Source organism: Rhizobium sp. 42MFCr.1, assembly GCF_000377185.1.
GTDB lineage: Bacteria > Pseudomonadota > Alphaproteobacteria > Rhizobiales > Rhizobiaceae > Rhizobium > Rhizobium altiplani.
In genome coordinates, this window is record NZ_KB897852.1 from 1 (window position 1) to 56,323 (window position 56,323).

The 56,323-nt window shown below is 59.2% G+C and carries 52 protein-coding genes and 7 pseudogenes; 27 read left to right on the forward strand and 32 right to left on the reverse strand.

Annotation, left to right across the window (positions count from 1 at the left end; translation table 11 throughout):
• Positions 1 to 282, forward strand: a pseudogene (istB, locus tag C934_RS0124765) (IS21-like element ISRel16 family helper ATPase IstB); the annotation flags it as partial.
• 129 nt (positions 283 to 411) lie between these two features.
• On the forward strand, positions 412 to 813 hold the full coding sequence (locus tag C934_RS36500) for an NUDIX hydrolase (RefSeq protein ID WP_442965932.1): 402 nt from the start codon (positions 412 to 414) through the stop codon (positions 811 to 813).
• 242 nt (positions 814 to 1,055) lie between these two features.
• Here C934_RS36500 and C934_RS0124775 read toward each other — a convergent pair.
• Positions 1,056 to 1,372, reverse strand: a pseudogene (locus tag C934_RS0124775) (LysR family transcriptional regulator); the annotation flags it as partial.
• Positions 1,373 to 1,841: 469 nt separating this feature from the next.
• On the opposite strand from C934_RS0124775, the gene C934_RS0124780 reads away from it, so the two are divergent.
• Together C934_RS0124780 and C934_RS35850 are read left to right on the forward strand one after the other, a co-directional pair.
• Entirely contained in the window at positions 1,842 to 3,056 is a 1,215-nt protein-coding gene (locus C934_RS0124780; RefSeq protein ID WP_018859257.1) for a GTP-binding protein, read from the forward strand.
• Positions 3,057 to 3,186: 130 nt separating this feature from the next.
• Positions 3,187 to 3,408 carry a GTP-binding protein gene (locus C934_RS35850; RefSeq protein ID WP_335328210.1) on the forward strand — a complete coding sequence of 74 codons (222 nt, stop codon included), beginning with the start codon at positions 3,187 to 3,189 and terminating at the stop codon, positions 3,406 to 3,408.
• Here the strand turns inward: C934_RS35850 and C934_RS32520 are convergent.
• The 14 genes and pseudogenes from C934_RS32520 to oiaX form a co-directional block, all read right to left on the reverse strand.
• Positions 3,341 to 3,925, reverse strand: a pseudogene (locus C934_RS32520) (ABC transporter ATP-binding protein); the annotation flags it as partial. The gene C934_RS35850 and the pseudogene C934_RS32520 sit on opposite strands and share 68 nt — an antisense overlap.
• Before the next feature lie 46 nt (positions 3,926 to 3,971).
• Positions 3,972 to 4,619 (reverse strand): dihydroxyacetone kinase subunit DhaL, encoded by a 648-nt coding sequence (gene dhaL, locus C934_RS0124790; RefSeq protein WP_018859259.1) that lies wholly within the window; start codon positions 4,617 to 4,619, stop codon positions 3,972 to 3,974.
• Between the two features lie 4 nt (positions 4,620 to 4,623).
• Positions 4,624 to 5,631, reverse strand: a complete 1,008-nt coding sequence (locus C934_RS0124795; RefSeq protein ID WP_018859260.1) for a dihydroxyacetone kinase subunit DhaK — start codon at positions 5,629 to 5,631, stop codon at positions 4,624 to 4,626.
• A gap of 55 nt (positions 5,632 to 5,686) precedes the next feature.
• Entirely contained in the window at positions 5,687 to 7,525 is a 1,839-nt protein-coding gene (gene apnL, locus C934_RS0124800; RefSeq protein ID WP_018859261.1) for a D-apionate lactonase, read from the reverse strand.
• Positions 7,522 to 8,556 carry a Gfo/Idh/MocA family protein gene (locus tag C934_RS0124805; RefSeq protein ID WP_018859262.1) on the reverse strand — a complete coding sequence of 345 codons (1,035 nt, stop codon included), beginning with the start codon at positions 8,554 to 8,556 and terminating at the stop codon, positions 7,522 to 7,524. The genes apnL and C934_RS0124805 overlap by 4 nt, the downstream gene beginning before the upstream one ends.
• A gap of 1 nt (position 8,557) precedes the next feature.
• Positions 8,558 to 9,622 carry an ABC transporter permease gene (locus C934_RS0124810; RefSeq protein WP_018859263.1) on the reverse strand — a complete coding sequence of 355 codons (1,065 nt, stop codon included), beginning with the start codon at positions 9,620 to 9,622 and terminating at the stop codon, positions 8,558 to 8,560.
• Positions 9,619 to 11,169 (reverse strand): sugar ABC transporter ATP-binding protein, encoded by a 1,551-nt coding sequence (locus C934_RS0124815; protein ID WP_018859264.1) that lies wholly within the window; start codon positions 11,167 to 11,169, stop codon positions 9,619 to 9,621. Before C934_RS0124815 ends, C934_RS0124810 begins: the two co-directional genes overlap by 4 nt.
• The gene (locus C934_RS0124820) at positions 11,166 to 11,810 is read right to left on the reverse strand and encodes a DUF2291 family protein (protein ID WP_026372058.1); all 645 of its coding nucleotides are present in this window, start codon (positions 11,808 to 11,810) and stop codon (positions 11,166 to 11,168) included. The genes C934_RS0124815 and C934_RS0124820 overlap by 4 nt, the downstream gene beginning before the upstream one ends.
• Before the next feature lie 73 nt (positions 11,811 to 11,883).
• Positions 11,884 to 12,825 carry a D-ribose ABC transporter substrate-binding protein gene (locus tag C934_RS0124825; protein ID WP_018859266.1) on the reverse strand — a complete coding sequence of 314 codons (942 nt, stop codon included), beginning with the start codon at positions 12,823 to 12,825 and terminating at the stop codon, positions 11,884 to 11,886.
• A 78-nt stretch (positions 12,826 to 12,903) separates the two neighbouring features.
• Positions 12,904 to 13,731 carry a phosphogluconate dehydrogenase C-terminal domain-containing protein gene (locus tag C934_RS0124830; RefSeq protein ID WP_018859267.1) on the reverse strand — a complete coding sequence of 276 codons (828 nt, stop codon included), beginning with the start codon at positions 13,729 to 13,731 and terminating at the stop codon, positions 12,904 to 12,906.
• Between the two features lie 75 nt (positions 13,732 to 13,806).
• Positions 13,807 to 14,256 carry a D-erythrulose-4-phosphate isomerase gene (gene derI / locus C934_RS0124835; RefSeq protein WP_018859268.1) on the reverse strand — a complete coding sequence of 150 codons (450 nt, stop codon included), beginning with the start codon at positions 14,254 to 14,256 and terminating at the stop codon, positions 13,807 to 13,809.
• A 35-nt stretch (positions 14,257 to 14,291) separates the two neighbouring features.
• On the reverse strand, positions 14,292 to 15,053 hold the full coding sequence (locus C934_RS0124840; RefSeq protein ID WP_018859269.1) for a triose-phosphate isomerase: 762 nt from the start codon (positions 15,051 to 15,053) through the stop codon (positions 14,292 to 14,294).
• 1 nt (position 15,054) lies between these two features.
• A complete protein-coding gene (locus tag C934_RS0124845) occupies positions 15,055 to 16,389 on the reverse strand; it encodes a four-carbon acid sugar kinase family protein (RefSeq protein WP_018859270.1) in 1,335 nt (444 codons plus the stop codon).
• A 5-nt stretch (positions 16,390 to 16,394) separates the two neighbouring features.
• Entirely contained in the window at positions 16,395 to 17,651 is a 1,257-nt protein-coding gene (gene oiaX, locus C934_RS0124850; protein WP_018859271.1) for a 3-oxo-isoapionate-4-phosphate decarboxylase OiaX, read from the reverse strand.
• Between the two features lie 174 nt (positions 17,652 to 17,825).
• Between oiaX and C934_RS0124855 the strand changes: the two genes are divergently transcribed.
• The 4 genes from C934_RS0124855 (at position 17,826) to C934_RS0124870 (ending at position 24,130) form a co-directional block, all read left to right on the forward strand.
• Entirely contained in the window at positions 17,826 to 18,530 is a 705-nt protein-coding gene (locus C934_RS0124855) for a transcriptional regulator NanR (RefSeq protein WP_018859272.1), read from the forward strand.
• A 607-nt stretch (positions 18,531 to 19,137) separates the two neighbouring features.
• On the forward strand, positions 19,138 to 19,374 hold the full coding sequence (locus C934_RS35280; RefSeq protein ID WP_018859273.1) for a hypothetical protein: 237 nt from the start codon (positions 19,138 to 19,140) through the stop codon (positions 19,372 to 19,374).
• A 49-nt stretch (positions 19,375 to 19,423) separates the two neighbouring features.
• Positions 19,424 to 20,650 (forward strand): metallophosphoesterase family protein, encoded by a 1,227-nt coding sequence (locus tag C934_RS0124865; RefSeq protein WP_018859274.1) that lies wholly within the window; start codon positions 19,424 to 19,426, stop codon positions 20,648 to 20,650.
• A gap of 3 nt (positions 20,651 to 20,653) precedes the next feature.
• Positions 20,654 to 24,130, forward strand: coding sequence for an ATP-binding protein (locus tag C934_RS0124870; protein ID WP_018859275.1), 3,477 nt, complete (start codon positions 20,654 to 20,656; stop codon positions 24,128 to 24,130).
• 273 nt (positions 24,131 to 24,403) lie between these two features.
• On the opposite strand, the gene C934_RS0124875 is transcribed toward C934_RS0124870, so the two are convergent.
• Entirely contained in the window at positions 24,404 to 25,417 is a 1,014-nt protein-coding gene (locus C934_RS0124875) for a nucleotidyl transferase AbiEii/AbiGii toxin family protein (RefSeq protein WP_018859276.1), read from the reverse strand.
• The gene (locus C934_RS0124880; RefSeq protein ID WP_018859277.1) at positions 25,410 to 26,003 is read right to left on the reverse strand and encodes a DUF6088 family protein; all 594 of its coding nucleotides are present in this window, start codon (positions 26,001 to 26,003) and stop codon (positions 25,410 to 25,412) included. The genes C934_RS0124875 and C934_RS0124880 overlap by 8 nt, the downstream gene beginning before the upstream one ends.
• 154 nt (positions 26,004 to 26,157) lie before the next feature.
• Between C934_RS0124880 and C934_RS36505 the strand changes: the two genes are divergently transcribed.
• Positions 26,158 to 26,286 carry a hypothetical protein gene (locus tag C934_RS36505; protein ID WP_442965933.1) on the forward strand — a complete coding sequence of 43 codons (129 nt, stop codon included), beginning with the start codon at positions 26,158 to 26,160 and terminating at the stop codon, positions 26,284 to 26,286.
• 592 nt (positions 26,287 to 26,878) lie between these two features.
• Complete coding sequence (locus tag C934_RS0124895) at positions 26,879 to 27,616, forward strand: hypothetical protein (protein WP_018859279.1); 738 nt, start codon at positions 26,879 to 26,881, stop codon at positions 27,614 to 27,616.
• A gap of 99 nt (positions 27,617 to 27,715) precedes the next feature.
• Here the strand turns inward: C934_RS0124895 and C934_RS0124900 are convergent, their stop codons facing one another.
• From C934_RS0124900 to C934_RS0124910, 3 genes are all read right to left on the reverse strand, one after another.
• Entirely contained in the window at positions 27,716 to 28,711 is a 996-nt protein-coding gene (locus C934_RS0124900) for an IS30 family transposase (RefSeq protein WP_026372059.1), read from the reverse strand.
• A gap of 165 nt (positions 28,712 to 28,876) precedes the next feature.
• Positions 28,877 to 30,499 carry a Fic family protein gene (locus C934_RS32525; RefSeq protein ID WP_018859281.1) on the reverse strand — a complete coding sequence of 541 codons (1,623 nt, stop codon included), beginning with the start codon at positions 30,497 to 30,499 and terminating at the stop codon, positions 28,877 to 28,879.
• Positions 30,500 to 30,931: 432 nt separating this feature from the next.
• Positions 30,932 to 31,177 carry a hypothetical protein gene (locus C934_RS0124910; protein WP_156828792.1) on the reverse strand — a complete coding sequence of 82 codons (246 nt, stop codon included), beginning with the start codon at positions 31,175 to 31,177 and terminating at the stop codon, positions 30,932 to 30,934.
• Between the two features lie 338 nt (positions 31,178 to 31,515).
• Here C934_RS0124910 and C934_RS0124920 point away from each other — a divergent pair, with 338 nt between their 5' ends.
• The 4 genes and pseudogenes from C934_RS0124920 to C934_RS36510 form a co-directional block, all read left to right on the forward strand.
• Positions 31,516 to 32,043 (forward strand): GNAT family N-acetyltransferase, encoded by a 528-nt coding sequence (locus tag C934_RS0124920; protein ID WP_026372061.1) that lies wholly within the window; start codon positions 31,516 to 31,518, stop codon positions 32,041 to 32,043.
• A gap of 697 nt (positions 32,044 to 32,740) precedes the next feature.
• Complete coding sequence (locus C934_RS0124925; RefSeq protein ID WP_018859285.1) at positions 32,741 to 33,019, forward strand: toxin-antitoxin system TumE family protein; 279 nt, start codon at positions 32,741 to 32,743, stop codon at positions 33,017 to 33,019.
• Complete coding sequence (locus C934_RS0124930) at positions 33,016 to 33,375, forward strand: HVO_A0114 family putative DNA-binding protein (protein WP_018859286.1); 360 nt, start codon at positions 33,016 to 33,018, stop codon at positions 33,373 to 33,375. The genes C934_RS0124925 and C934_RS0124930 overlap by 4 nt, the downstream gene beginning before the upstream one ends.
• 80 nt (positions 33,376 to 33,455) lie before the next feature.
• Positions 33,456 to 33,698, forward strand: a pseudogene (locus C934_RS36510) (hypothetical protein); the annotation flags it as partial.
• Positions 33,699 to 34,148: 450 nt separating this feature from the next.
• Here C934_RS36510 and C934_RS0124940 read toward each other — a convergent pair.
• Together C934_RS0124940 and C934_RS0124945 are read right to left on the reverse strand one after the other, a co-directional pair.
• A complete protein-coding gene (locus C934_RS0124940; RefSeq protein ID WP_018859288.1) occupies positions 34,149 to 34,439 on the reverse strand; it encodes a type II toxin-antitoxin system RelE/ParE family toxin in 291 nt (96 codons plus the stop codon).
• Complete coding sequence (locus C934_RS0124945; protein WP_018859289.1) at positions 34,436 to 34,696, reverse strand: CopG family ribbon-helix-helix protein; 261 nt, start codon at positions 34,694 to 34,696, stop codon at positions 34,436 to 34,438. The genes C934_RS0124940 and C934_RS0124945 overlap by 4 nt, the downstream gene beginning before the upstream one ends.
• 839 nt (positions 34,697 to 35,535) lie before the next feature.
• Between C934_RS0124945 and C934_RS0124950 the strand changes: the two genes are divergently transcribed.
• Positions 35,536 to 36,447: an ankyrin repeat domain-containing protein gene (locus tag C934_RS0124950; protein ID WP_018859290.1), complete on the forward strand. Its 912-nt coding sequence runs from the start codon at positions 35,536 to 35,538 to the stop codon at positions 36,445 to 36,447.
• A gap of 408 nt (positions 36,448 to 36,855) precedes the next feature.
• Here C934_RS0124950 and C934_RS0124960 read toward each other — a convergent pair whose 3' ends face one another.
• Together C934_RS0124960 and C934_RS0124965 are read right to left on the reverse strand one after the other, a co-directional pair.
• The gene (locus C934_RS0124960) at positions 36,856 to 37,704 is read right to left on the reverse strand and encodes an MBL fold metallo-hydrolase (RefSeq protein ID WP_245268004.1); all 849 of its coding nucleotides are present in this window, start codon (positions 37,702 to 37,704) and stop codon (positions 36,856 to 36,858) included.
• 425 nt (positions 37,705 to 38,129) lie between these two features.
• Positions 38,130 to 39,509, reverse strand: a complete 1,380-nt coding sequence (locus C934_RS0124965; protein WP_018859293.1) for a tetratricopeptide repeat protein — start codon at positions 39,507 to 39,509, stop codon at positions 38,130 to 38,132.
• A 36-nt stretch (positions 39,510 to 39,545) separates the two neighbouring features.
• On the opposite strand from C934_RS0124965, the gene C934_RS0124970 reads away from it, so the two are divergent.
• Positions 39,546 to 39,821, forward strand: a complete 276-nt coding sequence (locus C934_RS0124970) for a nickel-binding protein (protein ID WP_018859294.1) — start codon at positions 39,546 to 39,548, stop codon at positions 39,819 to 39,821.
• Between the two features lie 40 nt (positions 39,822 to 39,861).
• On the opposite strand, the pseudogene C934_RS0124975 reads toward C934_RS0124970, so the two are convergent.
• A pseudogene (locus C934_RS0124975) lies at positions 39,862 to 40,116 on the reverse strand (oxidoreductase); the annotation flags it as partial.
• 208 nt (positions 40,117 to 40,324) lie between these two features.
• On the opposite strand from C934_RS0124975, the gene C934_RS0124980 reads away from it, so the two are divergent.
• Positions 40,325 to 40,963 carry a DUF1684 domain-containing protein gene (locus tag C934_RS0124980; protein WP_026372063.1) on the forward strand — a complete coding sequence of 213 codons (639 nt, stop codon included), beginning with the start codon at positions 40,325 to 40,327 and terminating at the stop codon, positions 40,961 to 40,963.
• Between the two features lie 501 nt (positions 40,964 to 41,464).
• On the opposite strand, the gene C934_RS0124990 is transcribed toward C934_RS0124980, so the two are convergent.
• Together C934_RS0124990 and tkt are read right to left on the reverse strand one after the other, a co-directional pair.
• A complete protein-coding gene (locus C934_RS0124990; protein WP_018859298.1) occupies positions 41,465 to 42,514 on the reverse strand; it encodes an LLM class flavin-dependent oxidoreductase in 1,050 nt (349 codons plus the stop codon).
• A gap of 197 nt (positions 42,515 to 42,711) precedes the next feature.
• Positions 42,712 to 44,742, reverse strand: coding sequence for a transketolase (gene tkt / locus C934_RS0124995; RefSeq protein ID WP_018859299.1), 2,031 nt, complete (start codon positions 44,740 to 44,742; stop codon positions 42,712 to 42,714).
• Between the two features lie 644 nt (positions 44,743 to 45,386).
• On the opposite strand from tkt, the gene C934_RS32530 reads away from it, so the two are divergent.
• From C934_RS32530 to C934_RS0125020, 5 genes and pseudogenes are all read left to right on the forward strand, one after another.
• A complete protein-coding gene (locus C934_RS32530) occupies positions 45,387 to 45,707 on the forward strand; it encodes a hypothetical protein (RefSeq protein ID WP_245268005.1) in 321 nt (106 codons plus the stop codon).
• Between the two features lie 150 nt (positions 45,708 to 45,857).
• Complete coding sequence (locus C934_RS0125010) at positions 45,858 to 46,364, forward strand: DUF3833 family protein (RefSeq protein ID WP_018859302.1); 507 nt, start codon at positions 45,858 to 45,860, stop codon at positions 46,362 to 46,364.
• Positions 46,365 to 46,465: 101 nt separating this feature from the next.
• A pseudogene (locus tag C934_RS36345) lies at positions 46,466 to 47,056 on the forward strand (MFS transporter); the annotation flags it as partial.
• Positions 47,057 to 47,111: 55 nt separating this feature from the next.
• Positions 47,112 to 47,765 carry an MFS transporter gene (locus C934_RS36350; RefSeq protein ID WP_335328212.1) on the forward strand — a complete coding sequence of 218 codons (654 nt, stop codon included), beginning with the start codon at positions 47,112 to 47,114 and terminating at the stop codon, positions 47,763 to 47,765.
• Complete coding sequence (locus C934_RS0125020) at positions 47,762 to 48,568, forward strand: SDR family NAD(P)-dependent oxidoreductase (RefSeq protein WP_018859303.1); 807 nt, start codon at positions 47,762 to 47,764, stop codon at positions 48,566 to 48,568. Before C934_RS36350 ends, C934_RS0125020 begins: the two co-directional genes overlap by 4 nt.
• Positions 48,569 to 48,570: 2 nt before the next feature.
• On the opposite strand, the gene C934_RS0125025 is transcribed toward C934_RS0125020, so the two are convergent.
• Genes C934_RS0125025 through C934_RS0125035 form a run of 3 tightly spaced genes read right to left on the reverse strand, consistent with a single transcriptional unit; the run spans position 48,571 to position 51,939 of the window.
• Complete coding sequence (locus tag C934_RS0125025) at positions 48,571 to 49,788, reverse strand: SAM-dependent methyltransferase (protein ID WP_018859304.1); 1,218 nt, start codon at positions 49,786 to 49,788, stop codon at positions 48,571 to 48,573.
• Positions 49,775 to 50,584, reverse strand: coding sequence for a DUF1365 domain-containing protein (locus tag C934_RS0125030; protein ID WP_018859305.1), 810 nt, complete (start codon positions 50,582 to 50,584; stop codon positions 49,775 to 49,777). The genes C934_RS0125025 and C934_RS0125030 overlap by 14 nt, the downstream gene beginning before the upstream one ends.
• Positions 50,581 to 51,939, reverse strand: coding sequence for an NAD(P)/FAD-dependent oxidoreductase (locus tag C934_RS0125035; protein ID WP_018859306.1), 1,359 nt, complete (start codon positions 51,937 to 51,939; stop codon positions 50,581 to 50,583). The genes C934_RS0125030 and C934_RS0125035 overlap by 4 nt, the downstream gene beginning before the upstream one ends.
• 233 nt (positions 51,940 to 52,172) lie before the next feature.
• On the opposite strand from C934_RS0125035, the gene C934_RS0125040 reads away from it, so the two are divergent.
• The 4 genes from C934_RS0125040 to C934_RS0125055 all read left to right on the forward strand — a co-directional run bounded on the left by C934_RS0125040 (position 52,173) and on the right by C934_RS0125055 (position 54,635).
• Entirely contained in the window at positions 52,173 to 52,742 is a 570-nt protein-coding gene (locus tag C934_RS0125040; protein WP_051085619.1) for a sigma-70 family RNA polymerase sigma factor, read from the forward strand.
• The gene (locus tag C934_RS0125045; RefSeq protein ID WP_018859308.1) at positions 52,739 to 53,413 is read left to right on the forward strand and encodes a ChrR family anti-sigma-E factor; all 675 of its coding nucleotides are present in this window, start codon (positions 52,739 to 52,741) and stop codon (positions 53,411 to 53,413) included. Before C934_RS0125040 ends, C934_RS0125045 begins: the two co-directional genes overlap by 4 nt.
• Positions 53,414 to 53,438: 25 nt before the next feature.
• Positions 53,439 to 53,852, forward strand: coding sequence for a DUF2177 family protein (locus tag C934_RS0125050; protein ID WP_018859309.1), 414 nt, complete (start codon positions 53,439 to 53,441; stop codon positions 53,850 to 53,852).
• 180 nt (positions 53,853 to 54,032) lie between these two features.
• Entirely contained in the window at positions 54,033 to 54,635 is a 603-nt protein-coding gene (locus C934_RS0125055) for a TspO/MBR family protein (RefSeq protein ID WP_335328207.1), read from the forward strand.
• A 138-nt stretch (positions 54,636 to 54,773) separates the two neighbouring features.
• On the opposite strand, the gene C934_RS0125060 is transcribed toward C934_RS0125055, so the two are convergent.
• Positions 54,774 to 55,253 carry an Hsp20 family protein gene (locus C934_RS0125060; protein ID WP_018859311.1) on the reverse strand — a complete coding sequence of 160 codons (480 nt, stop codon included), beginning with the start codon at positions 55,251 to 55,253 and terminating at the stop codon, positions 54,774 to 54,776.
• A gap of 150 nt (positions 55,254 to 55,403) precedes the next feature.
• Positions 55,404 to 55,678 (reverse strand): annotated as a pseudogene (locus C934_RS34080) (aspartate-semialdehyde dehydrogenase).
• A gap of 334 nt (positions 55,679 to 56,012) precedes the next feature.
• On the opposite strand from C934_RS34080, the gene C934_RS0125070 reads away from it, so the two are divergent.
• A partial coding sequence (locus tag C934_RS0125070) for an alpha/beta fold hydrolase (RefSeq protein ID WP_156828794.1) occupies positions 56,013 to 56,323 on the forward strand: 311 nt, incomplete at its 3' end.

Genomic DNA, 56,323 nt, shown 5'->3' on the forward strand with positions numbered 1-56,323 from the left:
AGGCTGCAGCGAACCCTCGGGCACGTCCAGCTCTTGATCCTCGACGACTGGGGCCTGGAGCCGCTCAATGAGCAGGCGCGCCACGACCTTCTGGAGATCCTCGAGGATCGTTACGGCCGCCGCTCGACAATCATTACCAGTCAGCTTCCGGTATCAGCCTGGCACGAGATCATCGGCAATCCAACCTATGCTGATGCCATCCTTGATCGCCTCGTTCATAACGCCCACCGCATCGACCTATCCGGGGAAAGCTTGCGGCGAAATCAGCGCCGGAAATCTTGACTCGTTACACGAATGAACTGACAACAATCACTGCCAGCAGGACCCCAACCTCAAGGGGGCGAGATTATCCCGGAATCCGGGGGCGCAATCATCTCGGAACAAAGGGGCGGCTTCATCGGAATCGGCACACTGTGCTTTCGCCAGGTTGAGTCTGGTGGCGAGCCAGAGGTCTTGCTTATTTCCAGCCGTCGCACCGGAGACTGGGGTATTCCCAAAGGGCACATGGAATCTGGGGAGACTGCATCCGAGGGTGCCGTGCGCGAGGCTTTTGAGGAGGCAGGCGTTCGTGGCATCGTGACGAGGGATCCGGTTGGATGCTTCAGTTACCAAAAATCCGGAACCCCTTCGATCTTTCGTGTTCGCTTGTATCGCATTCGCGTTACCACGACCTTCGACGATTTTCCCGAGAAGGGTCAACGCATCCTACGTTGGCTACCCGCATCGATTGCCGCGAATGAGGTTGCCCATCCGGACTTGCGCGGTCTGATTTCGAGCGCCTTTTCTGTCACTGACTGCCACACCAAAGTTTAGGAGCCTTGGTTCGGCGGCTGGCCCGTCGGCTCGACCCATCGTTGCCTCGGCTGGCGTGTCTTGGCCGAGAAACTTGCGTGGCTGGTCGTTGAGTTTGCGGCCCGAGGTCGGTCAGGTCTTCACGAGGCAAGATCGGCCTTGCCGGGCATGCGCCCCGCAAAGCCGCCGGTTTGCTTGGTTTGTCTTGAAATGCGCGAGCCCAAGAGTACAAGTCTCCGCGGGGCAATGCAAAGCTGTTCAAAGCCCCAGATGACAGCCTCTTCATGGCGCTTGATGAGGTGGCGGAGATCCTGAAAGCCGGTTCGGATGAAGGAGGCGAATTGTTCGACGGCGGGTGTCGTTGTGGCGTCCGTCCTCTTCAGGATCGCCAGCGCCCGCTCCGGGTGGGGAATGTACACCGGCAGGGCAGTGATCCTCTTTTCCTTGCGTTGCGCGAAAACGACGCTGTGCGGCATCAGGGTCAGCGCATCTGCCAATTTCAGATAGTTGATCACTGCGACCCGCCTGAGGAGCGGATCTTGATCTCGGTCGCGCTGAAGGAGGGCCGCAGCGCGCGAATCTGATCCGGCTTTTGGAAGCCAAGCTTATCCCCGCCGACAGTCGACCACGCGCTTGTTTGGTTTCCTCGGATCGGCTGCGAAACACCAGGAAGATCACGGCAGGGCGATGGTCACGCCGACCGGAAAAACCCGTCGAAACGGTGGTGGCGCATGAGTGTTCTCCCCACGAGTCTCCCGTCCTCACATCAAGCCGGCGCCAGGATCGTGGCTGCAGTCCCTCGACGAGAGCTGGCGCCCGCCTCGCCCATCAAACGAAACTGATGCGCGCCGCGCCGATGCGGCGCACCCTGCTGCTTGCTTGCCTCGTTCTGTATTCGTGTCGAACGACGTCATCGTTAAATCTTCAATGAGCACCGGCTTTCCGTCCAGGAGCAGATTCCCCATACATCTGGCTAGTGTAGCCTTGACAATGAAGGGAGCGCAAGATTAGGAGATGCAATGTTATAACATTTCAATCATGTGAGCGCCATGTCCCAATCCGAAAGCGACAACCGTCTTCCCGTCACCGTCCTCTCTGGCTTCCTTGGCTCTGGAAAGACGACACTACTCAATCATGTGCTGAACAATCGCGCGGGCCGCCGCGTCGCCGTCATCGTCAACGACATGAGCGAGGTCAATATCGACGCCGACCTCGTGCGCGAGGAAACCTCGTTAAGCCGCTCCGAGGAAAAGCTGGTCGAGATGACCAATGGCTGCATTTGCTGCACGCTGCGCGACGACCTGCTTCAGGAGGTTCGGCGCCTGGCGCAGGAAGGCCGCTTCGACTACCTGCTGATCGAAAGCACCGGCGTTTCCGAACCCCTGCCGGTGGCCTCCACCTTCGAATTCCGCGACGAGGCCGGCGAAAGCCTCTCTGACATTGCCCGGCTGGACACGATGGTGACGGTGGTCGATAGCGTCCATCTGCTGAAAGACTATTCCTCGAGGGATTTTCTCGCCGACCGGGGTGAGACAGCGGGGGACGGCGACGAACGCACGCTGGTCGACCTGTTGGTCGAGCAGATCGAATTCGCCGACATCGTCATCATGAACAAAGTCTCCGACGCGACCCCGGAGCAACGGGATACGGCCCGCGCCATCATTCATGCACTGAACGCCGACGCGCGGATCATCGAGACCGACTACGGGCGGGTCGCACCGGCTGACATCTTCGATACCGGCCTGTTCGACTTCGAATCGGCGCATAGCCATCCCATGTGGTACAAGGAGCTTCACGGCTTCGCCGACCATGTGCCCGAGGATCTCGAATACGGCATCACCAGTTTTGTCTGGAAAGCGCGGCGACCCCTCAATCCCGAGCGCTTCAACGCATTCCTCCAGACGCCGTTGCCTGGCGTCATTCGCGCCAAGGGGCATTTCTGGCTGGCAACCCGGCCGAAATGGGTGGGTGAATTCTCTCTCGCGGGAGCCGCCGCCGTCACCCGCGGACTGGGCTACTGGTGGGTGGCGGTCCCCAAACATGTGCTCGAACAGCGCGGTATCACTGATCTCACCGGCAACCCCCACTGGCATGAGGCATGGGGCGACCGCCGCCAGGAAATCGTCTTCATTGGCATGCGGTCGGAAATGAAGCGCGACAGGATCGAGTCCATGCTGGAACGCTGCCTTGTCGAGCCGACGGATAAGTTCCACCCGAAAACCTATAAGGAGCTCTCCGATCCGTTCCCGGACTGGGGTAACTGATCGTAGGCGCGGTCCCTTCCCTCGGTAAATGCCGGCCGCTTCGCCATCACGGCGATGCGGCCTTCGCACATAGGTTCAGTTCGGGAGAAACTTTATTTTGTCATCAAGCGCGGCCGCCATTCCAATAACATTGCTGACGCGCTTTCTCGGGTCGGGCAAGACGACGCTTCTCAACAGGCTGCTGGAAGACCAAGCCCTTGAGGACACAGCCCTCATCATCAACGAATTCGGCTCGGTGCCCGTCGACCACGATCTCGTTCGGCGCGGCAGTGAGCAGTATATGTCACGGGCCTTCCGGCCGATGCACTGGGAGCGCGCGAAAGGACTGCACGCGATCCGCCTGACAGGGTAAGTGCTGGGCTGGTTCCATCCTGCAGGGTTCCCTCCAGGATATTCATCGCAGGCGAACCCAAGGAAGCCAGCGACGAATACGTTTCGTGGCCGATCATATAACTCGAGTGGGCTGCCGATCTGCCCGACGCGCCCTCCTTGTAGAACAACAGCCTGGTCATGGCTTCGATCTGATCGTGCGCGACGTAGACGATCGTCGTTTTCAGGCGCTGGTGAAGCGCCTTGATCTCCGCGCGCATGTTGACACGGAGCTTGGCGTCGAGGCTCGAGAGAGGTTCGTCGAACAAAAACACCTCGGGATCGCGGACGATGGCGCGGCCCATGGCAACGCACTGTCGCTGACCACCAGACAGTTGCGCGGGCTTCCGCTCGAGCAGAGGCTGCAGTCCAAGGATGGCTGCCGCCTCGCTGACCTTCTTGTCGATCTCCGGCCGCTTCACACCTGCAAGCTCGAGGGCGAAGCCCATGTTCCGGGCAACCGTCATCTGCGGATAGAGCGCATAGTTCCGGAATACCATCAGCTTCTTATAGATGGTGATCGACATGTCACCTTGGTGTGATGAGCTAACCGTCGTGGCGGGTTAGAAAGGCTGAAATTGCTTCGATCACGATGACCGCAGAGGCGGCTCCTGGATCGATATGCCCTAACGCCCTGTCGCCTAGTCGGGAGGAACGTCCTCTTGCGGCAACCATGTCACGGGTTGCTTCGCAGCCATCGCGTGCCGCGCGAACCGCCGCGTCAAGGCATGCCGAGATGTTCGCCCCCGTCCGCCTCGCTTCCATCGCGGCGTCCGCCGCCGGCCTCCAGGCGTCGATCATGGTCTTCTCACCGGTTTCGGCCTTACCCCTGTCCTGAATTCCCTGTGCCATCGCCCTGAAAGCATCCAGGAAGTCGTCGTCCGATAGCGTATGCTTGTCCTTGACGGCAGTTCCTGCACGCATGAATGCGGTCGCATACAATGGACCAGAGGATGCTCCGACTGCATTCAAGAATGCCTTCGCCGCGGTGTTGAAAAGAAAGGTCGGGGCGGCTTCGACCTCGTCGAGCTGGAGAACGGCCTTGGATGCCGCTTGCCAGCCGGCATCCATGGCGAGACCATGATCTCCATCGCCGATCACGCCGTCCAATTCGCACAGCCGGTCGCGATTCTTCGCGACTTCCTCCGCGGTCAGCGAAAACATTTGCTGCAGTTCTCTGGTCGCTATCGCCATCTGCTCACTTTCGAAACATTGCGCAGTCGCAGGGATGATCGATCAATTCCTGAAGCTCGTCGTCGAGGTGCATCACCGTGATCGATGCCCCGGCCATTTCGAGCGATGTGCAGTAGTTTCCAACAAGTGACGTGTGGATCAGCAGACCGGAGTCTTCGAGACGTGCCTTTACGCGTCGCATCATGATGTAGAGCTCCATCATCGGCGTCGAACCGAGCGAGTTGACCAGCACGGCTACACGATCACCGGCCTCCGCGGCGCCCATCTCCCCGAGAATGCCGTCCAGCAACTGGTCGGTGACCTCGTCGGCCGATCTCAGTGGACCGCGAGCCACACCGGGTTCTCCATGGATACCCATGCCGATCTCCATCTCGTCTTCGCCGATGAGGAAATTGGGCTTCAGCGTCTGCGGAAGCGAGCAAGGCGAGAGAGCAACGCCCATCGTATAGGTTCGGGAGTTCGCGTGACGAGCGACACGTTCGACATCCTCAAGGGAATACATGAGATCGCACGCCGCACCCGCCGCCTTGAATATGAAGACGTTACCCGCCACGCCACGCCGTTTGTTGCCCTGTTCGGGAGGAGCGGAAGCTACGTCATCCGTCGTCAACACAGTTCGCACCTCGATGTCATCGAGACCGAGCAGTTCGGCCGCCATGTCGAAATTCATGACGTCGCCAGCGTAGTTCCCGTACATGAAAAGCACGCCGGCGCCACCATCTGCGGCCTTGGCACATGCGACGATCGGGTCGGGCGGGGGCGATGCGAAGACGTTCCCAATCGCCGCAGCGTCGGCAAGTCCCTTGCCCACATATCCGAGAAAGGTCGGCTCGTGTCCGGAACCACCCCCGATGACAAGACCGACCTTTCCATTTCGCGGGCCGTTCTTGGCGACGATTGCGCGAGGCATGTCGTCAACCGCGTACAGGTGCTCGGGATGAGCCGCCAGGATGCCCTCCAGCATTTCGTCGACGGCATCCGCACCGGAATTTATTAGTTTCTTGGTCTTCACGCCAACCTCCCCCGATCGAGCTCCGATACGATAGATGCAGCCGCCGCGCTCGAGGTCAATCGGACAGCGAAAGGATAGCGGTGCCGAACGGCGGCAGCCCAAGCTTCAGGCCGCCGCATTCCACCGCCTGTTCGTTGCTTGTCACGTTGACGACGTGGAGCTGCGAGCCCGCCGGGTCAATGCTGGCGAACGCAAGAACCCTGGACGGGGAGCTCGAGATGCATTCTTGCCATTCTGTTCCCGCCAACGCTGCGAGCGTGCGAACGGCGCCGAACAATGGACGCGGATCGCCTTTTCTGCCTGGTTCGTCCGCACCGGCGATCAATCCGAACGGTCCCGTCAGCGCAGAGAGCGTGAGGCACTCGAGGTTCGCATCGAGGACGCTTGCCGCATAGGCTAGGGCAAAGGCAGCGGCAAACTGTCCATTGTGCCGAGGATCACGGTTGGCCATCGGGATACGCCCGCCCGACGGATTTTCCATTGTACGGCTGCCGTAGGGATTCTGCCGCATCGGGATTGTCGAAGGACCGATCCGGTAGGGCTTGTCGCCGTAGATCGCACGCACCGAGCGGGTAATGAAGGGCAGGGCCTCCAACGTCTGCATCACGCTGAGATCGTCGGCCGCATGCACGATCGGATTCGTGCAATGGCTGATAAACGCAAGCTGCCCCTCCGGCACACGCTTGCGATTGAGTTCGGTGAAGTAGCTGAGCATGCCGCCGCCGATCCGGATGCCCGGAAATGCGACATGGGCCGCAGCGTAGACCTCTTCCAGCGGCGGGCAGTCGGGCCATTTGCTTCCAGGCGGCGTCGACTGCCGATCGACAGAGGGCGAGATCATGATCGCGTCCGGCCTGAAACCGGTCGAGCGCATGTCTCGTGCAATAGTCGCCGTTTCATCCGCCGGGGCTTGCCTGCACGGAAGCGCTATCTCCAACGTCGAGCGACCGGGGTGCGCCGCGGCGATGTCAGCGAACCGCCTCAGCGCTTCCACGCCATGACCAGCACCTGGATCGAAATGGAAGAGCAGTTCCTGAGGGGCTATTTCCGCGAGGAAACGTTGCGCCGACAGACAAGCCTCGGCCTCCTCGGGCGTGATGATCAGGCCGATCGCCGGCATCGCGCCGGTCCGTCCGCCAAGGTGGAGTTTGACCACTTCTGCCGAGGCGCCGGCCGTGGGATGCCCTTCTGGACGTCCGTCCTTGATGATCAGCGATATCTTCTGCCGGACGGGCTGACCAGCGGGTATTTGATAGGGCCAGGGAAGGGCAAGCGGTCTGACGTAGGTCTTGTAGGACGCATCCGACCAGTTTCTCTGGTCCTCCATCTCGAAGGTGTCGCCTTCCATCCGGCATTCGGCGCTGACGCCGGGCATCGCCACGTAGGTAATGGCGCGCATGTCCTTGAACGGCTGCCAAGGTTCGATGAGGTCAGGAAACCGCGTCACCTCCGTCGCGCCGTCGACGTGTTCGACCGCGGCGGGCGCGCCGCCCAAGCCTACGATCGGATGAAGAATACAGAAGCCGCAGCGGTTGGTCTCAAATCCGGTTTCCGACGCAGCTTCGGCTTCGAAGTCGAGGCGGTCGCTCTGTCCAACGATGCGGACGTCAACGACGAGGACGGTATCCCCCGGCCCTTGGCATCGAGCGCGATAGGTTACTTCGAACGCACCTCCGTCGTGCTCGATCGCCAGATCTTCGATTTCCGGGCTGTACGTACCCCAGTCGCGGTCACGAACAAGGTAGGAGACTGCCCGCAGCACCTCTGTTCCATCGTAGCGGATCGTACGAAGGTTACCGCCGACGAGGTCGACTTCGAGCTTTTTGGCACTGAGCCGGACCGGTGTCGTCTCGGCGTCACGGGTGCCGTAAAGAAGGAAGGGGTCGCCGGTCATCGCAGCATTGCTCCGACATCTACGGTCTGACCGCTGGCTGCACTTTCATACGCTCCTTCGACGAGGGCAAAGGTCTTCAGATTGTCTGCCCCTGACGTCGAATGCTCCGCGCCCTGCTTCAGTTTGTCGACCCAGTGCTGCTGGATCGCGTAGACGCTTTCCTGGATGTTGTGCCAGGGGCGCGAGGCCCACGACAGTAGTATCGGAGATACGTCATCGGTCGCAGTCCCGTTGGCGTTTGTTACCTCGAGCTGGTAGCCTTGCGTCAGACGGATTGTTCCCTCGGAACCGTCGATTTCGATCAATGTTTCGGGGAAGGGCTCCTTGGAAAGTTTCGTAGCGTAGCTGACGTCGACAATCGATGTCGCGCCGCTTTCGTGATCGAGGAGGATCGTCGCTACATCCTCGCCCTTGATGTTCGGGTTGACGCGTTTGGTCCTTGCGCTGACGGTGGCGACGTCGCCGAGGATGTAGCGGGCGATATCGAGCGTGTGGATCCCGAGGTCCTCGATGATGAACCGCTCTCCCTCAGCCAAATAGGGCTGGCCCGAAAAGACATCGTAGCCTGAACGGAAGGAGAAGCGGCCCCAGAATGGCGTACCGATCGATCCCTCGTCCAGAACCTTGCGGACAGCCTGGATCGGCCTCTGCCAGCGAAAGTTCTCGTGGACCATCAGCGGAACACCTGCGGCGCGGCAAGCTGCAACCATTGCCTTGGCATCGGCGAGCGTCTTGGCGAACGGCTTCTGGCAGATCGCAGGCACCTCGTGCTGCGCCGCCATTTCAACAAGGATCCGATGGCTCTGAACCGTCGTGGCGATATCGACGAAATCAAAGCCGCCGTCCGAGAACAAGGCGTTCGCGTCACTGTAGCGCCGCTCGATGCCAAACTGATCGCCGACGATCTTCAGCCTTTCAGGATCGCGATCGCAGATTGCAACGATCCTGGCGCCGTCGACATCGTTCCAGGCGTGCATCTGGTTGATCGCGAAGAATCCGCAACCGATCAATGCGCCGTTCAATTCAGACATTTCAACCTGCCTTTGCCATTTGCATCAGAGTAACGCGCTGTTGCAGGCGGCGCTGCGCCTGGTCGACGACAACAGCGATGATGATAACCAGCCCCTTGATGACCATCTGCCAGAAGGACGAAACGCCCATCATCACCAGCCCGTCTGACAGGATTCCGATGACGAAGGCGCCGATAATGGTCCCGCCGATCGTTCCGCGACCACCCGACATCGAGGTGCCACCAAGGACGGCTGCCGCGATCGCGTTAAGCTCGAAGCTCTCGCCCGTCGCCGGATGGGAAGCCATCAGCTCTGAAGAGATGATGACGCCGACGATTGCCGCGCAGAGCCCGGAAAACATGTAGACGAAGATCTTCACGATATCGACGCGGATGCCCGACATGCGGGCTGCGCGTTCATTGCCCCCGACGGCGAAGATGTGGCGCCCGATCGGGGTGGAACACGCGACGTAGGCAGCCAGCAACGCCAACGCAATCAGGATCCAGATCGATACCGGCAGTCCGAGGATGCGCCCTGCACCGAAGAAGTCGAAGCCGGTCGTTGAATATTCAGGGCGACCAACGAGGTTTGGAAAGGTCTGCCCGTCCGAGGAGAGCAGAGCGAGGCCCCGGGCAATGTAGAGCGTGCCGAGCGTCGCGATAAAGGGAGCGACATTCAGCTTGGTAATCAGCAGACCGTTGATGAGGCCAATCAATAACCCGATCGATAGCGTGATCAGCACAATCTCGAAAAGGTTGAAGTAGATCGTGTAGCCGATAGGAAGCTCGATGCCGTAGAGGATCAATCCGCCGGCCACCATGCCGCATAGCCCGACGATCGATCCCACGGACAGGTCGATGCCGCCGGTGATGATCACGAAGGTCATCCCCATGGCGAGGAAGGCATTCAACGCCACATGCTTCGACATCAGGATCATGTTCGCCGTTGACGTGAAGTTCGGGGCGAAGATCGCAAAGAAGATGATAACCGCGAAAAGCGCGATGAAGGTTCTGAGCTTCATCAGAGTGAGAAGAACAGAGCCGTTCGCGCTGGCCTGTGCGGAAGTGGATGATGTGGCCGCCGTCATGACGCGCGTTTCCCTTGATGTCCGTGTCCCTTGGCCGAAGCCGCGATGATCGCGTCCTCCGTCGCCTCGGCCCTGTTAAAAACGTCGACCAGTTGGCCGTTGCTCAGAACTGCTATGCGATCAGAAAGCGCCATGACCTCTTCGAGGTCTGAGGTCGAGAACAGAATGGCTAGTCCTTCGGACGCTAGCCGGCGCATGGTGCGGAAGACGTCAGCCTTGGCGCCGACGTCGATCCCCCGGCTCGGCTCGTCCATGAGCAGGACCTTCGGATTGGTCATCAAGGCCTTTCCGATCACCACCTTCTGCTGGTTGCCACCTGACATCGACGTCACCTCGAAGTCCGGATTCGGCGCCTTGATCGATAGTTCCCGTATGGCGTCGCGAATGGCATCCTTCTCTTCCGTCGCATTGATGTGGAAAAACCGCGCGAAGCGGTTAAGGCTCGCAAGCGACAGGTTGCCGGCGATCGACAGGACCTGGACCAGGCCTTCCCGCTGCCGGTCTTCAGGGATCAGCGCCAGCCCCTTGCGGATGCGGCGGGTGACATCGCGCGCGTGGATCTCTTCGCCATCAATGAAGATCTTCCCTGTCGAGTGCATGTGGCGTCCGAGCACGCACTCGAAGAACTCGCTGCGTCCAGCCCCCATCAGGCCATAGATTCCAAGGATCTCTCCTGATTTGACTGAAAGCGAGACATGATCGACAGCAAGGCCTCCCGTCGGTCGGGGGAGGCTGATGTCCTCCGCACGGAACATCTCCTTGCCGACCGCATGATCCACGGATTTTGCGAAGTCCTTGGCATCGGAGCCGATCATGGAGCGCACGATCCAGCGCGTGTCGATGTCACGGACCACAGCCTGGCCGGTGATCTGGCCGTCACGCAATACCGTGATGTAGTCGCCGATCCGCATCAGTTCTTCCAACCGGTGCGAGATGTAGACGATGGCGACGCCTTGAGCCTTGAGTTCCGCGATCACCTTGAAGAGGATTTCGACTTCCGCGGCCGAAAGCGCCGACGTCGGTTCGTCCATGATGAGGATGCGCGCATTGAGCGACATCGCTTTGGCGATTTCAACGAGCTGCTGCTGCCCGATGGGAAGGTCCTCCACCATCGTTTCCGCGTTGATTCCGGCGTCCAATCGTTTCAGAAGTGCGCTCGCCTTCTCGACCTGCGCCTTGTGGTCGATGCCGCGAAGGCCGCGGGTGATCTCGCGGGTCGCGAAGATGTTTTCTGCGACAGACATGTTTGCGAAGAGATTGAGCTCCTGGAAGATCATCCCGATGCCGTGCGCCTGAGCGTCGGCCGGGCTGTCGAAGGAGACCTGTTCGCCATCAAGGATAATCTTGCCGAGCGTCGGACGCTCGACACCAGCGATGATCTTCATCAGCGTCGACTTGCCGGCGCCGTTTTCGCCGACCAGGACGTTCACCGCGCCACGACGAAGCTCGAGATTGGCGCGCTTGACTGCAACGATGCCCGAATAGACCTTCGACACGTCCTCGAGACGCAGGATGATATCGTCCTTGGATATCTCGCTCACGCTCATGATCCCACCGTCAGTTCCGAAGGTGTGACAAGCGGAGGCTGCCCTTCGCCAGGCAAGGGATATGCTCCAATGACGGTCACGGTCTTGCCGACCAGACCGTCGCGCGGCACAGCGGCAAGGAAGGCCGCGTTGGCCTTCTCGTTGAATGCCTTGCCGAACTGGGCCCACTCGATCTGGTTCTTGAATTCGTTGAAATTGACGAAGTCCAGCGTGTCGCGCAAGGCGGTGCCGCGAAGTGCCGGGCCGATCTGGACCTTCGCGTCAGCCTTGCCGTCGCCGTTGGTATCGACGTCAAGTGTTGCCGCGCGTGAGGCGGTATCAGCAGTGATCACCTTTCCGGTGAACTTGACCGCATAGGTCCAAGGTGAACTGCTTTGCTTGCGCGGGTTGCCAAATTTCTCGCCGGCCTGATCCGGGCTGGAGGTCGCAAGCTGCGCGACGTCCTTCAGCTCTCCCGCCTTCTTTTCGAAGTAGGGAACGACCTGCGGCTGCCAGATCGCGTCGACCCTTGCTTTCGGATCAAAGGCGTCCTTGGCAGCGGCCGCGGCCTTTTCCTCCGCAGTCGGTGTCTTGATGATCTTGCAGCCAGGCAGCGCCGCAACAATCACCGCGGCGAGCAAAGCGCCCTTCATTCTCCACATGCGACAGGCCCCGATAACAGCAACAACGCGCAGAGGGCGCCATCGACGCCCTCTGCATTGGATTAAGCAACGATCAGTTCGTGAGGGCAAAAGTCTCGAGCTTGCCAGAGTTGTCGGAATTGATGAGAACGCAGTCCATCAACTGCTTCTCTTCCTTTGGCATCGTCTTGTTCTTGATGTAGGCGTCGGCCTGCTCGACCGCGAGCTGTGCCTGAGCGTAGGCAGGCTGCAGCACGGTGGCCTTGATACCACCGGACTTGATAGAGTCGCGCACGTCGTTCGAGCCGTCGAAGCCGACGACGATGACGTCCTTGCGGCCGGCTGCCTGCAGGGCTGCGATGGCGCCCATGGCCATCGTATCATTGCCTGAGATCACGCCCTTGATGTCAGGATTGGCCTGAAGGATCGTTTCCATCTTTGCGTAGGCTTCGGTCTGGCTCCAGTTCGCCGACTGCTTGGCAACGCTCTTCAGGTCCGGATAGTCGTCAATGACGTCATGGTAGCCCTGCGAGCGGATACCGGCGTTCGTATCGGACTCCTTGCCGACCAGCTCGACATAATTGCCCTTCTCACCCATCAGCTTGACGAATTCCTGAGCGCCAAGCTGGGCACCCTGGTAGTTGTTGGAGACGATCTGGGCGACAGCCACGCCAGTGGCATTGATTTCGCGGTCGATCAGGAAGGAGGGGATGCCTGCATCCTTGGCCTTCTTGACGGCAGCGACCGATGCATCCGCACCCGCGTTGTCGAGGATGATTGCCTTGGCGCCACGACCGATCGCCGTGTCAATCATTTCGGACTGCTTGTTGGCATCATCGTCATGGGTCATGACGAGAGCTTCGTAGCCAAGCTCCTTGGCCTTGGCTTCAGCCCCCACGGCTTCCGCCTTGAAGAAGGGGTTGTCATGGGCGGGCGTGATGATGGCGATCAAGTCCGCGGAGAAGGCCGGAATGGCCGTTCCGAGCGCCAGCGCACCAGCAAAGGCGGCAAGTGTCAGTCTGCGTGTCAGTCTCATGGTTGTCCTCCCGAGTATGAATGGACCCCAACTCCCATGGGGCGGTTAGAGGGGAGGCTGCTGCCTCCCCAATTTGCGTCAGGTGATGCGCCGGATGCTTTCGGCGATCTCCTTTGGTTCGAAGACTTTTTTCCAATCGTCGCGCATCAGGGCAGGGATTCCGAATTCGATGGCCTTGTTGCAGGCATCCGAAAACACGCCCTGGACCTCACCGAAGATCACCGCGCCGAGAACGTTCATGTGTCCAAGCAGGAAGTCGCGGGCAGCTTCTTCAGGCACGCCGCGCGCAACGCATTCGTCCATGGCCTGCTTCATGACGACGAGGAGCGAGGCGCAGACGGTCTCGGAAAGGCCCGGCTCCAGCATCGCCAACTGGTCGACGGTGACCCGGTGCGACCGCATGACCGGAGCCCAGATGACCTTGGCGATTTCTTCTCCAAGGCCATAGGCACTTTCCGGTCCCTGCATCAGGGCCGATACAATGTGCTGCTTTGCAAAGAGGCCACCAAAGTGGTCCTTCTTGGCCTGCATCTCGGTCTCATCATTGAAGATCGGCGGATGGCAGGGATGGGTGACGAAGTAGGTAAGGTCGCCCCGCTTCGGCAGATGGCCCGCGAAGGGAGCTGCCGCGTCGAGGGCTACGACCATGGTCCCCGGCTTCAGCTTGTCGACGATGCCCGAAGCCACCTTGCCAATCGCCGTATCGGGGACAGCCAGGATGACGACCTCGGCTCCTTCGAGACCAGCATCGGGAGCGACGCAATCGACGCCGAGATCGTCTTTCAACCGCGCCTTGCCGGCGTCGCTAACCTCGATATGGCGGACGTCGAAGCGCGAACCTTTCAGGTTTTTTGCAAGACGGTAGCCCATTTTGCCACCGGCGCCGAAGAGGGCAATTGTGGTCATGTTTCCTCACCTTTTCTGTGATCTGGATAGGAGCACAATCTGGTATGATGAGTCAATCACCATATCAGCGTAACATTAGTTGTGGGGCGCTTTCTGTGCGTCGAGCCGATCGATGGCCTCGACATTCCCCGCCGAGGCGCCCTTGGGGTCGAACTCGGCGGCAAGCCAGACATCGACGATCGACTTGGCGAGTTCGGGTCCGATGACGCGCGCACCCATTGTGATGATCTGGGCGTTGTTTGACTTGGCCGCGCGTTCAGCCGAGTAGGTGTCATGAGTAAGGGCGGCGCGGATCCCCGGGACCTTGTTTGCGGAGATGCAAACCCCAATGCCGGTGCCGCAGATCAGGATACCGCGGTGATGCTCACCGTCGACGATCGTCTGTGCGAGCTTCTGTGAGAGGTCAGCGTAGAAGCCGGACTGGCTCATGTCGTGAACTTCCAGGTCCGCCTTGCCGGCAAGGTGAGCGGCGATAACGTCGAGCAGCGGCTTGCCGGCGCTATCGGCGCCAATTGCGATCTTCATGGCAGTTTCCTTTCACTAGCGTTTAGGCAAATGGATCAGCGTTCGATCGCCGCGGCGACGCGGCGCAGAATGTCGAGATAACCGTCAACGGACCAAGCCGACCGGCCTATGAACAGGCCATCGATATGCGCCTGTGCGATCAGTTCCTCGCAGTTTTGCGGATTGACGCTGCCGCCGTAGAGGACAGGCACCTGGCGGCCCAGAACCCCCATGGCAACATCGGCGATTTTGCCATGGCGCTCAGATGCGTAGTCTGCCGTGGCCGGAATGCCATTGACGCCGATCGCCCAGACGGGCTCGTAGGCAAGCAGGACTTGCGCGTCAGCCATGTCGGCTACAGGTGCCAGGGCCGCCTCAACCTGCTTTCGCAAGACCGCGTCGGCCAGCCCGGATTGGCGTTGGTGCAATGTCTCGCCGATGCAAATCAGGGGCGTCAGGCCATGGCGAACGGCGGCACCCACCTTGAAGCCGACGGTTTCGTCGGTTTCTCCGAAGTATTCCCGGCGTTCCGAGTGGCCAAGCTCCACCAGGTCTAGTTGGCAGTCCTTGAGCATCGGCGCGGAAACCTCGCCAGTCCAAGCACCGGCATCCTCCCAGTGCATGTTCTGCGCGCCAACTTTGACGGAGGTGCCCGAAAGAGCTCGCTTGACTTCGCGCACCGCTGTGAAGGCTGGGATGACGAACCGCTGTATCAGGGGATCGCTATCGCGATCAGCCTCCGCCAGGCGGCTGGCAAAAGCGAGTGCTTCCGCCAGGGTCTTGTTCATCTTGAAGCTTGTACCGACCCAAAAAGCCATTTCAGCTCGTCCTTCCGTCGCGGATCTGCGCGAAGTAGCCGTCCGTTCCGATCTGGCCGCCCTTGAGCGCGATCTGGAGCCCGTCCGCCGGCGGGTAGCTTCCGTGCGCCAGGCAAAGCGGTGAACCGGGTGTCTGAGGAAGCGGGAGGAGGGTGGTCAGCGCCTCCACCTTCAGCTGCCTTAGGGCGTGGCTTGACGTATCGCCGCCGGCGATGACCGCGCGAGAAAGTCCTTCGCGCTCGACCATCTGGCGCAGTATCGTACCTAGCGCTCGCCCAAGGGCGTGGCGGGCACCGGGTAGCCTGTCGATATCGCCGCCGACATCAGCCGCAGGGCCGAGGGCTGTATGGAGAATGACGCTCCGTCCCTCCTTGAGCCTCTCGACACCATTTCGGACGGCCGTGTCGATCGCGCGTTCGCCGTCCTCCGATACGAGTGCCAGAGGATCGAGCGCAATGTCTGCGAAGCCGTCTTCCTTCGCCTGTCTGATCTGACGTTCAGTCGTGGGCGACACGCTTCCGGAAACAACCGCGAGGCGGTCGACCGGGCCAACGTCGGGAAAATCCCAAGTTCCGGCAATGACGCCGCTTTGTCGCCAGGCATTGAGAAGCGCGTACTCTATTCCGGACGACCCAGCGAGGAAGCCCCCGAACTGCCCTGCCAGGCGAACGAGCTGGCGACCCGCGGCAGCTTGCGTCGCCTCCGAATCTACGTCGATGATAAGTATTCCGCCTGCCTCCGCGGCCAATCGGTCAATGCGCAGGTCGGCATCGGCCGACGCGATCGTTGCAAGGTCCGCCAGGGCAACAGGCAGTCGGGTCTGCTTGGACAAATGAACAGCCAGATCTGCCTCTCCCATAGGAGTGACCGGATGGCGGCTCATGACCGGGTGACGATCTATACGATAGACGCTGCCCTGGTAGGCGGCAAAAAGATTGCCGAACGCCGTGTACCGCTTCAGTTGCGGTGCGCCGACGACGACCGGCACGACGGTCTGCCCGAACGTTTCGCGTCCGATGTCGATGGCTTTTCCGATGCTCCCTGTCTCGGGACTGGAGTCGAACGTCGAGCAGACCTTGTAGTGACAGAAATTCGCCCGGAGCGACTTCAGCCATTCGAAGGCGGTGGTGAGGTGCGACTGCATCCATTCCGGCGTCTGGCTGCGGCTCGTCCCGGCAAGACCGATCGCCTTGCAGTCCTTGAAGCGCGCAATCATTTCGGGCGAGGGGATGTCGAGAAAGAGTGCGGTTGCAACACCGTGCGAGGCCAACGCCTCCATGACGTCGGTTGAACCGGTGAAGTCATCGCCATAATAGCTCACGAGGAGGTCTTCCATCGCGGTCAGGCGCCCTTTCCGTCGCTGAACTTGGCGATTGAGGCAGCCAATTCAGGATGGTCCTGTGCGTAGGTCTCGAGCGGGATGCCGGCCACCGCCGCCTGCCAGGCCTGCTGCACGGCGCGGACGCCGGAGGCCGGACCACCTGGATGGCTGACGATGCCACCGCCGCAAAGATAGAGGAGATCTGTGGTGCGGCCCGTTCGTTGATACGTCTCGGGCGCCTGGCCACCCCACTGGCCGGAACCGGCCACCGGCAGCGGGCAGTCCGAAGCATCAAAGAGCGGCGTACTGACAGCCTTGAACGACGAAACGAAACTCTCGTCCGGCTCCCAATATTTGACCCTGATGCCGTTGATCTGGAACTGGTCGACGCCGAGCAGGCGCCAAAATTGCTGGTAGACCCGGAAGTCCATGCCGGCGCCGGGATGCCGCGTGAGCACGTCCCAACCGTTGCGGTGGGCATGCAGCACGAGATCTGACCGCTTTCGCAGGAAGCTCATGCCGCCGAAACCGATCGAATTGATGTTGACGACGGCGCAGTTGCCGCCGGCCTTGGCGACGATGTCGTGATTGCGCATCATTTCGTCGGGGTCGGCGTGCGAGATGCCGAAGGCATACATCACCTTCCTGCCGGTTCTTTGCTCGTGATCGAGAATCCGCGGCATGATGGCAGCGACTCGTTCCTTGAGCGGCGAATAGGCCGGGCTCATGAGCTTCTCGTCGTCCTTGATGAAATCGACACCAGATTCGATGAGTTCGCCGACGAGTTCTGCGGTTTCGTGCGGACGAAGTCCGAGCGCCGGTTTGACGATCGTTCCAATGATCGGGCGCCCTTCGACACCGGTCAGGCGGCGGCTGCCGGGAATGCCGAATTGCGGTCCGGGATGTGCTGCTCTGAAGGCTTCAGGCAGCTTCATGTCCACGATACGGATGCCGGTCATGCCCTTGATCGAATAGACGCCGCCGATCGCGATGGTCATCAGGGCCGACAGATCGGTTCCGATCGCATCGAGGGGAAAGGCGATGTCGACGTCGGCGCGACCAAGGCGCGTGCCGGGGGCAGCCTCGGGCCAGGTCGGCTGGGTGCTGTCATCAAGAGGGCGGATCGCCAGCACGCGCGCGGCGACACGCGACTTCAGTTCCTCGGTCTCTCCCGGGACCGGAACGAAGGTTCCCGTCGACTGATCGCTTGCGATCTTGTCCGCCATGGCCTCCATACTGCCAGGGGTCTCGATGCGGTAAGTCAGCGTGATCATCATGAAGTGCCAGTTGCTCCTCTCGCCAGATCAATTTGTCATGGCGTCAACTCGTGATCTGGTATAATGAGCATTCCATATGATGGGAAGCGAAATTTTACAAACGGAAATTGGGGGCGCTTTGCGCAAAGCGCGGAAAGTAGTAGGAGGAGGTGATACTTGAGTCAGCGAGAGCTTATGAGCCAACCCATCGAACAGATCGTACGTCGGAAGCTGTCCGACGAGGTCTTTGATCGACTAGAGCGGATGATCACGTCGGGCGAGTTGCAGCCGGGCGACGAGATGCCTTCCGAGCGTGTTCTAATGGAGCGCTTTGGGGTTGGCCGACCGGCCATCCGTGAGGCCATGCAGTCGCTTGCCAACAAGGGGCTGGTCAACATTTCGCACGGAGAACGCGCGAGGGTTCTGAAGCTTACGGCCAGGTCCATATTTCAGCAGGTCGACCTGACGGCGAAGATCATGCTCTCGCAGTCGTCGGACTCGCTTGAGCATCTCAAGAGCGCGCGGATATTCTTCGAGCGAGGCATGGCACGCGAAGCCGCACAACGGGCCTCGGCGACAGACATCAGCGATCTTAGGGAGATCATAGAGCGCCAGCGCGACTGCCTTGGTCATGCCGAGGAGTTCATAAATGCTGACATGGGCTTCCACACCCGCATCGCGCAGATTTCCGGCAATCCGATCTATGTCGCTGTCAGCGAAGCGATGCTTGCTTGGCTGAAGGAATACCACACGGAAATGCTGATCTGGACGGGCAAGGAGAAGTTCACCTTGGCTGAACACGAGGAAATCGTGAATCGCCTGGAGGCCAATGATATCGACGGGTCGGAAACCGCGATCCTCAAGCACCTCGAACGCTCGAGCGCCCTCTACGCAAAGTGAGGTTTTGCAGAGCCGCTATACTCGCAGACCTCTCCCGCGACCTCACATTGCCGACCAATCGCCTTGTGCCGATAGTTGATCGCGGTCCTACCTTTGAGCGCAAAGACCTTCTCCGCCGCGATAAGGGGCATGAGCCTTACGAGTAGTGCGACTTGCGCGGTGTCCCAGAGGTAGGTAGTGACGGTAGCCGTGCTCGCCGATTATCCGCGCGCCACATGCAATCCTCAAGCTCTCGGCTGACACAGAACTTGACCGTAAATCAAAACGGTCATTTGCGTTTTGCGGCCATGATGATGCCTCGAGCAAGAGGCGCGATGACGAGCACTCGCTTGGCCCTGCTCGTTCCCGGCCAGAAACCTATTGACTATTCAGAACATATCATGAACATGCGCCTTCATGCCCAGGCGCAAAGGCGAGCTCACTCCTGCAGAAATCGACCGGACGTATCCACACCAGATAGCGCTGTTTGCCGAGCTGTTCCTCGGTAAACTCGAGCAGGCGGCGGTCTGCCACGCAAACCATCTGCCGGCGCGGACATCAGGTCGAAGGCGAGGATCGGAATTACAATGTCTTTTGCTTCACTGCAAAGCCGCGCGCGGAGCGTTTCATGCAGGAATTTGGCGGCGAGCCGTTCGATCGGCGCGACAGGGGAGGGCGCAAACTGGATGAGTGGTTTAACGCCAAGCTACGCTATGGAAGTGATCTACTACGCGACGAGCACACGTTGCTCCATTTCTTATTAGGCGCAGGCATTCTCTACGCGTCTTCTGAGTTCAGAGCCACCTGCATCGCAACACGGTTAATCGAAACCGGTGGACAAAGACCGCAGCTGGCTACCCGCTGAAAGTGGGGGCGTTAAAGTGAACCAATAAGCAACAGACCGAAGACGTGCCATGACATCGTTCAGATTCATTCATGCCGCCGACCTGCATTTGGGCAGTCCCTTCAAGGGGCTGTCGGTAAAGGATGAGCAGCTCGCCGCGCTCTTTTCGAGTGCGACCAGACAGGCGGTAACGCTGCTCGTCAGCCGTGCGGTCGAACTCGCTGTCGACTTCGTCGTCATTGCGGGAGACATCTATGACGGGGACTGGAAGGACAACAAGGTCGGTCTGTTCTTCAATCGTGAAATGGGTCGGCTGCAGCGGGCGGGCATTCCAGTCTACCTGATACGTGGAAACCACGATGCTGCGAGCGTGATCACCAAGACGATCACACTACCCGACAACGTGCACGAATTTGCAACGAGCAAGCCTTCCACCTTCCTCATCGACGAGAAGAAGGTCGCCCTCCATGGACAGGGTTTTACGGACCGGGCGGCATACGAAAATCTGGCAATCGGGTATCCTTCGGCAATTGCAGGCTGGTACAACATAGGAGTTCTGCACACCTCAATGACTGGGCGCGAGGGGCACGAGGCCTATGCGCCGTGCTCGGTCGACGATCTGCGATCGCGTGCTTACGACTATTGGGCGCTTGGCCATGTTCATGAATTTGAAATAGTCGCATCCGACCCTCTGGTTGTCTTCCCAGGCAATCTCCAGGGTCGAAGCATCCGTGAGCAAGGCGCAAAGGGTGCAGTACTCGTTACTGTCGATGATGGCATCGCGACCGTTGATCGCCTTATCGTGGACAGCGCCCGATTCATCTCAATCGGTATCGACGTTAGCGAAGGCGATCTCGATGTCGATGTATTGAAGCGGATCGAGGAAGAAGCGATTCGGTTGTCGGCGGAATTCGACGGCAGGCCAGTCGCGGCACGCATCCGGATTTCTGGGGCCTGTGCCTTCTACGACGACCTGGCGCGTGATCGAGCGCAGTGGCAGGATGAGGTACTCGCGGCCTGCCAGCGGGCGTACAGTGACATCTGGATCGAGAAACTTGAGCTACGGCTCTCCTCCTCGGTGCCCGTCGCGGCGACCCCCTTTGCAGGAATTGAGCTTTTCAGGGCGTTAGAGGATCATGGGGACGATGCTATCCATGTCGATGAGATCCTGATGGAGATCTTGCCGAAGATGCCCGGAGGTCTCGCTACCAACGACAGCCCGCTTGGCCTGACAAATGTCGAACTGGTGAAGGAGGCACGTGAGCTGCTTCTGGCACGAATGGCGACGGCAGGCTGAATCATGCGCTTCGATCGGCTTGATCTTCTCCGATACGGCTCACTTTCGGACCGATCCATCCCATTTCGGCCGGATGCAAAGTTGCACATCGTTTATGGACCGAATGAGGCGGGCAAGTCCACCTTGCTCCGTGCCCTGTCTGATCTCCTGTTCGGCTTTCAGAACGAAGTTGCCGGATTGCACAAGTTCGAGCCATCCATCCTCAGGGTCGGCGCGAGCCTAACGCGACGTGACGGCGCATCGATCGATTTCCGGCGCCGTAAGGGTCGCAAGGCAACATTGGTCTCCAATTCGGAACAAGAGGTGCCTCTCGCTGACGATATCCTTTCTCCCTTTATTGGCGGGGTGAACCGATCAGTCTTTGAAAAGGCTTTCGGAATGGATTCTGCCAGGCTCCGCCACGGGGGAGAAGAGATGGCGACGGGAGATGGCGAGATCGGCCGCCTCCTGTTCTCGGCCGCTTCCGGACTGACGGGGCTCACCCAGCTGCGCAAGAACTTGGACGGTGAGGCTGACGCGATCTTCTCTCAGCGAAAGTCGAAGGACCGGACCTTTTATCAGGCGCTCGATCGTCACGAGGCTGCGCGGCAGTCCGAGAAAGTTCATGAGCTCCGTTCGCCCGACTGGAAGCGCCTCTCTGATGAAATCCGTGAGGTCGAGCGCCAGTTGGAAGAGCTAGGGCACGCGCGCCTGCGAACGAAAACGCGTCTTGATCTTCTACAGAACCTACGCACGCTCGAACCGCTTCTTTCCGATGTCGATATACAGTTGGCCGGACTGGCGGAATTTGACGAGATCGCCGCAGTGCCGAATGAGATCGAGCCGCAGCTCGAAAACCAGCTGGCGCGTCTCCATGAACTCGCCGCGCGAGAAGCTGCTTCCCTTGCGACGAGCGAGCGCATTCGGGACGAGTTTGAGGCACTGCAGCTCGACCCTGCTGTTTTGAACCAGCGAGACCTGATCCACGAGCTTCTCACGGAGAAGGTGGCGTACTCTCAAGCGAAGGCCGATTTCTCGAGAGTCCGGGCAGAGGTAGCGGATTTCGATCTTGAGCTTGCTGGCCTTGGTCGAAGGGCAGGGCACCGGGGTTCGGTCGAGACGCTCATCCAGACACAGCCAGCTGATGCTCAAATCAATCGTCTCAATAGTCTTATCCGCGATGGAAACGAGCTGAAACGCGCCGAGACGAGCCTACGGCAGCGCCTGGAAGACCAGACCTCGGAATTCAGCCGTATGCAACGAACCGAAAGCGGTGGTACGCTTCAAGATGTCGGGCCCCTACAGGAACGTCTTGGTGCCCTCCAGCCAGATATCCGATCGCTCGAACGGATTGACGAAATTGATACCGCGCTAGCAAGGGCACGCCAGGATATCGGCGAAGCGAAGGCTCGCCTGGCTCCTCCAGTCCAGGATCTCGAAGCGCTTCTGAAGCTCCCACTTCCGGACGAAGTTGAATTGGAGAAACACCGCCCGAATCTTGTAGCAGCTTCCGACCGTGTGAAACGTGCCCAGGAAAAGCGGACAGAGCGCCGCTTGGAGCGTGAAGACATAGTGCAGCTGATTTCGGACCTCGAAGATGATCGGCAACTCATTACCCGTTCGATGATCGAAGAAGCGAGGGCTGTTCGCGATGCGGCCATTCAAGGACTTCAGTGTGGTAATCTCTGGGACGGCGCGTTGCCGGTGCTCGTTCGCGAGGCGGACAAACTGTCGGACGGTGCACTTTCGCAAGCTGAAAGAACCGCCCGCCACTCGGCGCTGACGCTGAGATTGGCTCGACTTGATGGTGACATTGGCACCTGTGATATCGAACTCGAGGCCGCACGGGATCACCAGGAAGGTGTATTGGCCGCATTCTCGGGACTTTTCGATCATGCAGGAATTCCGGTTCTCGATATAGACCAAATGGGCAAATGGCTCCGCGGCATAAATGCCATCGCCAAGAGGCGCGAGAACGTCCGGGACCTGGAAGATCAGCTGCGCATTGTTCAAAGCCGGAATGTCCAAGTTACATCTGAACTTGCGAGCATTGCAGCAGCCATCGGGCTCGAAGCAAAGCTTGCCGGTCCGCTTTCCTCGAACGTCAGGCTCGTGGAGACAAAGCTGGCCGAACTGGCAAAGGCCTGGGATGAGCGGCGTATCGTCCGCGCCCGGCAGGCGGCGCTGGAGAGCGACATCGCTGACGGTGAGCGCAAGATCGCTATCTTGGCTACGGAAGTTGATGAGTGGCGGTCGCAATTTGCTGAAACATGCGTTGCTTTCGGGCTTGATGGTGCTCCAACCTTGGAGATGGCTGAAGCTGCAATCCAGGTCTGGAAGGAAATCCCACGCTGTTACGCCGAAAGACAGAACAGACAGCGCCGTGTCGACGGCATGGCACGTAACATCGATCAATTCGAGGAGAAGCTGTCGGGCGTCTGCAAATCGATCGGTGATGATCTTTCCAAACTCGCTCCGTTACTCGCTGTCGATACCTTGCACAAACGAATGACCGAGGCACAATCCGCCGAGGATCGTAATCGACATCTCGCTACAACCCGAGAACGAGTGTCCGCTGATCTTCAGCAGATAGCCGAAGAAAGCCAGTCGATCAGTCAGGATGTGGCTGCTCAGTTGGCTCGTCTGAATGTCCGGATAGACGGCAGGACACTTCTCGAGCGTCTCGGAAGGCGTCGTGCCGTGGTCGAGAAGCTTGACGACAGTCGGCGGAGGCTGTCGCTGCATTCCAGGGGCATTAGCGAAGACGACATCCGGATAAAACTTTACGATTTCGATCGAGTCGCCGCCGATTTGGAGATCGAGACGCTTGCGGCCGAGGATACCCAACAGTTCGACATGTTCGGCAAGCTCAAGGGAAGACTCGCTGAGCTGGCATCGACAAAAGAGGCGCTCGAGACCGGACTGAGCGCGGAGCAGGCTGCTTTCGACAAAGCATCTGCGGAACAAGAGACACAGGATCTGGCACGGCAGTGGGCAGTTCTGAGGCTCGCCTCGAAACTGCTATCAACCTCTTTGGAACGCTACAGGGAGTCACAGGCAGATCCGCTGCTCGCACGGGCAAGCGATTACTTTTCGACCTTGACGAACGGCTCCTTTGTTCGCTTGGTGCAGGAATTCGACGATCACGATGCGATAAGGCTCAAAGCAGAACGATCCGACGGCGAGCGGCTTCCGACGAAAGCCCTCAGCGAAGGGTCCGCAGATCAGCTTTACCTAGCCTTCCGCCTAGCGTTCATCGAGGACTTCTGCAGTCGCAACGAGCCGCTTCCTTTCATAACAGACGATGTATTTCAGTCGTTCGATGACGAGCGCAAGGCATCCGGGTTGAAAACTCTGGCGTCCGGAGGACGGGCGTTCCAGCCGATCTTGTTCACGCACGAGGGCAAGATTGTCGAAATCGCGAATGACTTGCTGCGGGGTGATGTTGATGTCATCAGCTTCGATCGCGTCGCGTCGAGCCTGACAGACGCGTCGAGATGAAGCGCTGCAATCCAGAACCCCGGTCAGAACCCGAAATCGTTCAGATCTTCGAGGTTCGCGCTATTTCACTTCGCCTGACATTCAGCCCCTTTTGAAAAACTAGCTAGCCCCGGGGAGGCTTGGGAACCTGCATTTTATTGCAAAGCTTCCGACTACGACGTCGGAGATGCCATGCTTATTAGCGATCTCGCTGGTCGGGCGTTCCCATACCTATGCGAAGAGCTCCTCTCTCGACAGGTCGCGTCTTGCCATCGGAAGACCTCCAAGCAGCTGTCAGCCTGCGACGTTTGCCTTGCCACAGATGGCAGCACACCGTTCGAGCAACTCGTGGAACGTCTCGGCGTCATCGAGAAGGAGACCGTCCTCCACCATCCTGGAGTAGTCTTCTTCGAGGGCTTTCCGTCCCTCGCCGACCGGCGTCAGCACCAGGTTGCCGTTTACCGCCGCCTCGTAGTCAATTGGCGATCGATCGGCGGCTTTCTCCGCGAAGAACATCGATTTATGCGTGGCGACGGCGGTTGCTAGCCCGCGGTCGGAAATTGCTCTGTCGGCCAGACCAATGTCGTCAAGGCGCACGATGTCGTGCCAATGGCGCGAAAAGCGCTCGCCTCGGAGCCGCTGCTGTAGGCAAAAGACATGGATCGCGGTGGCCTTTTCCCAGAACGTCCGTTCGGCGTGCATTACCCTCGGGTTGGCCTTCGGAAAGTCGACTCCCTCAACGAGGCCGACCGCATCGCAAGTGACCTCTCGCAGGCTGGCCGGCTCGCCCGTCGACCGGGCTCCAAACTCCAGCATCACACTGGGTGCGACATAACCAGATCCCAAGCCGATGGCCTGGTAGTCGATATAGAGCCTGTCGGCCTCGACACGGACCTCCGCTGGAAGCGATTGGTTCTCTAGCTCAGCGGCGATGATTGGTGCAACTGTGTCGCTCACCCACATCGGTAGTCGCCGTCGCACCTCGCTCGACCATCGCTTCTCTTCGCTCCGGGTTTTCGGGAGCGCTTCTTCGCTGTCCCCGACAAGATCAGGGGCAAGCGCGCGGATGTCGTATGTGAGGTCGACGTCTTCCGAGAATCGTCGAATGGCGCCGTAGGCCTTCGAGAGCGAAGTCCCGCCTTTGAAGACAAGGCTCTTACCGAGCGCCGTGGCGTAGAGTGTTCGAAGCGACCAGACGACCCAGACGTCCTTTTCGAGCAAGTGGACTGGACGCTTCGATCGATCTGACGCAATTGCGAGAACCTCTCGCTTGTCCTCGGATGAGAGCTTGAGGAAGTGATCAGCCATGCGCTGCCTTTCCGACGCTTCGCGCGAGCCAGGTCGGAAACTGGGGTGCTGCAGCAACAAGCTCGTTGAACGCCTCGGGGGGCAGTTTCCGCTTGATGCTTGAAAGAGCATCCTCCGCTCGCTCCGGCCCCAGCCAGGCGAGTGCGCGTACAGCGACGCCGGCCGGCCGGCTAGCGAGCGACAACTGCCAGCGAGGGACGTGCTTGAGCTCGACCTTTTGGCTTCCGACATTCATCGTCCGGCTGCGGCCAGAGGTCAGGTAGATGGAGCGAACCGGAACCTGCGTCGTGAGCCCAAGGGCATTGGCCGCCGCCGCTCCATTCGAAACGATGACCTCGCCACGTTGATGTGCGATTGCCTCGACCGCTTGCTCGACGGTCGGCGGCCTGCTTCCGAACCGGCTTTTGATCGCCTTCATATAAATACCACGCCCAGCCCTGATCAGTTCGCCACGCTCATGCAGGCGCGACAAAGCCTGGTCCACTGCGGCCCGGTTTCCGAGATGCAGGAGGCTTTTTGCGGACAGGGCCGTACCCTCCGGCAATTGCTCGGCATAAGCAAGAATTTGAGATGTCAGTCGTTGCATGGTACTTCTCCTGTCAGAAATATATTCGACTTTCTGACACTCTTCAAGTTAGCCGATCAATGCATTTTACGCCTGGCATGTCGCGGCGGCACGCGCGCCTGTCGCCGCGCTGATCGGCGCACGGCAGGTAGGCACGACCACGTTAGCCCGAAAAATTTCGGATCGAGCGAAAGGCACACTGTATCTGGACCTGGACCTGGAACGCATAGCGGATCGCCGCAAACTGGAAGATGCCGCGGCATTCCTCCAAGCCCAGGTTGGCCATTTGACAGTTCTTGATTAGGTGTAGCGGTTGCCTGACCTCTTTACGGAATTGCGCCGGATCGTTGATGATCGGCGCGCCGGCGGCGAGCGGTCTAGGCAATTTCTGCTGCTAGGGTCGGCGTTGTTCGACCTGATCCAGCAGGTATCGGAAAAACGCTGGTAGGGCGAACTATCTATCTCGGGATGCCGAGAATCGGTGCGGAAGAGGCGGTGACGGCTGCTGATGGCTGGGCATTCGCCGCCACCTCCGAAGATCAGCGAAGCTGAGAGAGTAGAAGGACAGGGGGCATGACTCGGGAATTGACCGTCGAGCAGATCGCGAACCTGGTGCCAGATCCGATCATTTGATCTCGTTCGGGAGCTGCACGCGGCCGAGGAGGGGAGTGGGGATCACGATGTGACTTCTAATGTAAATGCAACAAGGGCTTAAAGGCTACTACAGGGCAGGGAGATCAGCCCCCGATCCGACCGGCTGGGCCGGGTTGAAAGGGCGGAGCGGGGGCGGGTGATAACATACCCCTTCGGCTTTAGCTTTCTCACTAGCAATTGTTCTTTTACCGCTCGATACTCGCTGGGACTTTCATGGCGCAGTTGGGGATCAAAGCCACACGATGCTTCCGGAAATCAACCTGCAGGGGGACGTCGACATCGCCGCGCTGTCACCACTTCTTCGCGGCATGCTTCTTTCGGTTGCCTATGCTGACGGTGAGGGTGGCATAGGATTGACGGCAACCGGCGCCATGAACCGCAAGTTCGTGCATTGGGCCGCCGTTAACTTCCTCTGGCCCGACTTTACAGCCGAAGACCTCTACAGCATGCACAAGGTGCTCAATGAACGCGACATGCCGCCGCTCTGGGTCGTGCGCGACATGACCCGTCATCTGAAGCTGCTTCGTCGGAAAAAGGATGTGCTGCTGCCAACCAGACGCGGCCGCGAGTTTCTGGTGAACCCTAACGCCTTCTTCGATCTGGTCGCCACGGATTATCTCTATTCCTACATCCACGCCACCGAACGGGAAGAGGAGGTGCAAGCGCGGTTGCGCTGGTGGCGCATGTTCCTCAATCTTCTCAATATCAAGGCCAGAGAAGGTTGCACGCCAATGGAGGTTGTGAAAATCCTCTATCCAGATCTGGCGCCTCTTTCGGAAACCGAAATGACCCTGGAAGCCTGGGAGCTGAAATCCGATCTAAAATACGGCGTCTTACGGCGCTTGTGCTGGCTCGGCTTGCTCTATGAAGCAAGAGAGGGCCTCACACTCTTCCAGGACGGATCCTTCCACAAGACACCGCTTTGGTCCGCATGCCTGCAGCTGGAATCGGATACGCAAAGCGACATCGGCGTCCATTGACGATCTCTATTCTGCTGCTGGTTGCCTAATAACGCTTTCTCTCGCCGCGCAATCACTGCAGGATCATTCATGAAATCCGTCCTCCGCCCCGGCTTGCCGTCATTTGTTTACTTCACGCCTGAACACTTCAGCTGGGGTGCGGAAACCAAGGCATTTTCTCGGCGTACTGTTCAACCGATCGATCAGTGATCGTATCGATTCATCAGGAACTGACAGGACAGCAGTATCCCTCGGCAGGTAACGCCGAATCCGCCGATTCATGTTCTCAACCGAGCCTTTTTGCCAGGGCGCAGACGGATCGCAGAACCATGCATCGGTTCCCATTCCTTGCTTCAGTCGCCGCCAGGAGACGAATTCAAATCCGCGATCAAACGTCAAACTTTGCCGGGCATGCTTGGGCAGGGGGCTGAGCACGTTGATGAGCCGCTCCATGATCGGCTTGGACTGCCGGTCGTTGTTCTTGAACAGCATGGTGAACCGGCTCGTCCGCTCAACAACCGTTGCCACATTGGCATTGCCCTGAACCCTTTCGAAGATCATGAGATCGGCTTCCCAGTGACCGAATTCCTCGCGATCGTTGATGGCTTCCGGCCGATGTTTGATCGAACGCTCATCTGGAAAGACTGGATTCTGCGGCTTGCGAGCATATCGCGGCCGGCGCTTTCTCCGCCGTTCCGGGAGAAGCCGCGCGAGTTGCTGCCGTTGTCCTTCTGGTGAATAGACATACCGGTAGATCGTCTCGTGACAGACGCTTGCCTTGGCCGCTGGTTCGATCTTCAGTCGTCCAGCAATCTGTTCCGGCGACCAGCCGGATTCCAACTTTCCGATCACTTCGTTCCGCAGATCCTCGCGACGAAAGAGCTTACCGATCCGCCGGCGCCTGTCGCGCGCCATGTCGTTGGCGGTCATCGCCCAGTAGCCCTCGGCATCGGGGAATTCCTGATCGTGCCAGCAGTTGCGTTTGATCTCCCGGGAGATGGTCGCACGGTCCCGGCCGAGGCGCCTGGCGATCTCAGACTGGCTAAACTTCTGATCCAACATCCTGGAAATCGATCGGCGTTCGTCAAAACTCAAATGGGAAAAGGTACGGATCAAACTATGGCTCCCGAAAAGCAGGCAGCTTACGCCTTTGTTGCAGTTCGAGATAGAATGTACCCCTCTTACAACACCATGTGGCGTAATCTATCTTATGGAACACCCGAGCGGTTTCATATCTGTTGCTTTTGTTGGCTGAAAATCGAATGCCGAGTTTTCCCAAACTTAACGCCTTGGCTTTCTGTCCATGATGCGCTTGTTGTATTTCGCCACCAACGCTGGTGCGGCAGCAAATACGCGTTTCTCAATATCGTCCTTCTGCTTATCCGACACTGCGCCAGGGCTATGTTCGCTTAGCGCTTGATTGACTTCTGCACGAGATTGACCGTGCTCTCCGATGCTTTCGGCGATCACGCGATCCTCGACAGCTTTCCAGTCCACCCTTGCTGGTTCAGTAGTTGCGAGTTCTTGAGCCGCAATATTGCCAAGTGTACTTCTCGCGCCAACCGACTTCTGTAATGCCACAATTCCGGTAACACGTTTTTGGAACTCCTCATCTTCATCGAAGCGCGGCGGAAAGTAGGACCGTTTGGCCACCTCCTGTGTACGCTTCTGAGCAAGGAACGACGTGACAGAGGGCTTTGGGGCGGCAATCTCCCCTTCCGTGAAAAGGTTGGGGAACAGCCGCTCGCGGTAGTCTAGCGGGAAGGCTAAGCGTACGGGTGTCTTCGGCGAAGCGGACTTCAGGAAACCATGATCGAGCAGCGCCTTCAATGTGTTCCGCGCAGTACGGTCGGGCGACTTCGTGATAAAGCCAATATCGCCGCGATTTATCGAGCCATGTTTGAGGACGGCTGAGATGACGTCCGGAGCACGCTTGTCGTCGATAACATCTTCTACCAATTTGCGGTAACGGCTTTCGAGCGTGTCAAAAGAGAATACAGCATTGGAAAACTGAATCTGGTCGAGGGCCACCGACAAGAACCATTCGCAATAGTCTTGCAGAGCCTTTGCGGACAGGTTTCCTCGACCGTCTCTATCGTTCATGCGTTGCTGGTCGGCATGATCCATCAGCCTTTTGTACTCGCCCTTGTCCTTCAGTCCACGGGCTAGACCACGCGAGATCGACCACAATCCTTTCCCGCCTACACCTGCTTCCTGAGCCATAGCGTGCGACATCAATCGGCTCACCCGACCGTTTCCGTCCATAAACGGATGGATGAAGTTAAGCCGGTGATGCGCGGCAGCGATGGCAACAATCTTGGTTGTCGCCCCCACCTGGGTGGACGCGTAGCGCTTGGAAAAGTAGTCCATGAACGCTTTGACATATTGAGAGGACGGCGGCTGGTGTCGACCGACGGAAACATCGTCGGCGCTCTTTGATCTGAACGCGCCTGGAACGATCTCGACCTTAGGTCCTTCACGGCCTTCGACGAAGCGGAATTCCTCCGGCATCTCCTCATAGAAGCGGCGATGTACCCAAACGATGAACTCGGACGATGTCGGTGGAGGCAATGTGCCATTTCTGTTCAAGCGATCAATTTCCCGCTGAACGATTACATGTGCCCTTGCTTCCAAGGCCAGCGAACGAGTGGCCTCTTCAATCTCAACGCCCGCTAGTGCTCGCTCGATGTCCTTGGGACGTGTATTGTGACCTTCGATCAAGTTTGAGTAGTAGCAGTTCATTACCCTTACGAGATCGGACAGCTCGAAGGCCGACTCGTTGTGAAGGCCCTGGCCGAGCTTTGCAGATGCTGCCTGAATCTCCACAACGAGATCAGAGATCGAGGAAGGAATGCTATCCTCGAAAAAAGCCGGTTCAATGCGGGTTGGAACTTCTTCTGCCAATTCTTGCCGATCTTTGAAACTCTAAAACACGATGATATTTAGTGGGTTAACCTGCTTATTTCAAGAAAATTGCCGATGTTGATTGCCGATTTTCGAAATTTGCCCCATGTTGGGATTTTTGCCGATCTTTAGCATCCATGTTGTGAAGATAAATCAGCTACTTATCCTAGGTCACAAGGTGAGACTTGCCGATGTTTATTGCCGATCTTTGGCCAACAGCACCTACCTGACCATCCAAATGAACGCACCTGGCAGGCCGGTCGCCCAGACAGTGATGCTCTGTCGGGCGTGGAAAATCCTGCAGAATTATTCTTCATGTCGTTCAGCGACGACTGTTGTGCCTTCCTTATTCCCCATGAGCCAGACGTGTCCGTCGGCTGCCTCAAGGTCGTAAAAGGCACGCTTCCCCAAAGCTTTCTTGTCCGTAAATTGCTAACCAGACAGCGCCTTGTCGAACTCGCGTGGGTCAATCGCAAACGAGCAGGTGACGATAACGTCAGTGGTGGCGTTGGCGTTGCAGTCAAGGTTGCGAACCGACGGCGGCACCCGAGAAATGTTTAGAATGAACGCCAAGCGGTCCGGATCCTTATTGCGGTCCCAGTGGTTCAAAACCTTCGTGTTGCCCCAACCGAACACAGCAGCGCCGGCCAGAAATATTAGACCGTATTTGAGCTTCAATTCTCTCCCCGTGGATGCGCCTTCGAATTCTACCAGGTCGTGCTTGATTATTCCTAGTTGCTTCTGGACGTCGCTGCAATTGAGCACTTCCTTCAGGATGACGCTATCATTAACTCCATTTGCTCGGCTCCAAAAAAGGCAACATGGTGTTCGTGAAGCTGATCATCTCAACGAGGTCATCGCCCTGACCCCAAAGGCGCTGGAACCAGATCATGGTCTCGCCTTTTAGATATTGAACCAGGTCACGGTCAGCTAGGCCGTCATGACCCGACTGACCTGTGCCCTTCCCTGCCTTCACTGGAGATGGTAGTTGTCCGAAGCCAATCTGGAGGCCGGTAGTGACTTCTGATCGTTCCGTCCGTTTGCTCACCGAACGCCTCGTGCTACGTCCCACGGTGCCCGCCGATATCGAACGCGCCGTCGAGATCAGGTCCAACCATGATGTCGCCCGCAATCTCGTATGGGCAACGATTCCGCCTGACGTCGAAAAAATGACCAACTGGTTCACCGGTCATGCCGAGGAGTGGCACCAAGGCTCCGCCTACCGACTAGCGGTCACCCTTGACAGCCGTTTGATTGGCATCTGCGACGTCTTCGACGTGGCCGAAGGTCAGGGCGAAATCGGCTACTGGCTTGGCCAAGCCAGTTGGGGCTGCGGGTTCGGCCTAGAGGCTGCAGAACGGCTGGTTCGATTCGCTGTAGAAGACGTCGGTCTGATCTCATTGAGGGCCGGCTGCGCGGACGACAACACAGCTTCAGCGGCGATCCTTACGCGGCTGGGCTTCACTCGGCTGGAAGACGTTCAGATTTTCTCCAGGTCCCGGAGAGAAGAGATCGTTCGGCGTCGCTTTCTACTGACTGTCTAACCGCCGACGCTTTCCTCAAGGGATCGGATATCGGCACGTTCAGGGTAACGGCTTGTCGTAGTTGGCACCTTGAAGGATATGGTCTTCGTGGCGAAGGAGAAGCAACAGAGGCAGTTGCATTGGTAAGCAACATCCTCATCTTTGTTGCAAATGCAGGCAATGTGAAAAGCAACAAACCGCCCAATTTGTCCACCACAACACCCAACTCAGCCTAACGGCGGCACAAACCGTTGCAGAGCAGAGGTAGCGCGTCACTCACTCACCCAGCTTCAGTGCCGAAACCGCACTCTTTGGAACAGCAGAGCGGTTTTGAAGTTGTTGCTTTTTCGGTTCTAATGACCTTTTAGGACAATCGTCTGAAACCGGCGTGAACGGTCATTTAGCTGTTGCGTTCTCGCGCTACATCGAAGTGTAGCGCGTCCTTTCACCTGCACCGCAACATGCCACTCAATCTCAGTTCGACATCGTTGCCGCCAGCGACGGCTGGTTTGATCAGCGCTGGTTCGTCCGGGAACCTCGGCGATGAAACCGTCCTTGCGACTGTCGACACGCCGCACTCCTCTTGACGCTTTGCCTGAAAACCGAACCGTCGCGGCGGCAGGTCCTACTCACTCAAGAGATCGTCGAATGCGCTGCCCATCCATTGAGAGCGTTGTTATTGACAACAACGCCAGAGTGTTGTTATCAATAACAACAGATGGCCAGACTGATCGAGAAATCGCGAACGGTGATCAATGACAAGACGTATTTTGAGGTCGTGTTATGGCACCTACCCAACCCGGTTCCGGGCAGCACGCACCCGTTCAAGTATCGGCTGGCCTTCGTTGTGAACGGTGAGTGCGTTCTCCGCTACGACAATGAGCGTGGGAAAGGCGATCACCGGCACTTAGGTAACCGCGAAGGAGCCATCGAATTTACGTCCCTTGAAGCACTTTACGATGCCTTCCAAGCTGACATGGAAAGGATGCTCAGATGACAACTTTGACTGTGCGCTTGAGTACCATAGGGGATGCCAAGGCTCGCTTTGTCGAGGCCGGAAGGCGGGCGCTTGCAGGGGAAACAGCAGAGGCCGTACCTTCGGTCAACTTCACCTCCTACGATGACATGCACCGAGTGCTCGCGCCTTCCCGCCTCGCTATCGTCAAGGCGCTCGCGGGACACGGGGCGTTGTCGATCCGCGAGGTCGCGCGTCGGGTCAACCGCGATGTGCAGGCCGTTCATCGTGACGTGACGACGCTCGTCAATGCTGGTGTCATCGACCGGACAGAGAATGGAATCGAGTTTCCCTATGATCGCATTCATTTCGAATACGATGTGAGCGCCGCAGCGTGATGAGGAAGTGTTGGCACTGATCGGCTACGCGCGTTTCCACCCGCGAACAAACCGTCGCGGCACAGCTCGACGCGCTTCGCAAGGTCGAGTGTATCCGCATCTTCGAGGAAACCGCCTCGGGCGCGAACCACGATCGGCCGCCGCCCGGTCATCATGCCCCTGGTCCGATCCAGGCTCTTGGACAGGACCAGCTTTACACCGCCGTCACTCGGGCCGTCGAGACCGTGGTTTTGGTCGGGGATCCGGACCTTCTCAACGAGGTCGTCTCCATGGCTCCGAGGAGCCTGGAACGGAACAGTGCCCCGAACTTCGAAACGCCGTAAAAAAAGGAACAATGGCCTTGGCACGGCCGCGCTACAGTGCCGTTCATTGTTGCGAATCGTCTCCGCATCAAGAGCAACAAACGCCTCAAAATCGGTACAGCAACACCGAGATAGAGGGCGTGACGTCTTCAGCCCTGCCCTGGCGAGCATTCATCCACTCACTCACTCAGCTACAGGAGCCGAAATTGCACTCTTTGGAACATCTAGGCGGTTTGATGGCTGTTGCTTTTGAGGCTGAAACCGCGTGATCGGCGACTGGATGCGCCTTCGAATTCTAACAGGTCGTGGGCTAGATTATTCCTTGTTGCGTTCGGACGGCGCTGCAATCGAGGACTTCCTTGAGGATGAGGCTATCAATACCCTCCATGTGCGCGGTTCCAAAGAGCAACATAACGTTCGTTCGCGGATGTCCATGTCTTCGGGATCAGGCATCTGGCATCCCTTCTGAGGTTACGGCCACTCCTCCTCCTGCCAGTCGCGGGCCGCATGGATGACGCGGACGATCACTACTGCCTCGTCCGTGAGCGCGTAAGCGATGACGTAAGGCAAGCCCGTCACTACCTTCTCGTAAGTGCCAGTCACGCGCCCCGGCCTGCCGGTGGCGAACTCACTGAGCCTGTTGCCCGCGTCCTCGACGGCGTCAACGACCCGCTCGGCTGCATCCGGATTGTCGTCGGCGATGTAGGCGAGGATGTCGAGATAGTCGCGGTGTGCGTCAGCCGACCAGACAACTCTCCTCATCCTTGCGCTTTCTTGCGCCGTGCTTCCGCAATTATCTGGCGGGCTTCAGCTATCGCTTGCTCGTGCGGGACGACGCGGCCAGCCTTCACGTCGGCCAGCCCGCGCTGGATGCCTTCAATAATGGCAAGCTCGCGCTCGACATAGGCCGAGACCGCCTCCCCCGCGAGGAAGGATTTGCTGCGCTTCGTCCCTTCGGCGATCTTTGTCAGCTTGGCCAAGGTTTCTTCCGAAACACGGATCGTCATCGTCGCACTCATGCTACACTCTCCGTTGTGTTTACATGTACACACTATAGTACGGCATGCCGGTTGGGGGTCAAGGCTTGGCTGGCGTTCCCCTGATGACAGCCATCGCATCGGCGTCCTGTCAGCACCTCGGCGACGACCTGTGCGTGACCGGCCTCGCATGCGCGAGCCTATAGAGAGGCAGGCTGCCCCCCAGTTCAGCGACGTATGAAAAGCAACACTCGGCTGTCTCGCCGCTGCAACACTGGCAAAGATGTTGCAGCTTCTTCTCGGACAAGAAGCAACAAACGCCTGAAAAAGAGGTGCAACAGCAGGTTCGAACTCCGGTGGCGGAAGTCTATGCCGAATAAGGCATCGCCTTCGCTCGCTCACCCAGCTTCATTGGCGAAACTGCACTCTTTGGAACTGGATTAAGACGTGCGGAACGTGACCAGGCGATTGTTCAAGACCCAAGCTAGCGCGAGATGGTTACGCAATCTGATTCTAGTTCCGACTATAGCCGCCGCCCACTGGTCTGGGCGGGCAAGTCGCTGGCGGCCAATCAACACTACGGTCCAGTTTTTGGATGCTAATCGCGGCCAATGCACGGCTCGGTCGCATTGACGAGGCCCGAAGACATCTCGCCAGTTTGCTCGCTATTTCACCCACAATCTCTGTCGCCAGCATACGCGAAGGTCAAGCCGCCAAAATTCCGGGTCGGATCGAGCCAATCCTGGAAGGACTACTGCTCGCTGGCATGTGCGGAGGCGAATGAGGCCACGACGTTGGCGTTGCAAAGCGCTCGTTACTATTCCTCGGAAAGGATCAGGTTTATAATTTTCCCGCCAAAGATTTAGCTTGGGGAGGGACCGATGCGCGGGCTGATAGGAAGCGTGGCGATCTACTTTAGCACTCTTGCAATGTCCTACGGCGGTCCGCTTCACGATGCCGCCAAGACCGGTGATTTGGTCGCACTAGCGGCATTGCTGGATGCTGGAACAGACATTGAGGAACAGGACAAAGGAGCCACGCCTCTCGTTGTCGCGGTGCGTAGCGGCCATGCCGATGCAGCAGAAATTCTGATCAAGCGCGGGGCCGACGTGAACAAGGAGTCCGCACTTGGATTGCCTCTTACTGTTGCCGTCCTGACGGCGTCTCCGGGCCTCGTCCGATTGCTGGTTGCGAATGGCGCCGACCCCAATGCCGCCGCGCGTGGCGAGCGTATGTTGCATTTCGCGGTCGCCAGTAACTGCCTCGACTGCGTCAAGGCGCTCGTTGAAGCGGGCGCAGACGTCAACGCCATCTGGGTGCGGGGTGATCCCAAGCGCAACCCCTCTATCATAACGCCTTACCACCTCGCGAAACATGACGATCATGCGGATATTGCCGACTACCTCCTGAACAACGGCGTCATTGTTCAGAAACCCCAGCCGATTTCAGCGAAACTGGCGAACGGCGATCCGACCAAAGGGGCAGCTTTCTTCGCCTCCAATTGCGCCAATTGCCATGTCATTGGCGTGAAGGACCCGCCAAGAAGGGGCCCGAACCTGTGGAATGTCGTAGGACGCAAGAAGGCCTCGACGCCGTTCGGCGGCTACTCCAAGACGCTGAGAGGCTGGTCAGGTTCTTGGACTTACGAAGACCTCAACATCTTCATCGCCGGTCCTACACTCACAACACCGGGGGTAGATATGGACGTTCGCGGCGCGCCCGACGAAGCGGATCGACTGAACGTGATCGCCTATTTGAGAACGCTCAGCGACTCGCCCGTTCCGCTGCCCTGACCGGCTTCTAGAGGAGAGGAGAGATAAGGCGGTCTACAGCGTGGAGCTTGAGGTCTTGGAATTTCTCCAAGCCGTCTGAAAGTCGAACATATCGTACGCAGTAGAACCCCCGTTTTCATACGCTTCCATCGTCATCATTTGGTCGACGAAGTTCACGGCGGCTCCGGGTGCTGCTCTCAATTGGGACAAGCTCAACCCAGCAGCCTATTGGCGCGCGGATTTGGAATCGGTGTCACAGGCAGTGCTTGGCGGATCCGTTCGGAATGTGTCAGACCATCAACGCCGTAGAGCGCGAAATTGCCCTGCATCAGATGGTAAACCTTCCCTCGCTATCTCGAAAGATCGATGGCACACTCGCCCCGAGGGACTACTGCTCGCGGGCATGCGCTTAGGCGACCGGTTACCGCATCAAAACGAGATCCGCTTTCCAACAGATAATGGGACGATCTTGCTGTCGCCAAAAGCGTTCGCCAGCGCGTTCATGGCTCGCCACCCGGTGCAATGGCCCGCAGCGATGGTGGCAAGGTCGAACGACGCCAACGCTTCGACGGTCGCCGGGATGATCCGCTCGTTCTGTCCGACAAGATGCAGCCCGCCCACGACGGCATGGAGCGGCACACCGGGAAGGCTCGACTTTGCGTGCGTCAGTACATTGATCACGCCCGCATGTGAGCAGGCGCTGAAAATGACCAGGCCTTTCCCGGTAACGTTCACGGCCAGGAAGCGCTCATCCATCATCAGCTCGTCCTGCACCCATTCGCTGCCGTCCGTTGACTGCCGATATTGGCCGGGAAATCCCCGTTCGAAAGCGGTCACGCGGTGTATCTCGCCGCTCACGTAAGCCGATCCTTCCAATAACAGCTGCGGCTCCCTCGTATTGACCGTGGCTGCGCCGAAGGAGGCAAGTTCTTCCAAGCTGGCCACGTCTTCCATGAGGCGCAACGACCCATCTTGCCGCTTGAGGGCACGTTTCCCGAACATGTCCGGATGGACGTAGCAGGCGACCGGATTGCCCCCATTGCGGTCCCGGATGAGTTGCAAGGCACAAAGCATCGCTCCGCAATGATCCCAGTGGCCGTGCGATAGAACAATTGCCTCAACACGCCCAAGCTCGACGCCAAGCCGCGCGACGTTCTGCTCGAGGACGCGGTCTTCGGGACCGGTGTCGAATAGTATTGTTCTCGTGACGCCTCCTTGATGAATGGTAACGAGACAAGCCAGACCGTGGGCCGCGCAACATAGGCATTTGCCGCCCATGATCCACATCCCACGACGCCGCCGCTCTATGGCCGCGATCTCCGTCTCCACAAATGAAGGCACCGTGGAAAGATTGTCTGTGAGATTGTCGACAAGAACCCGAACCTCGACGCTGTCAACCGCCATTAGCCCGTTCATCAGACCCTCCGTGCCTCGAAATGTCTGTGGGACTGGTTACCAACCTGACTGCGATTCTATCACCGAATGCGCGGTCCCCCAAACAAGGCGTCACGCCCGCGATGACGCCGGCGCGGGTCTTCTCGCGCTCAACACCAGGGACCGAAACAGGGGCCACTTGCCTCAACGATGCTTAGAGAAGAACCACAATCGAACCTCGTCGCCTGGCACCATAAGGGCTGTTTGCATCGTCAAGGCTGTGATGCACCGGCGGCCTTTCGCGTTATCTGAACCGATCCCGATTATGGTCACTCGGTCTTTGATGCCTGCTCGTGATAGCTGTCCGCTGCAAGGTTGTCCCCGGCAACCTTTGCAAGGGTAGCCAGATTGTAAAGCGTGTTCCTGTCGCCCGGCCGATGTCGCAGAGCGGCGAGATAGTAAGTTTCGGCACCGGCGAAATCGCCGTTTTCTTGGAGAAGGATCGCCAGGTTATTGAGTGCCTCGACATAGTTCGCGCGTGCCCGAATCGCCGCCCGGTAATGCGCTTCTGCTTGCACACGATCTCGGCTTTCGAGAAACATGGCATAGTTGAAATGAGCTTCCGGAGATTCGGGTGACGCTTTGAGCGCCGCTTGATAGTGATGGTCAGCCCTTGCCGTATTGCCTCCTGCTTCGAGGAAAATAGCGTAGTTGTTGTGGGCTTCCGCAAAGCCGGGGCGAAGCTGAAGTACCGCTTCGTAATGGCGTTCAGCTTCGATCCGGTCGTTGCTGCGCTCGAAAAGGCCAGCAAGGCGCAACCACGCGTCGACATATTCCGGTCGAAATTTTATCGCGTCTCTGTAGTGTATCTCTGCCTGATCGAGATCGCCCCCCTCTTCGAGCAGAATCGCGAAGTTGTAGTGTGCTTCGGGATAGCGAGGCCACAACCGGAGTGCGGCGTTGTACTGATCAGCGGCACCAAGTTGATCACCAGATGATTTCAGCAGTACCCCGAGGTTGTTGTGAGCTTCGGGATAGTTCGCGCGAAGCTCCAGCGCCCGCTCATAGCATCGGCGTTCAACTTCCGTGGAATTGCCCTCGCCGACCCGTTGCTGCCCGACCCCCGTGAGGAACCAATCTTCGGCCGTCATCCGATCCTCAGGCCTCGCAGCAAGCGCCGTGTGGTCGATCGAGATAAGACGATAGAGCTGTCGCCTCGGCAGGAAGTCGCCCTTCAACTCGCAAGTCTCCGCCTCCTCAAACTCGTACGCAGGCAGGTCAATCAGATCTAGAATGGTCTGGGTGACGAACAGCGAGTCGGGGGAGGCACAGGATTCAACACGTTTGGCTATATTGAGGACGCGGCCGATCCACGCATCGCTGTCTTCGATGCGCGAACATTCGCCGAAATGGCAGCCGACCCGGATCGGAAGGTCGTCGGCGCTGTCTTTCGTCAAATATCTCCGACGCTGTTTCCAGAACGCAATGAGTTTCAATCCAAAGTGGACTGCGACGTCGGCGGATTCGAATAGAAAAAGATGGCCGTCCCCTGTAAAGTTCTCATGCCGCCTCCCATACTGGCTGGCGAGAGTCTGGGACAGATACCGATACTCGGTGATGACGTTTGTTACCGCGTCACGCGAGACTCTGTTCCAGACAACCGAATGCCTGACTAGATCGGTGAAAACGGCGGCGAAGTAGATGTCCATGATTCACTTGCCAGAACCACCTGTGAGGTTTCCATCATGCCACAGTATATGGTTGAAAGACATCTGCCTGGCATCACTCCGGAACAGCTTGGCGCAGCAGCTTCCCGAGCAAAAAAGGTCACGGCCGAAATGACCGACCAAGGAACGCCAGTGCGCTATCTACGTTCGACGTTCGTTCCATCGGAGGAAAGATCCTTCTGTCTCTTCGACGCGCCGACAAAGCGTGACGTCGAGGAAGCGAACAGGCTCGCTGAAATACCCTTGGTCCGAATTACTGAGGTGAGGCACATAGCGGCGGAGGACGTCTCGTAGCTGACGCGCTGGACTTCACCAGTGCGCATAGGCGGATGCTTTAGGATCGAAACAGATTTTTGTACTGTGAGGGCTGAGATCTGAGATATTGCGGAGGCGCCGACACCTGCCCTCCAAGAACGGCTGCTGCGTGCCAAGGCCAACGACGGTCGTAGAGCGCGGCTCTTGCTATTGCGATGAGATCCGAGTCTCCGGTAGACACAATCTCCTCAGCCTGAGCAGGCTCCGTTATCAACCCTACGGCGACAACCGGGATCTTAATCTCATTCTTGATGGCCCGTGCAAGCGGAACCTGATCTTCCCAGGCTTCCGAACTCAGCGGCCAGCCGTGGCTGAACCCGATGGGATCGCCAGCGCCCCGATCGTTGAAGAAAATTTCTGCACAGACTTTCGTTTGTAGGCGGTGTTTAGACCGCATCTTTCGGATCAGTGCGTGATTGCTTAAAGTTACGCCGCGATGATTGGGCGAGCGTTTCGATGACGAGAGCGGCGAAGTTTCCGGCATGGGAGGATACGATTTGAACGAGACACAACACCTGTGGGAATGGCGCGAGAAGATCGCAAATCTCTACTACGAGGTACGTTCTAGCCCGGACGTGGTTGCTGCCTGGAGGCTTTGGTGCGACACCCGTTCGACCCTGTTTCGCGACCATCCTCAGTCGCCAATCGAATTGGCGGACCGCAAGACGTTCGAAGGGCCGACGACATTTTCTTATGATCCCTCGTTGCGCTTGACGGTACAGCTTGTCGCAGTCACGCCGGAACGGATAACCGTCGCAACAGGAGTGGATGGTGACCTGTCGATGCATGCGTTCTCTCGTACATCGGGGCTGGAGGCCAGATTGGGCGGCGAATTAACCCTTTACTGGATTGAGGGTTACGGCGGTGGCGTGTTCCTGCCGTTTGTCGACGCGACCTCAGGGACCGAGACATATGGCGGTGGCCGATATCTCTTCGACACCATCAAGGGAGCTGATCTCGGAGTTGTCCGTCCAGACGGCGCATTGATACTCGATTTCAATTTCTCCTATTTTCCTTCGTGCGCCTATTCTTCCCGTTATGTCTGTCCATTAGCGCCATCGGACAATCGACTGAAAGGCGCGGTGAGAGCCGGTGAACGGCTACCTGTCTCGAAACGATAAGCGCCGAGTTCAGAGGCCTTGAATCTCCGTAGCCGGGCATTCAGAAGTCGTCGCCGTGCGCGTATTTCCGTTCCGAATAATACCGTTGTGACAGAGATCTTTCACGCGCAACGCCAATGAACGGTATGATCCGGTTTGAGGCGAGCCTGCAGGAGAACGTCGTCGCTAACTGATGAGTTTGTATCCCGAGGGGCAGCGCGCTTTACGAGATCACGACCATGGTGGAACTATGGCTCCAGATTGGAAAAACGTACCTATCGAGGTTACCGATTTCACAATCCGTGGTGAGCCCGAGGTAGTTGACGTAGAACCCGACGACAAGGACTGCTGATTGGGAGCCCCTCGCCTCAGTTATCCCACGAATTGACCGCCGGAACGGTATTTTTTGTTTCCCCAGGGGTAGAGGCAAGCTGGAGCTCCAGCCTGCCCCTACCTCACCCACACTGGCAAACGAGATCGGCGAGACCTTTCTCGGAAGCGATCGACCCCGGCTCTTGGGGGCTACGCTGCCACTTCCTTGGCAAGTGTAGTTTTCACCCTTGGAACCACTTCTTCCCCGAATAGCCTGATGCTCTGGACCAATTTCTCATGCGGCATCGTTCCGATGCTGTATTTCAGCTGGAACCTCTGAATGCCAAGGTTCTCGATAACCGGCGCAAGCTTTGCGGCCACGCTTTCCGGTGAGCCGACATACAGCGAGCCCTGATCGATTTCGGCTTCGTAGTCTCTCTCGCTGACAGGACCCCAGCCCCGTTCACGGCCAATACGATCTCGCATGGCGCGGAAATGCGGCCAGAACTCCGCTTTTGCAGCGGCATCGGTCTCGGCGATATAGCCCGGGGAATGAACACCAACGGGAATTGCCGGATGCTTTAGCTGCTCATTGGCGTTACGATATAAATCGACGAATGGCTTGAAACGATAAGGGCTCCCGCCGATGATGGCTAGCATCATCGGAAGTCCATACTGCGCAGCACGAATGACGGAATCTGGGCTTCCGCCAACGCCTAGCCACGTCTTCAGCGGGCCTTTCTCGACAAGGGGAAACACGCGCTGACCATTCAAAGGCGGCCGCGTCATCCCCGTCCAGCTAACTGGCTTCTGCTCAAGGAGCTGGGCGAAAAGCTCGACCTTCTCCTCAAACAGCTTGTCGTAGTCGGACAACGAATACCCAAAGAGCGGGAAAGACTCAGTGAAAGACCCCCTGCCCAGGATGACCTCTGCGCGGCCGTTGGACGCTGCGTCGACAGTTGCGAACCGCTGATAAACGCGCACGGGGTCGTCCGAACTCAGCACCGTTACGGCCGAACCCAGCTTGATCCTTTCGGTCACCGTCGCAACGGCCGCAAGAACAGTTTCCGGGCTGGATACCGCGAAATCCTCGCGATGGTGCTCGCCGATCCCGAAGAAATCGATCCCAACCTGGTCGGCGACCACGGCCTCCTTGATGACATTCCGGATGACCTGAGCATACGTTTCAGGCTGGCCGTTGGCGTCGTGTGTTACGTCCCCAAAGGTATCGAGGCCGAATTCTACATTTGACTTTGTCATGCTTGTTGTCCCACGGGCCAAGCCGACGGCAACCGTCGACGCCCAATCGTTTGGATTTTGGGATCTTAGTTGGGGTGCCGCCTAGTAAAACGGAATGGCGAAAAACTAGATCGAAATCATCGAAGAGTTAGAAGATATGCGGGGTCCCCAAGATGGGACGAGCACCTTGGGGCACACGATCAACGGGAGTAGCCTCGTCAAGCAGAACCGGCGGCCAGGGCTTCCCCGCTGGCTTTGACCACGGCATCCACTGTGATGCCGAACTTGTTGTAGACGTCGTCGATCTTTCCGGATGCGCCGAAACTATGCATACCCACGAACCGACCATTGAACCCGAGATACCGGTCCCAGCTATCCTGGACGGCAGCCTCAACAGCGACCCGCGCAGATCCCACGCCGAGTACCTTCCTCTTGTACTCGGGCGTCTGAGCCTCGAACAATAGTCGGCACGGCATCGAGACGACGGCGGTCCGAATACCTCCGGCCTGCAGCCGATTCCGAGCTTGGACTGCCAGATGGAGTTCTGAGCCGGTCGCCATTATAGTCAGCTGACGCTCGCCGCCTTCCGCTTCCAGCAGCACGTACCCGCCTTTGGCTGACAGGTTTTCGCTTCCAGGGTCGCTGCGCAGCAATGGCATTGGCTGTCGGGACAGTGCGATGAGAGCAGCTCTGCGGGGAGCGTCGAGAATTGCTTCCCAGCATTCTGCCGTTTCAATCGGATCACCCGGGCGGTAAACAGCGAGCCCTGGGATTGCCCGAAGTGCGGACAGATGCTCGACTGGCTGATGGGTCGGCCCATCTTCGCCCAAGCCGATAGAATCGTGCGTCATCACAAAGATCGAGCGGATTTCCATCATGGCGGCAAGGCGAATGGCAGGTCGCGCGTAATCAGAGAACGTCAGGAACGTGCCGCCGTACGGAATCAATCCCCCGTGAAGGGCGATGCCATTGATCGTGGCGGCCATACCATGCTCGCGGACGCCATAATGGATGTAGGAGCCCGCATACTGACCGGGGGCAATCTCGACCTGCGACTTGGCTTTCGTGTTATTGGACGGCGTCAGATCCGCTGAACCTCCGATCAGCTCCGGTACGGCCTCGGCCAAGTGATTAAGGACGGTACCACTGGCTTGGCGAGTGGCCATATCCTTCTCGCTTGCCAGCAACTCGCTTTTGGCCGCCTCGATCGCCTTGCGCCAGTCGTGCGGCAACGCACCTTTCATCCGGCGCTCGAATTCCGCGCGGATCTCGCCGTTCGCGGTTTGAACGCGTACTGCCCACGCCATCCGCGCGTTTTGCCCCTTTGAGCCAATGGAGCGCCACGCCTCAAGCAGGTCATTTGGAATCTCGAACGGAGGCGAAGACCAGTCCAAGAGCTTTCGTGCCCCCGCAATCTCTTCCTCCCCCGGCGCATCGCTGTGTGCCTTCTGGGTTCCTGCCTTTGTCGGGAAGCCAAAGCCAATGATCGTCTTGCAGGCGATCATCGAGGGTCTGTCGGTGACCTTCCGCGCCTCGATGATCGCTGCCCTGATAGCATCGGTATCGTGTCCGTCGATCTGCAGGACATGCCAGTTGGCCGAACGGAAACGCGCCTGATGGTCATCGGACTCGGCGAGGCTGGTCGCACCGTCGATGGAAATCGAGTTGTCATCCCAGAAATAGATGAGCTTCCCGAGTTTCATGTGACCTGCGAGCGCGATGGCTTCCTGGCTGATACCTTCCATCAGGCAACCGTCGCCATGGAAGACGTAGGTGTAATGGTTCGAAAGATCGTCGCCGAACTTTGCGTTCATGATCCGCTCGGCCAGGGCCATTCCGACCCCGTTGGCGAGCCCCTGCCCCAGTGGACCGGTCGTCGTTTCGATACCTGTCGCGTGATGGTATTCTGGGTGCCCTGCTGTTCGCGAACCGATTTGGCGAAAATTCTTGATCTCATCGATGGTCATATCCTCGTAGCCGGTCAGATACAGAAGGCTGTAGAGCAGCATCGAGCCATGACCGTTCGAGATCAGGAACCGGTCACGGTCGTACCAGTAAGGGTCCTTGCTATCGAACTTCATGAATTCAGAGAAAAGCACCGCCGCGATGTCTGCCATGCCCATTGGCATGCCGGGGTGACCGCTTTTGGCCCTCTGGACCGCGTCCATGGAAAGGAACCGAATGCAGTTGGCGAGCTTGCGGAGGTGGGGGTCTTTTGGCGCGGGAACAGATGCGGTCGTATCGGGCATGGCAGTATCTCCTAGTTCAGACCGAGTATCTCGCTTGGAGATAGGGCGAGGACGAAGGAGCGACAGAATGGTGACGCGTCAGCGACTATGGGTCACACACCAGAAGGTGTACTGGCTGTCCCCGGGTGAAAGCTGGAAGCTACGGGAACAGCCGCTTGGAAAGGCGTTCTCAATCTACTTACGCATCTTCGCGGGTTTGCTGTTCACAACCGACGCGACGCCTCTCAGTTTGACCAAGCACCCGCCACAGAAGGCAAATTTCACCTCGTCGGCTTGCGAACGCTAAACATCACCCACATGCCGTTCCGGTAAAAATTAAATGCTTGGTAGGATAGCGTGGCAAGGGCGGGCGCTATCGCAATGCCATGCTTTCGGAGGACCTACTCACCCTGCTGCGTCTCCGGCAACCGACTTGCGGCTTTTGGGGAGCGAGTACGCCATGGCTGCCCTTCGCTGGCGTACGGGTCTCGAGTTGGTATGACAGATACTGGGCAACCGCGCACAACGTCCCAAGCCGCATTGGAGCCGGGCGGGTTTGGAGCAGACATTAGGCCCCAAGTAACATCGCCGGACCGGCAAGCTGATCCAAAAGAACCTCCCGATCGTAATGAACATATAGAGCGCAGCGCGATTAAGGACGTATTATGCGTTTAATAACCACCATGATCGCTGACGTGCTCGGGGTGACGTCTTCGCAGGCTGCTGCAGAGCGCTGCACGGCCCAGGACATAAGAGACGGAATCGTAGGTCGGCGGATCTTCCTCGCCGTGCCGTTTGGTGGCGAGTTTCCGCTCAAATACTGGGAGGACGGCCGCGGCGAGGCGCTCGGCCTTGGCCGCTTCGCCAAACCGAACGACACCGGCAACTGGTGGATTCAAGCCGACCGCCTCTGCCAGAGGTTCCGCAGTTGGTATGGCGGCACACCCATGTGCTTCGATCTCTACCGCATCGAAACAAGCGGCTGAAAGGGATCCGCAATGATGGCAAGGCCGGTACGGCGCGCATCGGGCCACGGCTGTGAGCGCCTCGAGACTGGTAATGGCCACGGCTCAGACCAGGGGGGCGGTTGTCCGGGGCTACACATTGCGACTACAGGATCCCCAGGAGAATGAAGCATGCGCCTGTTTGCAGCATTCCTCGTCGTCGCGGCCATGAACATGACCTTGGCGATTGTGCCGGCACAGGCACGCGGCTTCTCGTTCGAGGATTTCTTTACCGGCAGGACCGTAGCCGAGGGCAGCTTTCGCGCCATCACCGGCCTGCAACGGAGGTTCACCGTCGCGCTCCACGGAAAATGGGACGGGCGCACGCTGACGCTCAGGGAAGACTTCACATTTGACGACGGCACCCGGGACCACAAGACCTGGCGCTTCGTGAAGACCGGAGCCGACAGGTACCGCGGCACGCGCGAGGACGTGGTCGGCGAGACGCTGGTCAAGATCGACGGCAACGTGGCGCGTTTCACCTACCTCGTCTACCTCGATGCGGCCAACCGGAGGAACAAGGTCCGTTTCCACGACACGATGACGCTGAAAAACGACGGAACGGTGCTCAATTCCGCCTACGTCACGAAATTCGGCTTGCCGGTCGCATGGACGCGCGTGGAATTCAGGAGGCGCTGAGCGATGTGGGGAGCACGGGGCCTCAGTGAAGACAGGCGTGGAACGGCGCCCCGCGCACGAGCCCTCGTCTATATCGCCATGCCCATCCCGCCCTGCCGCTGGTGGCACTGGCCCTGCCGCTCTACGTCATCGTACCGACGTTCTATTCGGAATCGATCGGACTGTCGGTAGCGGCCGTCGGCACGGTTCTCCTCACCATCCGTCTCTTCGACGCAGCCACCGATCCCGTGTTCGCCTGGCTTGCGGACCGATGGCGCGGGCGCGGTGGTCGCCGACGCGGCTTCTTCCTCGCCTCGCTGCCGCTTACGGCAGGGTCTGCGTTCATGCTCTTCTGGTCCCCCGTCGAGGCGGGCCTTGGCTGTCTCGCCTTTTGGGCCGCGCTTGTCTCGATTGGCTTCACGTGGACGCCCCTGCCCTACACCGCCTGGGGCGCTGAACTGTCCGGCGACTACTCGGAGCGCACGCGCAACTCCGCCTTCCGCGAGGGCGCCACGCTGATCGGGATCCTGCTTGCCACGAGCCTGCCCTTCTCGATAGGGCTGACAGAAAGAGAAGGGATGCGCGGGCTTCAGGCAATGGCGATCCTTGTCGCTATCCTGCTGCCGATATCGGGTCTCGCAACCGTAGCGCTTGTACCAGAACCAAAGAACCGCTCGTCGAGAGAGCTCGGCCTCTTCGAGGGAGCGGCCTTCATGGCCGCAAACCGGCCGTTTCTCCGGCTGATCGCCGCTTTCCTGCTCAACGGATTTGCCAAGGCATCCGGCCACCCTGTTCCTCTATTTCGTATCCGACCGGCTGGGTGCGCCGGACTGGCGCGGGCCGCTGCTTCTCGTCTATTTCGCCTGCGCGGTGCTCGGCGTCCCGCTGGGGGCGAGGGCCGCCAGCCGCTTCGGCAAGCACCGCGCATGGTGCGGCGCGATGTTGGCGACCTGTCCGATCTTCGCCTTGTCGGGTTTTCTCGGCCGCGGCGACGTGAGCGCGTTCGGCGTCATCTGCTTGCTGACAGGCCTTTTGCTCGGTTTCGACCTGGCCCTTCCGCCATCTATCCAGGCCGACGTGATCGATCACGACACCGCTCGCTCCGGCGCGCAGCGCTCCGGCCTCTATTTTGCGGCATGGAGCCTTGCAACGAAGCTGTCGCTCGCAGCCGCGGTAGGGCTGGTCTTTCCTGCTCGCTCTGCAGGCGGAGGCTCAGGGAGTTCGTCGGACGCGATTGCAGTGCTGTATTCCTGGCTGCCGATCGTCCCGAAGCTCGCGGCGATCTGGCTGATGCGCGCTTTCCGCTCGACAGGGTGGCGCAGGCGGAACTGCTGCGCCGGATCGGGAAGGACAGATGAACACGAAGCCGCCCCGGCGGATCCGAAAGCGCTCCCGCCCCCTAGTCGAGGAGGATCGACATGAACGCGAGGCTCAAATTGGTCAGCAACAACCAACCGAACCGCAAGGACAGCCCGCGCAAGGTGGCCTGGATTACCGGAGCAAGCTCGGGCATCGGCCGGTCGCTTGCCATCAGGATGGCGCAGAGCGGGTGGAGGGTCGCTGCCAGCGCGCGCAACGCGGCCGCGCTCGAAAAACTCGCCGCCGTGCTGCCCGGCATCATCCATCCCTATCCGCTCGACGTCACCGACCGCAAGGCGACTGGGGAGGCTCTCGCCGCGATCGAGGCAAATCTGGCACCTGTCTCCCTCGCCGTCTTCGGCGCAGGAACTTACCGGCGCGAGACGCTTACAAGTTTCGACGCCGGAGAAATCGGCGAAATGGTCGCGCTCAACATCATGGGCACCGTCAACTGCCTGCAGGCGGCGATGCCACGGATGAGTGCGCGCCGGTCCGGCCAGATCGCCGTCATGGCATCGGTCGCAGGCTATACCGGCCTACCCGGTGCTGCCGGCTACGGCGCGACGAAGGCGGCGCTGATCAACATGTGCGAAGCACTCTATCCTGAACTCGAGCGTCACGGCGTGCGGATGACAGTCATCAACCCCGGCTTTGTCGACACGCCGCTGACGCAAAGGAACGACTTTCCCATGCCTTTCCTGATCTCGTCGGAGGAAGCGGCGGGCCATATCCTGAGGGGGCTCGACAGGGGAAGCTTCGAAATTGCCTTTCCATGGAAGATGAAGGTGGCGATGAAGCTCTTGCAGGCGCTGCCTCCGCGCCTGCGATTCGCGCTCACCCGGCGCATGCTCCGCAACGACGCGTGACGTCACGGCCTCTCCAGGCGGAACTGGTAGACGCCGGTCCTGCCGGTACGAAACCCTGCAGCGCAGTAGTGCAGGTAGTACCGCCACATCCGAAAGAAGCGTTCGTCGAAGCCGAGCGGGCGTATCGCCGTCCAGTTCTCGACGAATGCGCGCTCCCAGTGCAAGAGTGTCTTCTCGTAGTCGCGACCGAAGGAGAATGAATCGATAACCGCCAGGCCGGACGCAACCGCCCTTTCCCTGAAGATCGTCGGCGACGGCAGCATGCCGCCGGGGAAGATGTGAGTCTGGATGAAGTCGGCATTGCGCCGGTAGTGTTCGAAGCGCGTGTCGTCGATGGTGATGACCTGGATCATCGCCTGACCGCCCCGCGCCAGCAATTCGCGCAGGCGATCGAAGTAGAGCCGCCAGTTCTCCTCGCCGACCGCCTCGAACATCTCGATCGAGACGACCTTGGTGAAACGTCCCCCGCAATCGCGATAGTCCTGTAGCCGCACCTCCGCCCGGTTGGACAGACCCGCGGCCGCGATTCGCTCCCGCGCATGCTGCGCCTGCTCCGCTGACAGCGTCAGTCCGGTGACACGGCAACCGGTGCGCGACACGGCGTGTTCCATGAACCCGCCCCATCCGCAGCCGATCTCGAGCACATGGTCCTCCGGACCGATCCGAAGGGCTTTCAGGATCCGGTCATACTTCGCCAGTTGGGCCTCGGGCAGTGGCTGCGCCTCATGTTCGAAGACAGCCGCGGAATAGGTCATCGTCTCGTCGAGCCAGGCGCCGTAGAACGCGTTGCCGAGATCGTAGTGGAAGGCGATGTTGCGACGGCTGCCGGCGCGCGAGTTGCGCCGCAGCCGATGGCGCAGATAGGCAAGCTTCCCGATCAGCGGCGAGGACGCAAGGACCGGCCGCAACGCCGGCTCATTGGCGATCGCCAGCTCCATGACCGCCCCCAGATCCGGCGAATCCCAGTCGCCGTCGAGATAGGCGCGCGAAAAGCCAAGGCTGCCGCCTGTCAGAAGACGCCAGAACGGTCGCGCATTGTTGAACCGGATGGCAGCCGAGGGGCCGGCCCCCCCACCGACCGCCACGTGCTCCCCGCCGCAGGGAAACTGAACCAGGACACGCCCGCGCTCGATGCCATCGGCCCAACGACACACAATCTGCTGCCAGAGCGACCGGCGCGGCGCAAGGAAAGTCGGGGCCTCTTGTTCAGCCTGGCTCATGCTGTTGTTCTTCCGATGGATTGCGGGAAACGATGGTGGTGGCGACGAGAATATCGGCAGGTTGATGGCGATGGACGGGCACGCCCTTCATCCAGAGCCGCAGCGCCTCCCAGTGAATGCCCCCCATGACCTTCAGCGTCATCAGCGGATACTTGAAGAGCATGAAAAGCAGCCGGCGATCGGATAGCTCGACCCGCTTCCCGGAGAAGGTGGCGACCAGCAGCGGCCCCTGACCGTCACGTTCATTGATTGCGACCGTCACGCGCTCGCCCGGTGGCTCAATGCAAAAATCGTAGCAGCAATCCATCGGCACGAACGGCGAGACATAGAGTTCCTTGGCGCAGGACTGCCGGATGGTGCCATCTCCCGGGTTCGCGACAGGGATCACATAGGTATGCCGCTCGCGGAAAGTGTTGCAGACCTCGTAGAGGACGGCCCGCACCGCGCCATCCGACCCGCTGCAGAAGTAGACCGTCAACGGATTGAACACGAAGCCGAAGATACGCGGATAGCAGAGCAGACGGATGCGGATGCCGTCGACATCGATAGCGGCGTCGATGAGCTGGCGTTCGACCCAGGCACGCAGCCCGCCGGGCGTCCCGTCGCCGTGGTCGGCATCCTGGAAGGAATACAGCGCCCGGCGATTATGACCGAACAGCCGCAGCCTGCGGTCCAGCGTCGGCAGCTCGTCGAGATCCAGCAGCACGGAAAACACGCGATAGCGCAGTCGATGTCGGCGTGGCCGATGCCGCGCGTGCGTCACTGCACCGACATAGAGGGTCGAGCCGACTGTCATTGCGCCATCGCAAGACTGGTGGTGGAAGGGATGCGGCCGGACTCATTTTCGACAGACCAGGGTCGACGCTGGCCGCAGATCGCCTCGGCGACCGAAAGCCCTGATTGCAGGCCGTCCTCATGAAAGCCGCTGCCGAAATGAGCGCCGCAGAACCACACGCCATCGCGCCCCTGCAGGCGCCAGAGTTCCTTCTGCGCCGCAAGCGCCGCCGGGTCGAACAGGGGATGCTCGTAGTCGACCTCGGCGATGATCCGCTCCTCGGGGATGTCGCGGCGAGGATTGAGCGTAACAAACAGCGGCGTGGCCGGATCAATACCCTGAAGCCGATTCATCCAGTAGGTGACGCAGAGCGGCCGTTCGCCGTCCCGTTCCGGCTCGCCGATGTAGTTCCAGCTCGACCAGACCTCTCTGCGCCTCGGCATCAGCCGCTCGTCGGTGTGCAGCACGGCGGTATTGGCCGTATAGCCAATCGCACCCAGCAACTCCCGCTCCTGCCCGAGGGGATCGGCGAGCATGGCGAGCGCGCAATCGGCATGGGTCGCGATCACGACGTCGGTATATACATCGCGGTTGCCGCGCCAGTCGGTCACCGACACAGAGCCCATCTCGCGGCGGATCTCGCGGACGGCGCTACGCAGGCGGATTTCCCCGGAAAAGTCCGCAAGCAGCCGGGTGACATACTCGCGGCTGCCGCCGGTCACCGTGCGCCAGCGCGGCCGGTCCGAAATGGCAAGCAGGCCGTGGCTTTCGAAGAAGCGGATGAACGCATGGAGGGGATAGTCGCGCATCCGCCTTGCCGTGGCTGACCAGATCGCCGCCCCCATCGGCAGGAGGTGATCGGCGACGAAGGCGGGACTGTAGTGGTTTTCGTCAAGGTACTGGCCGAGCGTCATCGACGCCAGTTCCTCGCGACCGAGCGCAGCCGGCGCCTCGCGATAGAAGCGCAGCGTATCGGACAGCATGCGCCAGAAGCGCAGTCGAAATACGTTACCAGGCTGGCCAAGCAAGCCGCCGATCCCCGCGCCGGAATATTCGAACGCACCGCCATCGAGCGATGCCGCAAACGACATGTCCGAGGTCTGGGTCGGCACCGCTAGATGCTCGAACAGGGCCACGAGGTTCGGATAGTTGCGGTCGTTGTAGACGATGAACCCGGTATCGACCGGGATCGGGCCGGAGCGTGAGGGCGCTGATACCGTGTTGGCATGGCCGCCCGGCCTGTCGGCCGCCTCATAGAGCACGACGTCCATGCTGCGGCCGATGAGCCAGGCAGCGGCCATTCCGGATATGCCCGCGCCAATCACGGCCACCCGCCGGCGGGGCGGACCGTCGCCATGATCTCGGTCGACGCGCATTATAACCCTTTCCATTAGCAATAGTTTTGCCCTTGGATACGAGGGAAACGCACAACCGGATTGATACCGGCGCAGATTTTTGAACAATGGTGATCCGGCACACAATCGCCGCCGTATCGACCTGCATGACGATTGCAGTCCCCATACCGGCGCCCGCGTGCCCCGACATCCCGATCCAGAAGCCCCGGGGCGATTCCGCGGCAGGACTTCGGGTCAATATGAAGCGTGCATGGATGAGCGAGACCGCCAGGGAACTGACAAAGGACGAAGCCCGCGCGCTGCTCGAAGCGGTCGGCCGCGATCGGGACATGGCGGCCTTCGAGGCTCTCTTTCGCCACTACGGCCCACGTATCAAGGCCTATATGGTCCGTTTGGCCCGCGACGGCAGTGTTGCCGAGGAACTGATGCAGGAAACCATGATTGCGGTCTGGAACAAGGCCGCGCAGTTCGAGCCGGGCCGCGGAAACGTCTCGACTTGGATCTTCACCATCGCCCGCAACCTTCGGATCGATGCGTACAGAAAAACCCGGCGGCCGGATTTCGATCCGAATGACCCCGCTTTCGTGCAGGACGACAGCCCGCCGGCGGACGCCGCCGTGGAGGAAAGGCAGGAGGCGGAGCGGCTGCGCAACGCCATGGCGGTGCTGCCGCAGGAGCAGCTCGAACTGCTTCGCCTTTCCTTTTTCAACGATTGTTCGCACAGCTCGATCGCCGAGAGGCTCAACCTGCCGCTCGGCACGGTTAAGTCCCGCATCCGGCTCGCCTTCGCCAAGCTGCGCACCGCACTGGAGGACGGACAATGACGATCCGTCACCATGTCAGCGACGAACTTCTGCTCGCCTACGCTGCCGGCACGCTGGAGGAAGGCTGGCGGCTCGCGGTCGCAACGCATCTGGCGCTCTGCCCCGATTGCCGCAAGCGGCTTTCGCTGATGGAGGAGGCAGGCGGCCAGTTGCTCGAGGAGATTGCGCCCGAGCCGGCGATGGCAACGTCGTTCGAGCAGTTGCGGCAACGCATTCTGCACGAGGCTGCGCCGGCCCGCCCCGCGCCTGCAGCCGCACGCCCGGCCGCGCCGGCTCGTGTCGCGTCGCCGGTCCTGCCTGAACCACTTCGCTCCTATGTCGGGGGTGATGTCGAAACGCTGAAATGGAAATCGCTCGGGCGCGGTGCCTACCATATTCCGATCAGGACCGATGACGGAACGAGGATGGTACGGCTCCTGCGGATACCGGCCGGCAAGCCGGTGCCCGAGCACGGCCACGGCGGCCGGGAACTCACGCTCGTCCTCAGCGGCAGCTTCCATGATGGCGAAAAACTGTTTGCGCGCGGCGACCTGGACGAGGCCGATGCCAGCGTACAGCATCAGCCTGTGGCAACCCCCGATGAAGATTGCATCTGCCTTGCCGTTACTGACGCGCCGCTGAAGTTCAGAAGCTGGCTGGTGCGCTTGGTCCAGCCGGTGCTCGGCATATGATCGACACTCGGGAGCGTGAACCCGTATGACCTACCTGATTCCGTATCTGGCAACAGCGCTCGTCTTTCTCGGCCTCGACTTCCTCTGGCTGACGCGCATCTCGCCCACTTACTATCGCAGCCGCATCGGCGAGCTTCTGCTGGCGCAGCCGAATTTCGCCGCCGCCGCGGCCTTCTACCTGCTCTACGTGGCTGGGATCGTCTATTTCGCCGTCGTTCCGGCCCTGAACGCCGGAAACTGGACCACCGCACTCCTCTCCGGCGCCATCCTCGGCCTCGTCGCCTTCGGCACCTACGACATGACGAACCTCGCGACGCTGAAGGGATGGTCGCTGCAGGTCAGCCTCGTCGATATGCTCTGGGGGATGGTGATCACAGCCACCTCCGCCACCACCGGCTATCTGGTGACCATGCACTGGTTCCTGCCAGGGCGATCCTGACTGAAACCTCCGGGCCTGCGAGGGCGGACAGCGCGAAAAGGAATAACTGCTGCGCGGCACTCAGGTACACGCCCACGAGAATTTAAGCATGATTTTCCGGGTTAAGATGAGTGTCTGCGGGGGTGGCGGAGATGCCCGCGTCCTCCCTCGGGGTTAGGCGTAGCAGGAGCAACATAACGCTTGAGTAGCCGCCACTTCGGCAGACTCATCAACACCGGCCAGGTGTCCGCATTGATGCAACAACGTTCGGTGGCGTTACGAATAAAGAGTGAGAGAGAAAGACGAATGCTGCAAAGAACTTCAAACCAAAACAAGACGTGGATCCGAACACTCTTGCTTGCTATCCTGCCCGTCGCTGCGACGTCCGTTCTGGGCCAGTTGGCGACCTATCCGAACATCGAAAGTTGGTATTCGACGCTAGAGAAGCCGACGTTCAATCCTCCAAACTGGGTGTTTGCTCCAGTTTGGACAGCGCTTTACATTCTCATGGCTTATTCTGCCTGGAAGCTCCTAAGCATGCCTGCGAAAACGCCGGGCAGGTCTTCGGCCTTGACCGTTTTTTTCATTCAGCTCACCCTGAACGCATTGTGGTCTTGGATGTTCTTTGCCCTACAAAGCCCAATCACTGGCTTGGTTAATATCATTGTGCAGTGCGGATTTATTCTCGCGACGATCGGGTGTGCTTGGCGCGTTGACAAGATGGCGGCCCTTTGCCTCGTACCGCTCGCGGCCTGGGTCTCCTTCGCTGCGGTTCTGAATTTTGCGATCTGGCACCTCAATTGACCGTCTGACCAGGAGCCGAACGCAGCTCACAAAAGTTTATGAGGCTTATGGAACAGATCGGGTTTCATCGCGCGCTCCTTTCCAATCCGGTTTGTCCATGGGCGCCCTCGAAACGGCGCCCATTTCGATGGATTTTAATCACACGGCGGCGCTCTGCGCGTCGATCTGTGGCGCCCCGTCCGGTCGTCCGAGAGCCGAGGCGCTTTGAATGTTGATCTTCCGCGGTTTCAATGCTTCGGGGATTTCGCGAACGAGATCGATCGTCAGCAGACCATTGTTCAATTCGGATGCGGCCACCCTGACATGGTCGGCAAGCTCGAAACGATGTTCGAACGGCCGGCTGGCAATGCCTCGGTGAAGATAAGCTTCCGACGAAGATTCCTGCTTTTTGCCTATAACGGTGAGTAGATTGGTCTGGAATGTGATGTCCAGGTCGCCCTCGGCGAAGCCCGCAACCGCAATGGAGATCCGGTAGCTGTCGGCGCCCGTCTTGGCAATGTCATAGGGCGGCCAGTCGCTAACCGAGCGCCCACGCTGTGCGTTTTCCAAGAGATTGAAGACCCGGTCGAAGCCGATGCTCGAACGAAAGAGCGGTGTATAGTCGTAAGATGTTGCCATAGCCATATCCTCCTTGAAGCAACATGGTATGGAGCGCTGAAAAGATAGCGCTCCCAGCGAGGCCAGCCCTGTTCCAGCGGCTGGTCGCAATCGATCTGGTTTTTGACGAATTCAGTTTCAAGAACCCTGCCAAAAAAATTATGGCATTCCTCAATGCAGCTTGAAGTCGCCTTCAACCCCCCGCCATTCGTTTGGCCCTATCAGCCGCCTATGGGGGTAGCGAACCGAATGCAAGTGGCCCTCCAGGAGGTTCTGCCAGAAGGCCAGAAACTCAGGAAGTCTGGCGCCAGATCATAGTCCTGCCAGACATAGGTTCGCAGGACGAATTCAAAATGGGGGATTCGATAAAGGATATGCGAGGTGGCAAGATGAATGCGATACCTTGCCCGCCTGCCTGAACTGAAAGGGCAAAGCGTCGAAGCCATTGCGGACAGGGTGGCCCGATTTCGGACCGATACTTTTATGGCGACCGCATCTTTGTCAGGATGGCCGCTGTGGCGGCGCAATGAAGTCGTCCGCCCCTGTCGCTGGCGACGTCTGCTTTCGGGCCACGGCCAAGCTGGTCCCTACGGCCGACGTGGTTTAGGGTTTCGGGTGCCGTCAGGCGTACGAAAGCCTCTCATGCAGGAACCCGCGGTCGGCATTCTCTGAGCTATGGGGTTTTGTATATCGGATCTGCCTGCGGGCCGCTGATCGCAGCGGCGCAAGCAGCCGATAAAAAGCCAGTTTTAGTTTTATCTCGACTTATGGGAGACCATCATGCGTAGCTTGATTATGTGTCTGATGCTGGCAGCCGCCAGCATGATTGCCGCAACAGTTGTGTCAGCGTGTCCCGCGCAGGCCACGACAGATGTTCGCGAGGCTCCGGTTCCCATCCACTACCGAACTGCAAAGATCGATGGCCTCGATATCTTCTACCGGGAAGCCGGTCCGGCCGACGCTCCGGTCGTGCTGCTGCTTCATGGCTTTCCCACATCGTCTCATATGTTCCGGAATCTGATTCCGCTTCTTGCAGACCGGTACCATGTCGTCGCGCCGGATTATCCGGGCTACGGGCAAAGCGCCACTCC

Bases quoted from the DNA above. Each gene is read 5' to 3' on its own strand.
- C934_RS0124865 (WP_018859274.1), top strand. From the start codon at position 19,424: ATGACATCGTTCAGATTCATTCATGCCGCCGACCTGCATTTGGGCAGT.
- C934_RS0125030 (WP_018859305.1), bottom strand. From the start codon at position 50,584: ATGACAGTCGGCTCGACCCTCTATGTCGGTGCAGTGACGCACGCGCGG.
- C934_RS0124925 (WP_018859285.1), top strand. From the start codon at position 32,741: ATGGCCAGACTGATCGAGAAATCGCGAACGGTGATCAATGACAAGACG.
- C934_RS0124945 (WP_018859289.1), bottom strand. From the start codon at position 34,696: ATGAGTGCGACGATGACGATCCGTGTTTCGGAAGAAACCTTGGCCAAG.
- C934_RS0124965 (WP_018859293.1), bottom strand. From the start codon at position 39,509: ATGGACATCTACTTCGCCGCCGTTTTCACCGATCTAGTCAGGCATTCG.
- C934_RS0124875 (WP_018859276.1), bottom strand. From the start codon at position 25,417: ATGGCTGATCACTTCCTCAAGCTCTCATCCGAGGACAAGCGAGAGGTT.
- apnL (WP_018859261.1), bottom strand. From the start codon at position 7,525: ATGACCGGCGACCCCTTCCTTCTTTACGGCACCCGTGACGCCGAGACG.
- C934_RS0124825 (WP_018859266.1), bottom strand. From the start codon at position 12,825: ATGAGACTGACACGCAGACTGACACTTGCCGCCTTTGCTGGTGCGCTG.
- C934_RS0124980 (WP_026372063.1), top strand. From the start codon at position 40,325: ATGGGAGGATACGATTTGAACGAGACACAACACCTGTGGGAATGGCGC.
- C934_RS0124940 (WP_018859288.1), bottom strand. From the start codon at position 34,439: ATGAGGAGAGTTGTCTGGTCGGCTGACGCACACCGCGACTATCTCGAC.
- C934_RS0125025 (WP_018859304.1), bottom strand. From the start codon at position 49,788: ATGAGCCAGGCTGAACAAGAGGCCCCGACTTTCCTTGCGCCGCGCCGG.
- C934_RS0124950 (WP_018859290.1), top strand. From the start codon at position 35,536: ATGCGCGGGCTGATAGGAAGCGTGGCGATCTACTTTAGCACTCTTGCA.
- C934_RS0125020 (WP_018859303.1), top strand. From the start codon at position 47,762: ATGAACGCGAGGCTCAAATTGGTCAGCAACAACCAACCGAACCGCAAG.
- C934_RS0124810 (WP_018859263.1), bottom strand. From the start codon at position 9,622: ATGACGGCGGCCACATCATCCACTTCCGCACAGGCCAGCGCGAACGGC.
- C934_RS0125035 (WP_018859306.1), bottom strand. From the start codon at position 51,939: ATGCGCGTCGACCGAGATCATGGCGACGGTCCGCCCCGCCGGCGGGTG.
- C934_RS0124895 (WP_018859279.1), top strand. From the start codon at position 26,879: ATGCTTCCGGAAATCAACCTGCAGGGGGACGTCGACATCGCCGCGCTG.
- C934_RS0125010 (WP_018859302.1), top strand. From the start codon at position 45,858: ATGCGCCTGTTTGCAGCATTCCTCGTCGTCGCGGCCATGAACATGACC.
- C934_RS0124870 (WP_018859275.1), top strand. From the start codon at position 20,654: ATGCGCTTCGATCGGCTTGATCTTCTCCGATACGGCTCACTTTCGGAC.
- C934_RS0124830 (WP_018859267.1), bottom strand. From the start codon at position 13,731: ATGACCACAATTGCCCTCTTCGGCGCCGGTGGCAAAATGGGCTACCGT.
- dhaL (WP_018859259.1), bottom strand. From the start codon at position 4,619: ATGGCGATAGCGACCAGAGAACTGCAGCAAATGTTTTCGCTGACCGCG.
- C934_RS0124990 (WP_018859298.1), bottom strand. From the start codon at position 42,514: ATGACAAAGTCAAATGTAGAATTCGGCCTCGATACCTTTGGGGACGTA.
- C934_RS0125045 (WP_018859308.1), top strand. From the start codon at position 52,739: ATGACGATCCGTCACCATGTCAGCGACGAACTTCTGCTCGCCTACGCT.
- tkt (WP_018859299.1), bottom strand. From the start codon at position 44,742: ATGCCCGATACGACCGCATCTGTTCCCGCGCCAAAAGACCCCCACCTC.
- oiaX (WP_018859271.1), bottom strand. From the start codon at position 17,651: ATGATGATCACGCTGACTTACCGCATCGAGACCCCTGGCAGTATGGAG.
- C934_RS0124930 (WP_018859286.1), top strand. From the start codon at position 33,016: ATGACAACTTTGACTGTGCGCTTGAGTACCATAGGGGATGCCAAGGCT.
- C934_RS0125050 (WP_018859309.1), top strand. From the start codon at position 53,439: ATGACCTACCTGATTCCGTATCTGGCAACAGCGCTCGTCTTTCTCGGC.
- C934_RS0124815 (WP_018859264.1), bottom strand. From the start codon at position 11,169: ATGAGCGTGAGCGAGATATCCAAGGACGATATCATCCTGCGTCTCGAG.
- C934_RS0125040 (WP_051085619.1), top strand. From the start codon at position 52,173: ATGAGCGAGACCGCCAGGGAACTGACAAAGGACGAAGCCCGCGCGCTG.
- C934_RS0124805 (WP_018859262.1), bottom strand. From the start codon at position 8,556: ATGTCTGAATTGAACGGCGCATTGATCGGTTGCGGATTCTTCGCGATC.
- C934_RS0124840 (WP_018859269.1), bottom strand. From the start codon at position 15,053: ATGGCTTTTTGGGTCGGTACAAGCTTCAAGATGAACAAGACCCTGGCG.
- C934_RS0124970 (WP_018859294.1), top strand. From the start codon at position 39,546: ATGCCACAGTATATGGTTGAAAGACATCTGCCTGGCATCACTCCGGAA.
- C934_RS0124855 (WP_018859272.1), top strand. From the start codon at position 17,826: ATGAGCCAACCCATCGAACAGATCGTACGTCGGAAGCTGTCCGACGAG.
- derI (WP_018859268.1), bottom strand. From the start codon at position 14,256: ATGAAGATCGCAATTGGCGCCGATAGCGCCGGCAAGCCGCTGCTCGAC.
- C934_RS0124960 (WP_245268004.1), bottom strand. From the start codon at position 37,704: ATGGGCGGCAAATGCCTATGTTGCGCGGCCCACGGTCTGGCTTGTCTC.
- C934_RS0124880 (WP_018859277.1), bottom strand. From the start codon at position 26,003: ATGCAACGACTGACATCTCAAATTCTTGCTTATGCCGAGCAATTGCCG.
- C934_RS0124780 (WP_018859257.1), top strand. From the start codon at position 1,842: ATGTCCCAATCCGAAAGCGACAACCGTCTTCCCGTCACCGTCCTCTCT.
- C934_RS35280 (WP_018859273.1), top strand. From the start codon at position 19,138: ATGCAGGAATTTGGCGGCGAGCCGTTCGATCGGCGCGACAGGGGAGGG.
- C934_RS0124845 (WP_018859270.1), bottom strand. From the start codon at position 16,389: ATGGAAGACCTCCTCGTGAGCTATTATGGCGATGACTTCACCGGTTCA.
- C934_RS32530 (WP_245268005.1), top strand. From the start codon at position 45,387: ATGCGTTTAATAACCACCATGATCGCTGACGTGCTCGGGGTGACGTCT.
- C934_RS0124820 (WP_026372058.1), bottom strand. From the start codon at position 11,810: ATGTGGAGAATGAAGGGCGCTTTGCTCGCCGCGGTGATTGTTGCGGCG.
- C934_RS0125060 (WP_018859311.1), bottom strand. From the start codon at position 55,253: ATGGCAACATCTTACGACTATACACCGCTCTTTCGTTCGAGCATCGGC.